Raw genomic sequence first — 56722 nt, 5'->3', positions numbered from 1 at the left:
GGCACCGGGCGCATGCGTGTCGGTGCTGACGCCGCTGCTGCCGTATCCGCTGCTCGCCGTGCTCGTCGAGCGCGGCCTCGAGGCCGACGCGGAGGCGTTGCCGGAAGGCGGTGCGCGCGTGCGCATCGGGCGGCCGCGCGCATGACGCGGCTCGCGCTCGATGCCGCGCCCGCGGTGGACCTGCCGCGCCGCTTCCTGCTCGCCACGCCGCCCTGGGGCATGCTGGCGGGCGCACTGCTGATGGCGGCCGGGCCGGCCGTCGTCACGACGCGCTGGCATCCGGCCTTGCTCGCTGCGACGCATGCGTTCACGCTCGGCGTGTTCGGCAACCTGCTGTGCGGCAGCCTCCTGCAGTTCCTGCCGGCAGCCGCGGGCGTACGCGTGCGCGGCGGGCGGCACGCGGCGCGGTCGCTGCACGTACTGCTCAATGCCGGCGCGCTGCTGCTCGTCGCCGCATTGCATGGCGCATCGAACGCGCTGTTCGCGCCGGCGTCGATCGTGCTGCTGGGCGCGTTCGTCCTGTTCGCTGCGATGGCGGCGCCGGGATTGTTCGCCGCACGCGGGCAGCGACTGCTGCGCAACGGCCTCGGCCTCGCGCTCGTCGCCGCGACGGCCGCGGCAACGCTGGGCGCCGGCCTCGCGCTCGTGCTGGCGGGGCACGTCGTCCTGCCGTGGCCGCTGCCCGCCATGGCCGACGTGCATGCTTCAACGGGCGTGCTCGGCTGGCTGCTGCTCAGCATCGCCGCGGTCGGCCGGGTCGTGATGCCGATGTTCCAGGGCGCGGCGGTCCTGCCGGCGCGCGCGCTGGCGATGTGGCTCGGCGGCATCGCGATCGCCTTGCCGCTGGCGGCAGCTGCGCGGATGACGCGGGCGGACGATGCGCCGCTGCGCCTCGTGCTCGTCGTCGCCGCGATCGCGTTCGCGTTCGGCGTGCTGTCCCTGCAGGTGACCTCGCCGCATGCACGCAATGCACCGCTGCGTGCGGGCTGGCGTGCCGGCGCGATCGCGCTGGTCGCCGCCGCAGTCGCGCTCGCGGCCGGCGAGGGCGTGTTGGCGGGCGTGCTCGCGATTGCCGTCGCGCTGCCGTTCTTCGCCGTCGGCATGCAACTCGAGATCGTCGCGTTCCTCGGCTGGCTCGACCTCCATCGGCGCTGCGCGCGCGGCATCCGCCTGCCGCCGGTGCAGCGCCTGATGCCGCCCGCCGACAAATGGCGCGTGTTCGCCACGTTCCTCGTCGCCGCGACATTGCTGCCGGCGGCCGTATGCTGGCCGTCGCCGCATCTCGTGTGCGTGGCGGGTTTCGCCGTCGTCGTTGCACACGCGCTGCTCGGATGGACGTTGTGGCAGGTGCGCCGTCGCGGCACGCGCTTCCTTGCCGGCGTGGACGCGTGAAGCGACGCCACGCGCTCGCACTCGGTGCCCTGCGTGGCGCGATCGATCTCGCCGACGACGGCCTGATCGTGCTGCTCGCCGCACGCGCGCGCCTCGTCCGCGGCGTGGCGCGCATCAAGCGGTGCAGCGGACGCGCAGCCGCCGATGCCGCGCGAGAAGCGCGCGTGCAGGCGCGCGCACAGGCCCTCGCGCGTCGCCTCGCGGTGCCTGCGACGACCGCACGCGGCGTGCTCGACCTCGCGATCGCCGACGCGCGACGCGCGCAAGGCATGTCGGCTGACCTGGATCAAGGCGCACGGCAGGCGCCCGTGCCCATGATGCTGCCCATGGACCTCGCCACCGCCGCCAGCCCCGGTACCGATCGCCTGCTGCGCGTGCTGCCGCCACCGGCGCGCATTGCGCCACTGCTGCGACTGTTGCCGCGCAGCTGGTCACGGCGTGCGCTCGAGGCGGCGATGGCGCGCGTGTTGCAAGTGCCGCTGCGCGAGGGTGCGTTCGACTTCATGCGCGGCCGTAGACTCGGCGTGGAAGTCGCCGACCTCGGCCTCGCCTGGGTCATCGAACTGCACGACGGGCACCTGCGCACGACCGACGTGCCCGCCGAGGCGAGCGTGCGCGGCAGCGCGACCGACCTGTTGCTGCTGGCCAGTCGCCTGGAGGACGCCGACACGCTGTTCTTCCAGCGCCGGCTCGTCGTCACCGGCGACACCGAACTCGGCCTCACCGCGCGCAACCTGCTCGATCGCCTGCCGTGGGAGGGCGTGCCGCTCGGCCTGCGCATCGCGCTCGATCGGGGCGCGCGCCTCGCGCGGGCCGCGCGCGCCGCGCATCGCATGGAAGCCCGGTGACGCAGGCGCCACGGCACGGGCGCGCTTGATCTGCATCAAGGTGGCGACGCGCGCGAGCCGGGAGACTCGCGGACGGTTCCCCTGCCGGCCCGCCGTCCATGTCACGACCGTCCACGTTCGACCACGAGCAACTGCTCTCCTGCGCGCGAGGCGAGCTGTTCGGCGCCGGCAACGCGCGCCTGCCGGCGCCGCCGATGCTGATGTTCGATCGCGTGACCGCGATCGACGAGCACGGTGGCACGCACGGCAAGGGTTGCCTCGAAGCCGAACTCGACATCCACCCCGACCTCTGGTTCTTCGGCTGCCATTTCGAAGGTGATCCGGTCATGCCCGGTTGCCTCGGCCTCGACGCGATGTGGCAACTCGCCGGCTTCTTCCTGCCGTGGCTCGGCGAACCGGGGCGCGGTCGTGCGCTCGGCGTCGGCGAGGTGCGGTTCACCGGCCAGGTGCTGCGCCAGGCGCGCCTCGTGCGCTACGTCATCGACGTCACGCGACTCGTGCGCGGGCGCCTGCGCATGGTCGTCGCCGACGGCCGCACCTACGTCGACGATCGCCTCATCTACGTCGCCAGGGACCTGCGCGTGGGCCTGTTCACGTCGACGGAGGGATTCTGATGCGCCGCGTCGTCGTCACCGGCATGGGCATCGTCTCGTCGCTCGGTCACGCCGCGGCCGACGTCGCGCGCGCGCTGCGCGACGGCGTGAGCGGCCTGCGCGCGATGCCCGCCTACGCCGAGCTCGGCTTGCGCAGCCAGGTCGCCGGCGCGCCGGACATCGACCTCGACGCAACGATCGAGCGCAAGGCGCGCCGCTTCATGGGCGATGCCGCGGCCTACGCCTGGATCGCGATGCGCGACGCGATCGCCGACGCCGGGCTCGCGCTCGAGCGCATCCGCCACCCGCGCGTCGGCGTCGTCGCCGGCTCCGGCGGCGGCTCGGCGCAATGGCAGATCGAGACGGGCGACCTCGTGCGCACGAAAGGCGTGCGCCGCGTCGGGCCGTACATGGTGCCGCGCACGATGTGTTCCACCGTATCGGCGACGCTCGCCACCGCGTTCGGCATCCTCGGCGTGAGCTATTCGATCTCGGCGGCGTGCGCGACCTCGGCGCACTGCATCGGCGCCGCGGCCGACCTGATCCGGCACGGCGCGCAGGACATCGTGTTCGCCGGCGGCGGCGAGGAGCTGCATTGGGGCATGACCGCGCAGTTCGACGCGATGGGCGCGCTGTCGAGCGCCTGGAACGAAGCGCCGCATGCCGCTTCGCGGCCGTACGACGCCGGCCGCGACGGCTTCGTCATCGCCGCCGGCGGCGGCATGCTCGTGCTCGAGGACTACGAGCACGCGAAGGCGCGCGGTGCACGCATCCACGCCGAACTGGTCGGCTACGGCGTGACCTCCGACGGTACCGACATGGTCGCGCCGTCCGGTGAGGGCGCGGCGCGCTGCATGCGCATGGCGCTCGCCGCCGCACGTGCACCGATCGACTACGTCAACACGCACGGCACCGCGACGCCGCTTGGCGACATCGTCGAACTGGATGCGTTGCGGGCCGCGTTCGGCGCCGACGTGCCACCGCTGTCCTCGACCAAGGCGCTGAGCGGCCATTCGCTCGGCGCGGCGAGCGTGCACGAGGCGATCTACAGCCTCATCATGTTGCGCGAAGGCTTCATGGCGGGTTCGGCGAACATCGACGAACTGGACCCGCGCGCGCAGGGCTTCCCGGTCCTGCGCGAGAGCCGCGAGGCGCCGTTGCGTTCGGTCATGTCGAACAGCTTCGGTTTCGGCGGCACCAATGCGAGCCTGGTGTTCACGCGCGTGTAGCGCGATCGAGAGGAGGACCGATGGCCACGAACGCCCGCACCGACCGCTACGGCACGCTGTCGATCGCGATGCACTGGCTGATGCTCGCACTGCTGGTCGCGGTGTACGCGTGCATCGAACTGCGCGGCATCTATCCCAAGGGCAGCGCCGCGCGCGATGCGATGAAGACCTGGCACTTCATGCTCGGCCTGAGCGTGTTCGGACTCGTGTTCGTGCGCATGGCGATCCGCCTCGCGACGCCGTCGCCGCCGCCGCCGGCGATCGCCTGGCAACGGCTCGCCGCTTCCATCATGCACGTGTTGCTGTACGCCTTCCTCGTGCTGATGCCGCTGCTCGGCTGGCTCGCACTCAGCGCCGGCGGCAAGCCGATCCCGTTCTTCGGGCTGCAGCTGCCCGCGCTGGTCGCGCCGGACAAGGCGTTCGCGCACTCGGTCGAGGAAGTCCACGAAACGATAGGCACGATCGGCTACTGGCTCGTCGGCCTGCACGCGGCCGCCGCGCTCTACCATCACTACCTGCTGCGCGACGACACGCTGCTGCGCATGCTGCCGCGGCGCGCGCGCTGACGGCAGCCCGCATGGCGGCCGGCAGGCGGCGATCGATCATGCCGGCGCGTGTTCGCGCCGCATGCCTGCTTCGCCATGCCAGTAGCCGTTGCGCGCGCCGATCGGTGGCGGAGCACCCGGAGAGCGGCGCGCGGCGTCGAAATGCGCGACGACCTCGGCCATGCCATCGGCCTGCGGATACAGGCGCAGGACGCCGACGTCGAGCTCGCGCAGGCGCGGCAGCTCCGGGCCGAGGTCGGTGATCTCCTCGCCCTGCACCTGGATGCCGTTGATGCGCAGGAACGGCGTCCCCTCGCGCGTCGCGAGCGGCAGGCCGTCGGGATGGTCGATGCAGCGGAAACCGCAGCGGTCCTTCGGCAGGTCGAATGCGCGCGCGGTGAAGCAGCGCGCCGAGTACGCGAGCGGCAGGCGTCCCCAGGCGATGACTTCCAGTTGCGGCATCGCCAGGCCATCGGCCGAAGCCGCCTCGCGCAGTTCGCGCAGCAGCGCATGGCCCTGCTCGACGCCGGGCACCCAGCGGCACATGCCGTCCAGCGCGAGCAGGGCGAGTGCGCGGTGGTTGTAGACATTGAGCGTGGGGCCGCCGACGAACGGCACGTTCCGTTCCGCGCAGGCTTGCACCGCGGAAAAATCATTCGCCTCGATCATCGTGCCGCCCTCCGCGACGAGCCGTTCGAGCACGGCGAGGTCGGATTCCGCTTCGACCAGCGCGAGCGAGGACAGCACGACCTCCTTGCCCGCAGCGGCGAGTTCGCCCGCGAGCGCGATCCAGTCGCGCGTGCGCAGTTCGCGCCGCTTGCTGCAGACGGTTTCGCCGAGATGGACGATGTCGACTGGCCAGGTGGCCGCGGCGCGGTAGAACGCCAGCGTGCGTTCGCGCGGCCAGAAGTACTGCAGCGGACCGAGACTGAGCTTCATCGCGTCCTCAATGCCATGGGCGATGATACGGGCCGAGCGTCGTCTGGTGCCCTTCCGCATGGCGCGCGAGTTGTGCCTGCCACGTCGCGCGTACCTGCCAGTCGTGCGGTGCGGCGGCGTAGCGGTCGAGCGCGTCGCGCCAGGTGCGCGTGACCGAGGCGACGTAGGCGGCGCCGCGCTGGCGGCCCTCGATCTTCAGCGCAGCGACGCCGGCCTGCGCGAGTCGCGGCAGCAGTTCGAGCGTGTTGAGGCTGGTCGGTTCCTCGAGCGCATGGAACACCTCGCCGCGCACGTCGAAGCGGCCCTTGCAGACGGTCGGATAGCCGGCCGCTTCATCCGCCGCGAAACGATCGATCAGCACGCGCGCAAGCCGCACGCTGCGGCTGCCGTCCGCGTGCTCCTCCCAGCGCACGAAGTTCGCGGGCGAACAGACGCCATGCCGGTTCGGCGAGGCGCCCGTGACGTAGCTCGAGAGCTGGCAGCGGCCTTCGACCATGATGCAGAGGCTTCCGAACGCGAAGGTTTCGAGTGGCACCGGGCTCCGTTCGCACAGGCGTTCGACCTGCTGGATCGACAGCACGCGCGGCAGCACCGCGCGTGCGATACCGAAGCGCTCGTGCAGGTAGCGCAGCGCCGGTGCGCTCGTCGCCGAGGCCTGCACCGAAAGATGGCGTGGCAGCGCGGGATGCGTGCGCGCCGCGTAGTCGAGCACCGCCAGTTCGGCGACGATGATCGCATCGCAGCCGAGCGCGGCCGCGCGATCGACCGCGCCGCACCAGTGCGCGAGCCGCGCGCTGTCGGGGTAGGTGTTGAGCGCGAGGTAGACCTTGCGTCCGTGCGCATGAGCGTAGGAAATGCCGGCGCGCAGTTCGTCGTCGCCGAAGTTGAGGCCCGGGAATGCGCGTGCATTGGTCTGGTCGCGCAGGCCTGCATAGACCGCATCGGCGCCGGCATCGACCGCGGCCTCGAGGGCCGGCAGGTTGCCGGCGGGACATACGAGCTGCATGCACGGACTCGCTGCGACAGGGACCACGTGCATCGTGCGCAGGCCCGCCGGCGTCGTCCTTGATGCGGGTCAAGGCGTGCCGTTGGCGGACGTGGAACGCGTGCATCGCACCGATGTGCGGCGCGCGGGCAGCTGACGCCGATCAAGGCGCGGCGCGCCGTGCAGGCGCACCCTGACGCACGAACGGCGAGGTAGTGCAGATGAGCGAATACATCCAGGCATGGCAATGCATCGGTTGCGGCAAGATCGAAGCACCGCAGACCTGCATCGGCGTCTGCCGCGACCGCAAGGTGTACTTCATCGGCCGCGACGAACACGAGGCCGCCCTCGCCGAAATCGCGCGCCTGCGCGCGCAGCGCGACGCAGCGGCCGCCGCCTTGCTGCGCTTCGAACGCGCGACGCCGCGCGAAGGCGAGTGGCAGCGTTCCTACGAAGCGCTGCAGGCGCAGGTGCGGGAGGTGCGCGCGGTGCTCGGGGGAGAGGGCTGAGGGACACGGAGGAGCGCACCCCGTGCGCCCGCCACGCCCCGGCGCACGGCAGCGCAGCGGTCATGCCGGGCCCCCGCGCGAGGGCGAGCGTCGCGCCCGGCACCGCCTCGCCCTCACCCTCATCCCTGCTTCCCAGCCCTCAGCTTCGCCCACAATCCTTCCACCCTCCGCTCCACCTCCGCATCCGCCGCGATCGGCCGCCCCCACTCGCGCGTGGTCTCCCCCGGCCACTTGTTCGTCGCGTCGAGGCCGAGCTTGGAACCGAGCCCCGCGACGGGACTCGCGAAGTCGAGGTAGTCGATCGGCGTGTTCCCGACCAGCAACGCGTCGCGTGCAGGATCGACGCGCGTCGCGATCGCCCACAGCACCTGCGACCAGTCGCGTGCATCGATGTCGTCGTCGACGACGATCACGAACTTGGTGTAGGTGAACTGGCGCAGGTATGACCACACGCCCATCATCACGCGCCGCGCGTGGCCTGCGTACTGCTTGCGGATCGAGACGATCGCGATGCGGTACGAGCACGCTTCCGGCGGCAGGTGGAAGTCGACGATCTCGGGGAACACCGTCTGCAGGATTGGCACGAACACATCGCTGAGCGCGAGCGCGAGCACCGACGGTTCGTCGTGCGGCGCGCGGCCCATGTAGCTGCCGTGGTAGATCGCGTCGCGGCGCAGGCGCATCCGCTCGATCGTGAATACCGGGAAGTGGTCCTGCGCGTTGTAGTAGCCCGTGTGGTCGCCGAACGGCCCTTCCAGTGCGGTGTCGTCCGGGTGGACGAAGCCTTCGAGCACGATCTCGGCACCGGCCGGCGCGTCGAGGCCGGTGAGTTCGCTGTGCCACACGCGCGTGCGGCGCCCGCGCAGCAGGCCGGCGAACTCGTATTCGGACAAGGTGTCGGGCACCGGCGCGACCGCGGCGAGCACGGTGGCGGGGTCCGCGCCGATCGCGACGATCAGCGGGAACGGCCGCCCGGGGTGCGCGGCGCGCCAGTCGGCGTGATCGAGCGCGCCACCGCGATGCGGCAGCCAGCGCATGATGAGACGGTTGGGCCCGATCACCTGCTGGCGGTAGATCGCGACGTTCTGCCGGCGCCGTCGCGTGCCGCGCGTGACGACGAGGCCGAGCGTGACGAGGCGGCCGGCATCGCCGGGCCAGCAGTGTTGCACCGGAAGTCGCGCGAGATCGACGTCGCCGCCCTCGCGCACCTCGTCGAGGAAGGCCGCGTCGCGCACCGCCTGCGGCGCGACGTGCGCGAGCTGCGCGAACTCGGGCCATTGCGCGAGCGCATCGCGCAGGTTCGCCGGCCAGCGCGGTTCCTTCACCGCGGCGAGCAGGCGACCGAGTTCGCGCAGCGACGCGAGCGGCCGGCCACCGAGTGCGCGCTCGATGCGGCGGCGATGGCCGAACAGGTTGCCGAGCAGCGCATGCCCCGACCCGCGTGGTCGTTCCATCAGCAGCGCCGGGCCGTCGTCGCGCAATGCGCGCAGGCACAGCGCGGTCGATTCGAGGTACGGGTCCACCGCCGCGGCGACGCGCACGAGGTCGCGCTCGCGTTCGAGCGCGGCGAGGAACGAGCGCAGGTCGTGGAACGTCACGGCTCGCGCCAGCCGCCGTCGTCGATGCACGCGAGCAAGGCGGCGCGCCATGGCGCGGCGTCGAGCGCGCGCGCGGCGAGCCAGCCGGGGTCGAACAGCGTTTCGGCGTAGCGTTCGCCGCGGTCGCAGAGCAGGCTCACGATGCTGCCGCATTCGCCGCGCGCGCGCATCGCCGCGGCGAGTCGCAGGCAGGCGACGAAGTTCGTGCCCGACGAGCCGCCGTAGCGACGGCCGAGCAGCGCCTCGAGCAGGTGCATCGCGGCGATCGACGCGGCGTCCGGCACCTCGACGACGCGGTCGACGATGTCGAACAGGAAGCCCGGCTCGACGCGCGGCCGGCCGATGCCTTCGATGACGGTCGACCGGGTCGCGCATGCATCAGCGTCATGTGCGCGCCAGCCGCGTGCGAATGCGCCGCCGAGCGGCTCGGCCACGCACAGGCGCGTCGGCAGGCGACGGTAGCGCAGGTAGCGGCCGATCGTCGCCGACGTGCCGCCGGTGCCGGCGCCGCAGACGATCCACGCCGGGCGCGGATGCGGCTCGCGCGCGAGCTGGCCGAGGATCGACTCGGCGATGTTGTTGTTGCCGCGCCAGTCGGTCGCGCGTTCGGCGAGTCCGAACTGGTCGAGGTCGCAGGCGCCGGCCACCGCGTGCGCGCGTGCGCGCGTGCGCACGGTCGCGGGATCGTCGACGAGGTCGCAGGTGGCGCCGAGCGCTTCGACCGCACGGATCTTCGCCGGCGCGGTGCACGCGGGCATCACCGCGGTGAAGCACAGGCCGAGCAGGCGCGCGAACCACGCTTCCGCGATCGCGGTGCTGCCCGACGACGCATCGACGACCGCCTGGCCCTCGCGCAGGCGGCCGTTGCAGAGTGCGTACAGGTAGAGCGACCGCGCGAGGCGGTGCTTGAGGCTGCCAGTCGGATGCGCGGCCTCGTCCTTGAAGTAGACGTCGATGCCAGGGAACCCGGGCAGGTCGATCTTCAGGAGGTGCGTGTCGGCCGAGCGCGCGGCCTCGCGTTCGAGCGCATCGATCGCGCCGTGCACCCAGTCGCGGCCGGCATCGCTTGTCGCGCCGTTCATGCCGCGCGCTCCGTCGCGAGCAGCGTCGCGGTGCAGCGCACGAGGTAATCGAAATAGCGATCGATGTAGCTGATCCCGTTCTCGTCGTCGACGAGGTACGGGTTCATCAGCGTGTGGCGCAGGATCACGAGCGGCTCGTCCGCGGCCCCTTCGAGGCCGAGCGAACGGAAGATGCGCGTCGCCTCGGCTGCACCGAGCAGGTCGGGGCGCAGGGTCGTGGTCGAGCCGAAGAACTCCACCGCCTGCAGCGGGCGTTGCGGATCGCTGCGCAGCGCGGCGGAAAGCCGGTGCATGAACGCGTTCGCCGCGGCCGGGGAGGTGTTGCCGCGGGGATTGAGCGCGAGGCAGACAAGATTGCTGTCCGGTTCGAACGGGATGCGCGCGTGCAGGTGGCCGGCGACATCGTCCGTGAAGCGCAGCGCGCGCGCGTGGAACGCCTCGGCGGCGCGCACGGTCGCGCGCGACAGGCGCCCGAAGTGGCGATGATCGAGCGGCAGCACCTTGTGGGCGACGTAGACGCCGGCCGCGGCCGCGCCGGACTTGGAGCCTTCGACGACGAACTGGCCGAGCCTGCGCGCGCGCGTCGCGTAGTCCGTCGCCGCGTCGCCGTGGAACACGTAGTCGGCGCGTTCGGCGAGGAGCTCCATCGCACGGTGGTCGCGGCAGACGAACGCGCCGCTGCCGAATGGCAGGTAGCCGAGCTTGTGCGGATCGACCGTGACCGAGTCGGTGCCGCCGAGCGCGCCGAACGCGGCGTGCAGGGCGGGCGAGGGGAAATGGCTGAAGTCGTCGGCCACGTCCGCCTGTGGACGCAGCGACCCATCCTCGTTGCGGAACAGGGTCGCGAGATAGCCGCCCCAGGCCGCATCGACGTGCACCGCGAAGTCGAGCCCGCGCGCACGGCTGCGCTCGCGCGCGGCAAGCACGCCGTCGACCGGGTCGATCGTGCCGTACTCGGTGCTGCCGAGCACGGCGACCGTCATCAGCACGGGTTCGTGCGCACGCGTACATTGCTCGAGGCGTTCCTCGAGTGCATCGACGTCGAGCCGCATGCCGCGCGTAGGCAGCAGGTCGAGCTGGGCGCGGCCGAGGCCGAGCAGCTTCACGCCCTTGCTCCACGAATAGTGCGCCGTGATCGGCGCGAGCACGCGCGGCACGCGCAGCCCGGGATGCGCGGCGAGGAAGCCGGCGAGGCCGAGCGACTCGATGCGCAGCGCCTCGACCCGCGCATGCCAGTGCCTGCGCTCGGCCGGCGCGCGCATCGCGAGCCAGGCCAGCCACGCCTCGCGCAACGTGATGATCTCCGCCGAGGACAGGTTGAACGCGTGCCAGTCGTCGTCGGGCAAGGCGATGTCCGGCACGCCGGCCGCCCGCAACGCGACCGGGAACGCCTTCATCGCGAGCGCGAGGCGCAACGCCTGCACGTTCGCGGTGGTGCCGCCCGACGTGAGATGGCCGAACGCGCAGTCCGGTCGCGCCGTGTCGTGGACGTAACCGAGCATGCGCGCGAGCTGCAGGCCGACCTGCACCTCCATGTCGATCGTGACCGGCGCCGAATCCTCGCTCACGTTGTTCGGGTTGTAGGGCAGGGCGAGCATGTGCGCGGCGAGTCCGGGCAGCAGCAGGTCCGACGCCATGTGGCCGATGTAGCGCGGGCTGTGGAACGGCACCGAGCGCTTCAGCGCCGCCGACAGCTGGTGCAGCTCGCGCCGCATGCGCGCCTCGAACGCGAGGAATTCCGGATCCTGCGCGGCCCCGGTGCCGATCGCCGGCGGATCCTCCGGATGGAAGTTGCGCCGCCAGTAGACGTGGTCGCGCAGGAACTCGACCAGCAGCTTTTCGAGCAGCGCGTCGTTCTCGCCGTACGGACCGAGGAAGCAGGCGTCGAGCACGCGGTCGTGCGGATACGCCGCGGGAGTGTGCACGGAGATCATGGCGGTCGCTTCGGGAAGTCCGACGCGAGCATGCGCGGCGCCGGCGCTTGGCGCGTTGACCGGCGTCAAGTGCGCCAGGGCTCCGTTTCCCGCGAAGGGCGAGCACGCCATGCGGCGCGGTCCCCGCCCGGATCCGTGGCGCGTCGTGTTCAAAACGTCGTGCCGCATCGACATGTCGGGCCCCATATGTCGATGAGATGCCCTTTTTCGACATTTGGGTGCCTGGTGTCGACGCCTTCGACATGCCCCCGCCGCGTACCGAGAGACCGGGAAGATCGAGCACCGCGGAAAGAAGGGCGCGGCCTCGGCCGCGCCCAAAGGGCAAGTCCGGTGCAGGCGTCGTCAGATGCGGTCGTGCACCGCTTCGCCGATGCGTGCCGGAGCCTTGCGCGGCGCGATCCATAGCCGCAGCACGAACCAGCCGAACAGCAGCGCGCCGACGGCGAAGATCGTGTCGCCGGGCATGCGCAGCCAGATCAGGAGGTGCACGATCGCCTGGTCCATGAAGTGTTCCGAACGCGCGAACCAGTAGCCGTGGTCGAGCGCGGCCGACAGTTGCAGCACGCCGAGCGGCAGCAGGGTGAGAAGGGCCATCAGCGTGAGGCCGATGTTGAGTGACCAGAATGCGCCGCGCAGGCGTCCTTCGCTCCACGCCACGTCGGGCCTGAGGCCGCGCAGGCAGAACAGCATGAGGCCGAGGCCGAGCATGCCGTAGACGCCGAACAGCGCGGTGTGGCCGTGCAGCGGCGTGAGGTTGAGGCCCTGCATGTAGTACAGCGCGAGCGGCGTGTTGATGAGGAAGCCGAACAGGCCCGCGCCGACGAGGTTCCAGAACGACACCGCGAGGAAGAACATGATCGGCCAGCGGTAGCGCGCCATCCACGGCGTCGCGCGGCCGTGCGACCAGGTCTCGTACGCTTCCATGCCGATCAGCGCGAGCGGCACGACCTCGAGCGCGGAGAACGAGGCGCCGAGCGCGATCACCGCGGTCGTCGTGCCGGCGAAGTAGAGGTGATGGAACGTGCCGAGCACGCCGCCGGCCATGAACACGATCGTCGCGAACAGCACGTTGACGGTCGCGGTGCGCGCGCGCACGAGGCCGAGCTTGACGAACAGGAACGACATCACCGCGACCGCGAACACCTCGAAGAAGCCTTCGACCCACAGGTGCACGACCCACCAGCGCCAGTACTCGACGACCGCGATGTGCGTCTTCTCGCCCCACATGAGCCCGGCGGCGTAGAACGCGGCGATCGCGACCGTCGACAGGAACAGCAGGCCGACGATCGAGGCGAGATCGTCCTTGCGGCGCAGCGCGGGCCAGAGCGCACGGCCCATGAGCACGAGCCAGAGCACGAGCCCGACGAACAGGAACAATTGCCAGAAGCGGCCGAGGTCGACGTATTCCCAACCCTGGTGGCCGAACCAGAAATTGTTCGCGAGGCCGAGCTTCTGCATCACCGCGAACCATTGGCCGGCGAACGCGCCGACGACGATGACGAGCAGGCAGCACCAGAGGAAGTTGACGCCGAGGCGCTGGAACTTCGGTTCGTGGCCGGACACGGCCGGCGCGATGTAGAGGCCGGTGCCGAGCCACGCGGTCGCGATCCACAGCACGGCGAGTTCGGTGTGCCAGGATCGGGACAGCGAGTACGGCAGCGCTTCGGAGATCGCCATGCCGTAGAAGTCCTTCTCGACCTGGTAGTGCGCGGTGATCGCGCCGAGCAGGATCTGGGTGAGGAACAGCGCGATGACGACCCAGAAATATTTCGCGGTCGCGCGCATCGACGGCGTGACCTTGAGGCCCGCGAGCGGATCGGATGCGGGTGGCGCGAGGTGCGGCTCGTTGCGATGCCACACCGCGTAGTGCCAGGCGAGCAGGCCGATGCCGGCGATCATGAAGAGCACGCTGAACACGGTCCAGAGGAACGCACTCGAGGTCGGCGTGTTGCCGACCATCGGGTCGTACGGCCAGTTGCTCGTGTAGCTCATCGCCGCGCCCGGGCGCGTGGTCACGGCGGCCCAGCTGCTCCAGAAGAAGAATGCGGTGAGCTGGCGGCGGTGTTCGATCGTGTCGACCGTGCCGTCGCGCATCGCGTAGGTTTCGCGCAGTTTCGCCGTCGCGGGGTCGTTGCCGAACAGGCTCTCGTAGTGCGCGGCGACGTTGGAGACGGCGATCGCGCGATCGTCGGACACGGTGATCGTGCCGTTCGCCGCGTCGTAGGTATTGTTGCGCAGCTCCTTGCGCAGGCGCGCCTTGAGCGCTTCCTGGCGGCCTTCGTCGAGCGAGGCCCAGAGGGCGCCGTCGTCACGGCGGGCCCACAGGCCGAGCAGTTCGTCGGCTTCACGGTGCAGCCAGTCGGCGCTCCAGTCAGGCGCGATCAGCGCGCCGTGGCCCCAGATCGAGCCTAGCTGCTGGCCGCCGATGCTCTGCCAGACCTGCCGGCCGGCTTCGATGTCGGCGCGCGTGTACAGCACCTGGCCGCTCGGCGTGGCGACGCGCTCGGGCATGGGTGGCGCCTGGTGGTAGATCTCGCGGCCCATCCACAGCAGCACGGCGAACGTGACGCCGAGCAGGCTGCCGAGGGCGATCCATAGACGGGTCGTCGTGGACATCGCAACACTCCTCATAGGTGGCGTCGCGATCGTGGCGCCGGCGCACGGGGTCTGCCCTGACATGGATCAATCCGATCATCGCGACGGGCGTTGCGGCTTCCGCCGCTCCCGCACGAACGCGGCGCATATCACTTGCAGGAACGCACCCTGTGCGCGACCGTCGTGCCTCGGCGCACCGCGCCGCTGCGGTCGCCCACGGGGTGGGCTCCTGCCGTTGCACCGCGCTGCGGCGGGAGTTCATCCGTTCGCCCTGGGCGCAGACGGAGTCGAAGGACCATGGCTTCGACGGCGGGCGCTTCGACTTCGCCCACTTCGCGGGCTGCGTTCAGCGCGGACGGAAGTTTGCGGTCAGCGTTGCAGGATCGGTCGCGCGAGCGCGTACAACTCGGCCGGCTTGACGATCGCGACTTCGCGGCCGTCGACGCGGATGAGGCCGTGGTCCTGGAAGCGGCGCAGCACGCGGCTGACCGTTTCCGCGGCGAGGCGCAGGTAGTTGGCCATGTCGCCGCGCGACATCGCGAGGTGCAGCGCATTGACCGGGAAACCGCGGTCGGCGTAACGCTGGCCGAGGGTGACAAGGAACGCGGCGAGCCGTTCGTCGGCGGAGTAGTCGCCCGCGAGCAGGGCGTTGTCGCCGATGTCCTTGCTGAGCCGGCGGAACAGTTCCTGCTGGATCTCGGGGATGCGCGTCGCGAGCGTCGCCAGCGCGGGGAACGAGAAGCGGCACACTTCGACCGTGTCGAGCGCGACCGCGTCGCACGGGTAGGCTTCCGGGTGGATCGCATTGAGGCCGATCAGCTCGCCCGGCAGGTGGAAACCGAGCACGAGCTCGCGGCCTTCGAGGTCGACCAGACGCGTCTTCACCGTGCCGGAACGCACCGCGTAGATCGCGGTGAATGCATCGCCGGTGCGGAAGATCGCCTCGCCGGCGCGATACGGCCCGACATGCTCGACCAGGCAATGCAGGTCGTGCAAGGCGATCTTGTCGACGCCGCGCCCGACGCAGACCGCGCCGAACGCGCAGGTGGAGCAGAAGCGGTACTCGTCGCCGTCGTCGGCGATCGGGTTGGGTGCGGCGATGCGGCCGTCGCTGCGGTCCTGGCCCATCGAGGTACGCGTCCTCCACGCCGGTGCGTTCACACCGCGCGAGAGTAGCGGATTTGCGGATGCGCGGCGTAGGCGTCGAAGCATTGGGCGATGTTGCGCAGCAGGTAGCGGCCGCGCGCGGTCACCGAGATGCGCGCCGGCGTGCATTCGACGAGGCCGTCGTCGACGAGCGGTGCGAGCTGGGCGAGCGAGCCGGCGAAATAGCGCGGGAAATCGACCAGGTGGCGCGCCTCGAACGCGGCGACGTCGAGCTCCCCCGTGCACATGAGCTGCTGGATGAGGTCGGCGCGCACGATGTCGTCGTCGCCGAGGCGCAGGCCGCGCGCGACCGGCAGGCGGCCGTTGTCGAGCATCGCGTAGTAGCCGACGAGGTCCTTCGCGTTCTGGCTGAAGGTGTCGCCGACGTGGCTGATCGCGCTCATGCCGAAGCCGACGAGGTCGCAGGCGGCATGCGTCGAGTAGCCCTGGAAATTGCGCTGCAGCGTGCCCGCGGCGAGCGCCTGGGCGAGGTCGTCGCCGGGCAGCGCGAAATGGTCGACGCCGATGTGCACGTAGCCCGCCGTGGTCAGCGCCTCTACCGTCTGCTGCAGCAGCGTCAGGCGCGTGTTCGCGTCCGGCAGGTCGTACTTGTCGATCTGCCGCTGTGCCTTGAAGCGTTCCGGCAGGTGCGCGTAGCCGTAGGCGGCGATGCGCTCGGGGCGCAGCGCGACGACCTGTTCGAGCGTGCGCGCGAACGAGTCGGGCGTCTGTCGCGGCAGGCCGTAGATGAGGTCGATGTTGATCGAGCGCACGCCGCCCCGGCGCGCGCCGGCCATCACCGCGGCCGTTTCCTCGATGCCCTGGATGCGGTTGATCGCGCGCTGCACGTCGGGATCGAAGTCCTGCACGCCCAGCGAGACGCGGTTGATGCCGGCCGCGGCGACCTGGCGCGCGTAGTCCTCGTCGCAGAAGCGCGGGTCGATCTCGATGCCGAATTCGCGTCCGGCGTCGCGGCTGAAGGAGAAGTGGCGGCCGAGCGATTCGATCAGCTCGAGCAACTGCTCGACGTCGAGGAAGTTCGGCGTGCCGCCGCCGAAGTGCAACTGGGCGAGCGGCCGGTCGCGATCGAACCGCGGCGCGACGAGCTCGATCTCGCGGTACAGGCGCGGCAGGTACGACGCCGCCTTCGCCTTGTCGCGCGTGATGATGCGCGCGCAGCCGCAGTAGAAGCACGGCGACAGGCAGAACGGGATGTGCACGTAGGCCGACAGGTCGCGCGGGATCGGATCGCCGTTGGAGGCCTTGATCGCACGCAGCAGGTCGGCCTCGCCGAAACTGGCGCGGAAGTGCGGTGCGGTCGGGTAGGAGGTGTAGCGCGGCGCGCCGACGTCGTAGCGGGCGACGAGGTCGCGATCGAAGGTATCGGCAACGGGATGCAGGTTCATGGCGGCGATGATCCGCGATCCGCGCCGCGCCGCCTTGACGTCGATCAAGCCGCGCGCCGTCGCCTGCAGGCGGCGCGCGGCGGTGTTTCAGCCGAGGTAGATCGACGGCGTCGCGGCGAAACCGGCCTTCACGTGGCGTGCGGTGTCGTCGGCGAGCACTTCGGGCGCGCCGGCCTCGATCCCCGCGAGCACCGCGCGGGCGATGTCCTCGGGCTTCGCCTTCGGCGCCTCGACGCTCTTCACCATGTCGGTGTCGATGTAGCCCGCGTGCACGGCGACGACGAGCGTGCCCTGCGCGCGCAGTTCATGGCGCAGGCCATTGGTGAGCGCCCACGCGGCGGCCTTGGAGACCGAATATGCGCCCGACTGCGGCAGGCTGATCCAGCTGAGCGCGGACAGCATGTTGACGAGCGCGCCACCACCGTTGCGGCCGAGCACCGGCGCGAACGCGCGGCTGACACCGTGCATGCCGTGCAGGTTGGTATCGAGCACGCGACGCAGCGCCGCTTCGCCGTCGTCGGCGAGCAGCGGCGTGCCGCCGATGACGCCGGCGTTGTTGATGACGAGATCGACATCGGCGCATTCGCGCGCGGCGGCGGCGACCCGTGCCGCGTCGCCGACGTCGAGGCGCACCGGCACGACGCCGGCGAGCGTGACGGTGGAGGGGTCGCGCGCGGCCGCATAGACCTTGCGCGCGCCGGCGTCGAGGAGTGCCTTCGCATAGGCGAGGCCGAGGCCGCGGTTGGCGCCGGTGACGAATGCGGTACTGCCATGGATCTTCATCTGCATGTCCTTGGTGTGGAATGCGGCGCACGCGCGCCGCGGGGATCTCAGCGCGAGGCCTGCGTGTTGGCGGGCGCATCGAGCGTGACGGTGACCGTGCTCGACAATCCCGCGCGCAGGCGCGCGAGCGCGGGCTGGCCCGGATCGAAGCGGATGCGCACGGGCACGCGCTGCACGATCTTGGTGAAGTTGCCGGTGCCCGGTTCGAATGGCAGCAGCGAGAACTGCGAACCGGAGCCCGGCGCGAAACTCTCGATGCGGGCCGCGAGCGTTTCGCCGGGCAACGCGTCGACCGCGACGCGCGCGCGCTGGCCGACCATCATGCGCGCGGTCTGCGTCTCCTTGAAGTTCGCGACGACGTAGAGCGCCTCGAGCGGGACGATGGTCATGAGGCGCGAGCCCGGTTGCACGTAGTCGCCGGCTTCGACCTGGCGGTCACCGACGACGCCGTCGATCGGTGCGCGCACGAGCGCGTTGCGCTGGTCCTGCAGGGCGAGATCGAGCGCGGCCTGGGCGGTCGCGCGATTGGCCTCGGCCTGGGCGAGGTTCGCGCGCAGGCTCTCGCCACGCGCATCGGTCACCGCGGCCTGGTCGCGACTGGCCGCGAGCGCCGCGCGGCTGTGCTCGGCGTTCGCCTGCGCGGTGACTTCGGCCGCGCGATACTGGTCGACGTCGCGACGCGCGATCGCGCCGCTGCGCACGAGGTCGTCGTAGCGGCGCCGATCGGCCTCGGCGAGCGCGCGCTGCGCGTCGGACGAGCGGATCGAGGTCTGCGCCGCGCGCACGTTCGACGCGGCGAGGCGCAATTCGGCGTCGTGCGTCGTGAGCGCCGCGCGCGCCGCGGCGATCGTGGCATCGGCGTTCTGCACGCTCGCGCGCGCGGCGGCGACGCGCGCGTCGAATTCCTCCGCGTCGATGCGAATGAGCGGATCGCCCTTGCGCACGCGCTGGTCGTGTTGCACGAGCACTTCGGCGACGAGGCCGCGCACCTTCGGCGCGACCACCGAGCTGTCGGCCTGCAGGTAGGCGTTGTCGGTCGATTCGCTGCGGCGTGGCGCGTACAGCCAGAGCACGCCGGCGAGCGCGACCGCGAGGGCGATTGCCGCGGCGAGGAGCGGGCCGCGCGCGCGGCGCGGGGACGGGGAGGTCGTAGCGGTACTCATGGGGCCATCACCAGCAGGGTGGAGGTTGCACTTGCGTACGGCGCGCCGGGCGCATCGACGAGGCGCGCGATTGCGGCGCCAGACGTGCTCATGCGCGGGATGCGAGCCCGAAGCGCCGCTGCAGCTGGCGCTTCGACGCGGCGAGGATCGCGTCCGACCGCTTCGCGTCGGGTTCGACGCGTGCGAGCGCGAGCGCGCCGACGAGCTCGGCGACGAGCGAGCGCGCTTCGCTCTCGGGCTCGGGGCGCTCGAGTTCCTCGAGCATCTTCGCCAGGCGCGCGACGAGATGGCGTACGCCTTCGGCATAGACCCCGCGCGTTTCGTCGGTCAGGCGCGGCAGGTCCGACGACAGCGCGGCGATCGGGCAGCCGCTGCCGCGCGCGTCGCGGTGCTTCTTCGACAGATAGAACTCGATGTAGGCGCGCAGGCCGGTGCGGGCGTCGAGGCCTTGGGTTTCGCGCACGAAGCGCTCGCGCGCTTCCTCGAACATGTGGCCGATCGCGGCCGTGACGAGTTCGTCCTTGGAGGCGAAGTGCGCGTAGAAGCCGCCGTGGGTGAGGCCGGCCTCGGCCATCACCGCGGCGACGCCGACGCGCTCGGGGCCGGCCGCGCGGATCGCGCCGGCTGCCGCGTCGAGCACGCGCTCGCGCGTCTTCCGCTTGTGGTCGCTGTCGTAGCGCATGGGGCCACCTTGATCGTTGATATGATGATCATCATATAATCGCCGCCACTCCGTTTCAAGGCCCACCCCGATGACCCCTTCGACCACGTCCGCGCCGACCGCCGCGCCACCGTCGCCGGCCTCGCTGCCGCTCGCGCAGCGCTTCCTCATCTTCGGCGTGATGGCGTTCGGCCAGTTCATGGCGCTGATCGACATCCAGATCGTCGCCGCCTCGCTCAACGACGTGCAGGCGGGCCTGTCGGCCGGGCCCGACGAGATCAGCTGGGTGCAGACCGGCTACCTCATGGCCGAACTCGTGATGATTCCGTTCTCGGCCTTCCTCGCGCAGGCGCTGTCGACGCGCTGGCTGTTCGCGCTGTCGGCCGGCCTGTTCACGCTCGCGAGCGCGCTCTGCGGCGCGGCGTGGGACATCGAGTCGATGACCCTGTTCCGCGTGATCCAGGGCTTCGTCGGCGGCGCGATGATCCCGACCGTCTTCGCGACCGGCTTCGCGCTGTTCGACGGCAAGGAGCGTGCGTTGATCCCGGCGATCCTCGGCATGGTGTCGGTGCTCGCGCCGACGCTCGGGCCGACCGTCGGTGGCGTGCTCACCGAGGCATTCGGCTGGCGCTCGATCTTCTACGTGAACATCGTGCCCGGGATCGCGGTGACGGCGCTCACCGTGCTGTTCGTGCGCGTCGACAAGGCGGATCTTTCGATGCTGAGGCGCATCGACTACGTGCACCTCGTCGCGATGGCGGCGTTCCTCGGCGGGCTCGAATACGCGCTCGAGGAAGGGCCGCGCTACCAGTGGCTCGACGATCCGGTCGTCGCGACCGCGGCATGGCTGTCGCTGGTCGGCTTCGGCCTGTTCCTGGAGCGCTCGCTGCGCTCGCGCGCGCCGGTCGTTCGCCTTTCGCCGTTCCGCGAGCCGACGTTCGTGTTCGCCTGCCTGTTCAACCTCGTCGTCGGCTTCGGCCTCTACTCCTCGACCTACCTGATCCCGCTGTTCCTCGGCCGCGTGCGCGGCTACGACAGCCTGCAGATCGGCACGACCGTGTTCGTGACCGGCATCGCGCAGATCGTGAGCACGGTCATCGCCGCGCGCCTGTCGCAGCGCATCGATCCGCGCGCGATGATCGCAGTCGGCCTGCCGCTGTTCGCGGCGAGCCTGTGGCTCGCGTCCTACATGACGCCCGAGTGGGGCTTCGGCGCGCTGCTGCTGCCGCAGGCATTGCGTGGCCTCGCGATCATGCTGTGCATCGTGCCGAGCGTGACGCTCGCGCTCGGTGGCTTCGCCGGCGCCGAACTGCGCGCGGCATCGGGCCTGTTCAACCTCATGCGCAACCTCGGCGGTGCGATCGGCATCGCGGTCGTCAACACCTGGCTGCAGGACGAAGCGCGCATCCACGTCGCGCGCTTCGGCGAAAGCCTCGGCGAGGCCGCGCGCAGCGCGCCGGACACCGTCGCTGCGCTCGCCGGCCGCTTCGCCGCGGTGACCAGCGACGCCGCGCACGCCATGCTCTTAGCGCAGGGCGAGATCGCGCGCGTGGTCGCGCGCGCCTCGCTCACGCTCGCGTTCAACGACGTATTCCGCCTGATGGCGTGGATGTTCCTCGTCGCGCTCGTGCTGGTGCCGCTGTGCCGGCCGCCGCGCGTCGCGCCGGCGGCGCCGCCCGACGCGCACTGAACGGCGCGCCGGGCGCGCGGCTCACGCCGCGAGGCGGCACCCGCCCGCGATCGCCTCGTGCGCCGCGGCGACCGCGCGCTGCTTGCTCTCGGGCGACAGGTTCACGCCTTCGGCTCGCACGACTTCGATATCGGTGACGCCGAGGAAGCCGAACACCTTGCGCAGGTAGTCTTCCTGGAAGTCCATCGCTTCGGCCGGGCCCTCGCTGTAGATGCCGCCGCGCGCGGAGACGATGATGACGCGCTTGCCGCCGGCGAGGCCTTCGGGGCCGTTCGCGCCGTAGCGGAACGTCCTGCCGGCGACGGCGACGCGGTCGATCCATGCCTTCAGGGTGCTCGGGATCGAAAAGTTGTACATCGGCGCGCCGATGACGACGACGTCGGCGGCGAGGAACTCGTCGAGCATCGCGTTGCCTGCGCGCGCGGCGGGGTCGCTCGCGTCGGCGACCGGTGCCCAGTGCGGCAGCGGCTGCGCGGCGAGGTCGTGGTAGATGACCTCGGTACCGGGGTTGTTGCGCGTCCACGATTCGACCAGGGCGCGGCCGAGTTCGCGCGTGACCGAATGGGTGCCGAGGGCGCTGGAATCGACATGGAGCAGTTTCATGACGGGTATCCTTGGACCGCGGGAAGCGGTGCTTCCGACGCCTGGAACGATATGGCGTGGACAATCGCGTGATAAGTCCGCCAAAATGCGATGGTTCGTTCACCCAGGGAAACGATCATGACGACCGCCGACGGCGCGCTGCACGACCTCAACGACTTGCGCTTCTTCGCGGCGGTGGTCGAACACAAGGGCTTCTCGGCGGCCGGGCGCGCGCTCAACACGCCGAAGTCGCGGCTCAGCAAGCGCATCGCGCAACTCGAGGAACGCCTCGGCGTGCGGCTGCTGCAGCGGACCACGCGCCGCTTCGCGGTGACCGAGATCGGCGAGCGCTTCTACGCGCACTGCCGCGCCGCGCTCGAGGAAGCGCGCGCGGCGCAGGACGTCGTCGACGAACTTCGCGCGGAGCCGCGCGGCGTCGTGCGGCTGAGCTGCCCGGTGGCGCTCGTGCAGACGATCATCGGCCATGTGCTGCCGGATTTCCTCGAGGCGTATCCGAAGGTGCAGGTGCGCGTGCTGTCGAGCAATCGCCGCGTCGACGTGATCGGCGAGGGTTTCGACCTCGCGATCCGCGTGCGCGACAAGCTCGACACCGACGCCTCGCTGGTGCTGCGCACGTTCGGCCATTCGCGCGCGCTGCTGGTCGCCACGCCCGCGTTCCTCGACAGGAACGGGAGGCCCGCGCAGCCCGACGACCTCGAGCGCCTGCCGCTGTTGTCGATGCTCGAACACGACGGCGCGCAGATCCTCGAGCTGCACGGACCCGACGGCGCGAAGGCGAGCGTGGAGATGCAGGCGCGCGTCGTGTGCGGCGATTTCGCGCTGCTGTTCGAAGCGGCGCGGCGCGGGCAGGGGGTCGCGACCCTGCCCGAATTCGTCTGCGCGCCCGCCGTGGTCAAGGGCGAACTCGAAGTCGTGCTGCCGGACTGGGCGATGCCGCAGGGCGTCATGCATTTCGTCTACCCGAGCCGGCGTGGCCAGTTGCCCGGCGTGCGCGCGCTGGTCGAATTCCTTGCCGAGCGCCTGCCGTCGGCGGTGGAGCGCAAGCATGAGCAGTGTTGTGAGCCGAAGAAGCAGGGGCCGAGGGCCGAGGGCTGAGGACGGGGGAGCACGCGCTGGACGGTGCGCGTCGCCTATGATCGATGCCCGATTGCTCCGAGCCTGCCGATGAGCGAAATCCTCGTCCTTTACTACAGCCGCACCGGCAAGGTCGCGCAGCTCGCGCGGCTGGTCGCGCGCGGTGTCGAGGAAATCGATGGCATGCGCGCGCGCCTGCGCAGCGTGCCGCCGGTCGCGCCGGTTACCGAAACCGCGGCGCCGCCGGAGCCCGACGAGGGCGCGCCCTACGTCACGCGCGCGGACCTCGGCGAATGCGCGGGGCTCGTGCTCGGCAGCCCGACGCGTTTCGGCAACATGGCCGCGCCACTCAAGCATTTCCTCGACACGACCTCGGCCGAATGGGCCTCGGGTGCCCTGGTCGGCAAACCGGCCGGCGTGTTCACCTCGACGAGCACGATGCACGGCGGGCAGGAGTCGACCTTGCTGTCGATGATGTTGCCGCTGCTCCACCACGGCATGCTCGTCGTCGGCATCCCGTACACCGAAGCCGCGCTCAACCGCACGCGCGGTGGCGGCTCGCCGTACGGCGCGAGCCACGTCGCGGGAACCACGGGCGCGAATCCGATCGACGACGACGAACGCACGCTCGCGCGCGTGCTCGGCCGCCGCGTCGCCGACGTCGCCGCGAGGCTGGAGCGGGGCGCATGACGCCGCAGCGACTGGGTTTCGTCGCGTGGGCCGCACTCGTGTTGCTGCAGCCGCTCTGGTATTTCTGGCTCGCACCCCCCGCGAACGGCAAGCCGCTCCATGCGCTCGCGCTGACCCTGCCGCCGCTGCTGCTGCCGCTGTTCGCGCTCGCGCGGCCGCGTCGCGCCTTGTTGTGGATCGGCATCATCGCGCTGTTCTATTTCTGCCACGGTGTGGTCGCCGCCTGGGCGGTACCGGCCACGCGCGTACCGGCATTGCTCGAAGCCGCATGTTGCGTGGCGCTGATCGGGGCGATCGGCTGGGATACGCGGCAGCGCAAGCGGGCGGGCTGAGCGGCGGCAAGAAGCGATGTGCCGGCCGCTTTCAGGCCTTCCGTAGGGCGGTACGCGCGCAGCGCGTGCCGCCGTCCACCCGTCATGCACGCACATTGGCCAGTCAGCCTCCCTGCGCTAGGCTCGACGCATGCTGCTCGATCGCCTGCTCCGGCTCGTCCATTCGCGCTACGACCGCGATCGCGTCGTCGCGTTCCTCGACTTCACCTGGCGGCGCTTCCTCGAGGATCGTTGCCTGCAGACGGCCGGCGCGCTGTCGTTCACGACCGTGTTCGCGCTGGTGCCGCTGACCGCCGCGGTGCTCGGCGTGCTCGCCGCGTTCCCGGGGTTCGCCGGCTGGCGCGAGAAGCTCACGGTCTGGGTGTTCGAGAATTTCGTGCCCGCGGCGGGCAGCACGGTGCAGGGTTACCTCACCCAGTTCGCCGACAATGCGAGCCAGGCGACCGCGGTCGGCGTGCTCGTGCTGCTGTTCAGCGCGGTGTCGCTGATGATGAGCATCGAGGACGCGTTCAACCGCATCTGGCGCGTGCAGGTCGCGCGCCGCGCGGGCGCGCGCTTCGTCGTCTACTGGACCGCACTCTCGCTCGGCCCGCTGCTGCTCGTCGCCGCGCTCGCGATCAGCTCCTATGCATTCGCGCTGCCGTTCATCGACGCGGCGGAAGCGCAGTTCTCGATCAAGGCGCGCGTGCTCGCGGTGCTGCCGTTCCTGCTCGTCTGGAGCGCGCTGGTCGCCGCCTACTCGGTGATCCCGAACCGCAGCGTGCGCCTGCGCCACGCGCTGTTCGGGGCGTTGCTCGCGGCCGCGCTGTTCGAGCTCGCCAAGCGCGGCTTCGCGCTCTACGCGACGCGCTATGCGAGTTACCAGCAGGTGTACGGCGCGCTCGCGATGGTGCCGATCTTCATCTTCTGGATCTACCTGTCGTGGGCGATCGTGCTGCTCGGTGCATCGATCACCGCCTCGCTCAACGCGTTCGACTATCGCCCCGCATCGCAGCGCCTGCCGCGCGGGCACGAACTGACCGGACTCCTGCGCGTGCTCGGCCATTTCGTCGTCGCACAGCGCGAAGGCCGCGGCCTGCACAGCGCGCAACTGTGCGCGCTCGAGCCGTTCCTCACCGACGACCTGCTGCAACGCTACCTCGGCGACCTGCACCGCGTCGGCGTGATCCGTCGCGGCGAACTCGGCGAATGGATGGTCGTGCGCGACCTCGCCCAGGTGCGCCTGCTCGAGCTCGTCGACGAAGGCGGTTACCGCGTGCCGCTCGATGCCGACGGCCTCGACGGCCTCACGGCGCCGGCGGCGGCCTTGATCGCGCGCCTCGGCGGGCACATGCGCGAGGCACTCGGCCTGCCGTTGTCCGCGCTGTTCGCGCCGGATGTACCATCGCAGGCCGACATACCCGCACCGAAACCGGTGGAGCACGCATGACCTCCTTCATCCGCGCCTTCGCGCTCGCCTGCATCGCCGCCCTCGCGAGCGGCGTCGCGCATGCCGACGAGCCTCGCGTGACCAAGGCGAAGCCCGGCCTCTCGATCAGGACCCTCGACGGCGGGACGTTCGACCTGTCCGCGCAGCGCGGGCGCTGGGTCATCGTCAATTTCTGGGCGACCTGGTGTTCGCCGTGCATCAAGGAAATGCCCGACATTTCCGCCTACGTCGCCGCGCACGCGAGCGAGGTGAGCGCGATCGGCATCGCCTGGGAGGACACCGAGCGCGACGAGATCGACGCGTTCGTGAAACAGCATCCGGTCGTGTATCCGCTCGCCCAGGGCGACGTCTACGACCCGCTGCCCGACTTCGAAGTGCCGCGCAACCTGCCCGTCACCTACCTGATCGCGCCGGACGGCCGCGTCGCGAAGAAGTTCGTCGGGCCGATTACCGGCGACGAGCTCGACAGGATCGTCGCCGCCGGCAAGGCGGGGTAGGCGATGCCCGGCGCGCGCTTCCACGTGTCCGGCGTCGTGCAGGGCGTGTTCTTCCGCGCCTCGACGCAGGCGCGTGCGCGCGAACTCGGCCTCGCCGGCTGGGCGAAGAACCTCGCCGACGGCCGCGTCGAAGTCGTCGCCGGCGGCGATGCCGCGGCGCTCGACCAACTCGAACGCTGGCTGCAGCACGGTCCGCCGGGCGCACGCGTCGACGCGGTCGAGCGCGAGCCGTTCGACGTGCCGCCGGGCGACGGTTTCGCGCGGCTCTGACACGCGTGCGCCCGCGCCGACCCGAAGTGCGCGTGCGGCCGGTCGCGACGAGCGCGCCCGCGCCGCGCCATGGCCTCGCGCGCGTCGTCTCCAAGCTCGGCATCGCCTCGCGCACGCAGGCCGCGCGCTGGATCGCCGAGGGCCGCGTCACGGTCGATGGGCGCGTCGTGCGCGACGCCGAGCGGCCGACCGATGCCGCGCGCGAGCGCATCGCGATCGACGGCAGCGAGGTCGTGGCGAGCGAGCGCATCTACCTCGTGCTCAACAAGCCGCGCGGCGTCGTCACGACCGCAGCGGACGAGCGCGGCCGCGACACCGTCTACGCACTGCTCGAAGGTTCGGGCCTGCCCTGGCTCGCGCCGGTCGGCCGGCTCGATCGCGCCAGCGAGGGCCTGCTGCTGTTCAGCAACGACAGTACCTGGGCCGCCGCGATCACCGCGCCCGATTCGCACCTCGACAAGACCTACCACGTGCAGATCGACCGCCTGCCCGATGCCGCGCTGCTCGCTGCGATGCGCGCGGGCGTCGTCGACCGCGGCGAACGGCTCGCGGTCAAGGCGGTGCAGGAGCTGCGCCGCGGCGAGCGACATGCCTGGCTCGAGATCGTGCTCGACGAAGGCCGCAACCGGCAGATCCGCCGCGTGCTCGCCGCGCTCGGCGTCGGCGTGCTGCGGCTCGTACGCGTGGCGATAGGCCCGCTCGCGCTCGCCACGCTCGCCAAGGGCAGCTGGCGCCGGCTCGAGCCGCACGAAGTCGTCGCGCTCGCGCCACCGTCGACGCCCCCGGGCGCGTACTAAAATGTGCGGATGAACTACCGCTTCGGGCGCTGGCGCATTGCGCCGCAGGCCCGCGAACTCTGGCACGACGGGCAGCTGCAGCCGGTTGCACGGCGCGTGTTCGAATGCCTTGCCTACCTCATCGAACACCGCGAGCGCGCGGTCGGGCGCGACGAACTCGTCGCCGCGCTGTGGGGACGCGTCGACGTCGCCGACGTGCTGGTGAGCCAGCTCATCGCGCGCACGCGCCGCACGATCGGCGACGACGCGCAGTCGCAGCGCGCGATCCGCACCGTGCCAGGTTTCGGCTACCGCTGGGTGATGCCGCTCGACGAGGCGGACGCGGGCGCCGAAGTGGCCGCCGCGCCGGCGGTGGGTGCAGCCGACACGCACGCGGCGCCACCACCCGCAGCGGCGGGCGAGCGTCCGCAGTCACCCTCGCGTCGTCGCCGCGCCGGCGCGCTCGCCTCCGCCGCGCTCGCCGTCCTCGTCGTGGCCGGCGCGGGCGCGTGGTGGCTCGCGACGCAGCGTGCGCCCGCGCCGGTGGCGGCGGCCGCCGCGCATGACGCGGTCGTCCTCGTGCTGCCGTTCGAGGTCTCCGCCGCGCGCGAGCAGGGCTGGCTGCGCCTCGGCGCGATGGATCTCGTCGCCGAGCGCCTGCGCGCGGCGCAGCTGCCGGTGCCGGCGAGCGAAAGCGTCGTCGCCGCGCTGCACGCCCATGCGGATGCCGATACCGTGAGCGGCGAGCAGGACGCGGTCGACGCATTCAAGCCGCAGCTCGTCGTGCGCGGCCGCGTGCGGCAATCGAGCGAAGGCTGGCAGGTCGAGCTCGAAGCGCTCGACGACCGCGGCACGAGCCATCGCGTGAGCGCGACGCGCGCGCAGCCGACCGAGGCCGCGCGCCAGGCGAGCGGCATGCTGCTCGCGGCGCTCGGTCATCGCGGCCCGGCCGACGAGGAGGGCGGCGCCGATCCGCTCGACGATCGCCTGCAGCGCGTGCAGGCGGCGATCCTCGGCAACGAGTACGGCCTCGCGCGCGAACTGCTCGAGCAGGCGTCGCCGGCGGAGCAGGGCGACCCGCGCCTGCGCTATAACGCGGCGAAGGTCGAGTTCAACCTCGGCCACCTCGACCAGGCCGACGCGATCCTGCGCGCGCTGCTCGCGGACCCGGCGACGTTGCCGTTCGAGCTGCGCACGAACGTGCTCGTCTCGCGCGGCATGCTGGCGATGCGCCGCGGCGATTGCGCGGCGGCCGAGCCGTGGTACGACGCGGCGGTGCGCATCGCCGAGCCCGACGGCAAGCCGCTCGCGCAAGGCAATGCGCTCGCCGGGCGCGGACTCGCGCGCGCCTGCCTGCGCCGCTTCGACGATGCCTCGAACGACCTCGGCCTCGCGCGCGCGCGCATGGCCGCGGCCGGCGATGCGCTCGGCCTCGCGCGCGTCGACAACTACCTCGGCCTGCTCGACGCCGATCGTCGCCGCCTCGCCGACGCGCTGGTCGACTTCCGCGCCGCGGCCACGACGTTCGAGCGCTTCGGCGTCGTCGATGCGCAGCGCGCGGTGCTCAACGGCCAGCTCGAAGTGCAGGCCGACCTGTTGCAGCATGCCGACGCGCTCGCGACCAGCGAGCGGCTGTGGGCGCTGCGTGCGCAGGTCGCCGACCCGGGCCAGCGCCTCGCGCTCGCCGCCAACCGCGCGCGCGCGCTCATCGACGTCGGCCGGCTGCAGGCCGCCGCGCAGGTGCTCGCCGCGACCGCCGACGACCTCGCGGCGGCGACGCAGTCGGGTTACGGCCACTACGTGCACGCGCAAAGCGCCCGCCTCGCGGAACTCCTCGGCGACCGCGAGCGTGCGATCGCCGAAGCGCGCCTCGCGCTGGCGGCATGGCCGAAGCAGCCCGACGAACCCTTGCGCGAGCGTACGGTGTGGCTGCTCGTGCGCGCAGGTGCGGACGAGCCCGCCGGCAGCGCGATCGAGGATACGTCGCCGTATGCGGCGCTCGTGCTCGCGACCCGGGGACGCGCGCGCAATGACGCGGCGACGGCGACGCGCCAGTACGAGCGCGCGCTGGCCGCCGCGGAGCAGGGTGGCGTGCCCGCGACGGTCGCCGATGCCGCGATCGCCTACGCGGGCTGGCTGCTCGAGCACGGCGACACGCGTCGCGCAGCCGAGGTCGGCGGACGCGTCGCGCGCTGGGCCGACCGCGACTTCGCCTGCGCCGAGCTGCAGGTCGCGCTGTACCAGGCGCTCGGCCGCGAGGACCTGCGCGTCGACGCGCTGCGCCAGGCCGATGCCCTCGCCGGCGAGCGGCAGGTGAGCGCGGCCCTGCGCGACGCGGCCGTGTCGCCCGTGCGCTCCTGAGCGCAAGTGCGCCAAGGCGCTGATCGCATTGGTGTTCTATCGCTCCGCTAGCGGCCTGCTAGCGGTTTGCTAGCGGCTGCGAATGGCGCCCGCATGGCGCTCATGCAGGCTCGGGCCTTCGTCACGCGACCGTCATCGCCCTGTCGTCGCACTGACGCCATCCCTGTCGAGGTGTCCCGATGCCCGCTCGTTCCGCCAACTGGTTGTTGCTGTTCACCGCTTCCGGACTCGCCGCACTCGCCGGCGTCCGTTCCGCCGCCGCCGTCGAGGCGCCATCGCTGCAGCGCGTCGGCGTGCATGCGCCGGCATCCTGCAGCGACGGGCTCTGCGTCGAGGTCGGCGTCGCCCTCGCCGATCCCGGGCAGCCCGACGCATGCAGCACGCAGACGAGCATCGTCGCCGACGTCGGCGACCAGCTCGCCTGGTGCTACACGCTGACCAATTCGACCGACCACACGCTGTCCTGGCACACGCTGTCCGATTCGCTGCATGGCGACCTGTTCGCCCAGCTGCACCAGGACATCGCGCCGGGAGAAAGCTGGCGCTACATCAAGCTCGAAGTCGCCGGCAGCGTCGTCGACGGCGACGTCGCCGCGAGCTGGACCGCGAGCAGCACGCGTCCCGACTACGCCGTCGACGACGGCGTAGCGTTCGCCTACGTCGACGCGAGCGATGGTACCCTGCTCGACCTTGCCGGCGGTTTTTCGCACGCACGCTCGGCACTCGTGCAGGTGCCGTTCCCGGTCGACCTGTTCGGCACGCGCAGCGACATGCTCTGCATCGGCGCGAATGGGGCGATCCAGCCGGGCAGCACGCCGTGCGCGATCCCGATGACCTACGCGTTCCCGTCCACCTACGTCACCTCGGCGATCGCGCCCGCATGGAGCGGCTATGCCGACGGCGTCGGCAGCGTCCATACCAAGGTGCTCGGCAGCACGCCCGGCCAGCGCCGCTTCGTCGTCGAATGGAAGGACCTCGCGCTCGACTGGCCGGCGATGCCGGGCTTCACGTTCGAGGTCGTCATCGACGAGGCGGGCGGTTACCTGTTCCAGTACCTGTCGATGGGTTCGGGCACGGGTGACTCCGGCGATGCCGGCGGCCAGGCCATCGCCGGGCTGCAGGCGGATGGCACCACCGCGCAGGCCTACTCGAGCTTCGCGCCCACGCTGACGCCCGGCAAGGCCGTGCAGTGGACGCTGCAATCGCCGGCCGACGCGCTGACCGCATCGGCGAGCGTGCATGCCGACGTCGGCGCGCCTCGCCTCGTGCTGCCGGTCGCGCAATTGAATGCGTTCGCCGCGAGCGGCATCAGCGTGAGCCAGCCGATCGTGATCGGCAACGACGGCAACCGCACGCTCGAATGGAGCGCGGGCGAATACCCGGCCTCGTCGGTCGCCGCGCGTCCGCGTCGCACGGTCGCGCGAACGGCGTTCGATGCCTCGGCGTTGCAGCGCCACCCGGAGAGGACCGCGGGCCGGGCCTCGCGCGCATCGACGGCGGGCGTGCTCGGTGGCACCGGCCTGCCGGCGTACGCGGTGCAGCTCGACACGACCACGGGCGCACAGGACTACATCGGCTTCGACCTGTTCGCGCCCGACGCGGGCAATGCGCACGTGATCCTGCCGGACATCGATCTCGCCGGCATGAACGTCGCCGGTGGCGACTTCGTCGACAACGACTTCAGCCGCGAGTGGATGCTCGACTACTACTACGACGAGCTGTACACGCTCGACACCGGCGACGGCACGAAGACCCTGGTCGGCTGGCCCGTGCCGCAGCAGATCCAGCCGGGCGAGCAATGGTGGGGCGCCGCATGGGATCCCGCGAGCGGCGTGCTGTACGCGGTGACGAACTCCAACAACGGCTGGTCGGGCCTGTACACGATCGACCGGCAGAGTGCGGTCGCGACCTTCATCGGCAAGATCGACACCGGTACTTCGACCGTCATCGCCGACATCGCAATCGACCAGTCGGGCGCGATGTACGGCCTCGACACGCTCAACGACACGCTCGTCGCGATCGACAAGGCGAGCGGCGAGGCGAGCGTGGTCGGCCCGCTCGGCGTCGACGCGAAGTTCGCGCAGGGCATCAAGTTCGACCGCTCGACCGGCATCCTTTACTGGACCTCGTACGACGCGAGCGGCGCCGCCGCGGTGGCGACGATCGATCCGGTCACGGGCACGCCGACGCCGCTCGTGCCGTCCGGCGACGAGCGCCAGCTGTTCGCGCTCGCGATCGCAAGGGCCGGAGGCGACTGCACGCAGCCGCTCGATGCGCCGTGGCTCAGCCTCTCGACCGCGAGCGGCACGCTCGCGCCGGGGGCGCCGTTCGGCGTCTACGACGTCACGTTCGACGCGACGATGCTGGCACCGGGCGACTACGAGGCGTCGATCTGCGTGTTCAGCAACGATCCGGCGCGCCGCACGCAGCCGGTGATCGTGCCGGTGCATTTCAACGTCGTGCCGGCAGCCGACGACGAGCTGTTCGCCGACGGCTTCGACGGTTGACCGCTTCCGCTGCGCGGCGCCGCCCTCTCGGCGTCGCGTAGGTGCCAGGCCTGGCTGCGCCGACTCCCTCCGCCAGCCGCCGAAGCACTGCGCCCGCGTTCGCGCGGGCGCGCGCCTTTCAGACGATCACCTCGCGGAACAGGCGCGCGAAGTTCGCGCCGAGCACCTTCTCGATGCGCGCATCGGAGTGGCCGCGCCGTGACAGCAGCAAAGCGAGGCGCTCGAAGCGCGACGGCGTGTTGAGGTCGGGCGCGAACGTGTACGAGTCGGCGCGTTCGCCCGGTGCCGCGATGCCGCGCCGCGCGCGCTCGGCGATCTCGGCGGCGAACTGCTTGCGGTAGTCCTCGGTGATCTCCACGCCCGAGGTCGTGCCGTCGGTGCCGATGCCGACGTGGTCTTCGCCGCACACGTCGAGCGCATGTTCGAGATGGCGGATCACGTCGTCGGCCACCACCTGGCCCTGCCGGCGCAGGTACGGCATGACGTAGATGCCGGCCACGCCGCCGCGCTCGGCGAGCAGGCGCAGTTCCTCGTCGCGCTTGTTGCGCGGCGCATCGGTGAGCGCGGCGCAACCGGTATGGGTGATCGCGACCGGACGCTTGGACTGCAGGATGCCTTCGCGCGTCGTGCGCTGGCCGCAATGGCTGAGGTCGGCCAGGGTGCCGCGTTCGTTCAGGCGTGCGAGGAGCTCGAGGCCGAAGCGGCTGAGCCCGGCGTTGCCCGGTTCCATGCAGCCGTCGCCGACGAGGTTGCGGCGGTTGTAGGTGAGCTGGACGATGCGCACGCCGAGGTCGTGGAACAGGTCGACCCGCTCGAGGTCCTCGCCGTACATGGTCGTGTCCTGGAAGCCGAACACGACGCCGAGGCGGCCGCTGCGCTTGGCGTCGTCGAGCTGGGCGCCGCGCACGACCTTGAGCAGCACGTCGGGGTGCGCGGCGACCTGCGCGTCCCAGAACGCGATGTTGCGCAGCGTCTTCTCGAAGTCGTCGGCATAACTGCCGACCGATCCGACCGTGAAGTTGATCGCGGTGACGCCACCGGCGCGGATGTCGGCGAGCTCGCGCGCGTCGAGCCCGTCGCCGTCGGGCCGGCCGGGCGAACCGCAGGCATCGACGACGATCGCATCGCGGTAGCGTGGCCACGACGTCGCCTCCTCCGCGGCGGATGCGCCGCGCCAGGCGACCGCGGCGGCGCCCGCGGCACAGGCGGCGAGGAAGGTGCGGCGGGCAGGGGAGTCGGGCATGGATACCTCGCGGGATCGGAGGAGCAGGGATGGCGCGGCCCCGCACGAGCGCGGCGTGGGGCCGCCTTCAGGATTCTTCATTCGCATTTCAGGCACTTCATCGCGGGGCGCGCTGGACTGCGCCGGCCAATCCGGTCACTGGAGGAGTATATGCAGATACGCCCGCTCGCCCGCCTGCTCGCCACCTTCGCCCTCGCCGGCGGCATCGGCATCGCCCGTGCCGCTGCGCACGCCATGCCCGAGCGCACCGACGACGGCTGGCCGGTCGCCGATGCGCAGGCCCTCGGCTGGAACACCGGCGTGCTCGCCGGCCTCGAGGCGAAGATCGCCGACGGGACCTGGAAGGGCATCACGAGCCTCGTCGTCGCCGACCACGGCCGGCTCGTGCACGAGGCGTACTTCAACGGCGGCAGCCGCGACACGCTCAACGACATGCGCTCGGCGACGAAGACGCTGACCGCCCTGCTCGCCGGCGCGGCGATCGAGCGCGGCCTGGTTCCTGACGTGCATGCGAAGGTCTACCCGTACTTCGCCGACCGCAAGCCGTACCTGCATCCGGATGCACGCAAGGAGGCGTTCACGCTCGAGGACCTGCTGACGATGAGTTCGCTGTGGGAGTGCGACGACGACAACGCGTTCTCGAGTGGCAACGAGGAACGCATGTACGTGACCGAAGACTGGCTGCGCTTCGCGCTCGACCTGCCGATCAAGGGCTTCGCGCCATGGATGAAGAAGCCGGCGGAAAGTCCCTACGGCCGCGCGTTCGCCTATTGCACGGCCGGCGCCTATGTCGCCGGTGCGCTGGTCGAGCGCGCCGCGGGCCGCCATCTCGATGCGTTCTCGGCCGAGGTACTCGAGCGCCCGCTCGGCATCGCGCGCATGCAATGGAACTTCGCGCCCGAAGGCATCGCGATGGGCGGCGGCGGTACGCGCCTGCGCTCCCGCGACGCGGCGAAGATCGGCCAGTTGCTCGCCGCGCAGGGTGAGTGGCAGGGGCGGCGGGTGATCGCGAAAGCGTGGATCGCCGCGATGCTCGCGCCGCACGCGCAGGCGCGCGACGACGCCGAGTACGGCTATCTCGTCTGGCGCCTGCATTTCGCGCATGGCGGCCGCGACCAGCCGGCCTGGGCGATGTCCGGCAATGGCGGCAACTACGTGTTCGTGGTACCCGAGCGTCAGCTCGTCGCCGTCGTCACGAGCAGCGCCTACAACCAGCGTTACGCGCATGCGCAGTCGCAGCAGATCTTCCGCGAGGTCGTGCTCGAAGCGATGCCGGCCGCGCCACCGAAGGCCCCGGTCTACGCCGACCGGCGCGAAGACGAAGGCTGAGGGCCGAGGGGCCGAGGGCTCGACGAGCTACTTCGCGTCGGCGATGCCGGCGGGCAGGCCTTCGGCGAGCACCGCGTCGCGTTCGCGCGCGACCGCGCGGCCGATCGCATCGAGCGTCGCGGCGAAGCGCGGTTCCGCCGCAAGCGCGCGGAACAGGGCCGAGGTCTGCAGGTAGGCGCGATCGCGGTAGCCGGCATCGACCGCGCGCTGCACGGCATCGAGGGCGGCCGCGCTCGAACCGCGGGCGAGCTCGAGCACGGCGACGTCGAGCCAGCCGTCGGGCCATTCACCGCCGTGGTCGAGCGAAGCGTGCAGTTCGTCCACGCGCGTGGCGATCCAAGCCGCGTCGGCCGGCGTGGGCGCGTGCAGCGCCGCAAGCAGCGCCGCACGGCCGTCATGCGGTCGCATCGCCGCCGCGCGCTCGAACGCTTCGCCGGCTGCGGCGCGATCGCCGCGCAGCAGGGCGAGTTCACCTTCGAGCAGCGCGAGGTCGGGATGGCGCGGGCGCTGCCGCGCCTGCTCCAGCGCCGCGCTGGATTCGGCGAGCCGGCCCTGCAGGAACAGGCAGCGCGGGTAGTCGACGTTGCCGAAGACGTTGTCGGGATAGAGGCGGAACACGCGTTCGTAGCGGCGTTCGGCGGCGGCGGTGAAACCGAGCAGCTCGAGCACGCGCGCGATCTGCAGGTCGAGGAAGCGCGGCCGCATCGCGCCTTCCTGCGAGCGCAGGTCCGCGCGCAGCGCGTCGGCGAGCCGGCCTTTCGCGGCGTAGAGGTTCGCCGCCGAGGCGAGGCTGTCGGCGCGTGCCTGCGGATCGAGCGCGACCGCGCGCTCGTAGTCGGCGATCGCCGCGTCGATCTCGCCGCGGCAGTCGTGCGCGTAACCGGCCGCCGCGCGCGCGAGGCTGTTGCGAGGCTGCTCCGCGATGACATCCTGCGCCAGCGCGAGCGCGCGTTCGCTCCAGTCCGGCCCGCGGTTGTAGAGGCAGACGCGCGCGCCGTAGGCGAAGGCGAGGCCGAGGCGCGCATCGGTGTCCGCGGGCGCCTCGCGCAGCACTTCCTCGTACAGCGCGATCGCGCGTTCGTTGTCGTCGTCCTGGCCGATGCCGGCGTAGTAGCGCGCGCGCTGCAGACGCTCGTCCTGCGCGGCGGCAGGCGCATCCGGCGCGGACGCGATGCGCCACGTCGCGAACGCGGCGGCGAGCGTGGCAAGTGCGAGTGCGACGAGCGCGCCGACGCGGCGCGAACGCATGCGCCGCGGAGGGACTTCGTCGGCGAGCGCCTGTGGCGGCGCGCAGAGCTGGTAGCCGCGGCCGCGCACCGAGCGCACGTAGCGCGGATTGCGACCGTCGTCGCCGAGCGCCTGGCGCAGCAGCTTCACGCGCTGGGTGACGGTTTCCTCGTTGACCACCGCGGGTGCCCACACCGCGGCGATGAGTTCGTCGAACGAGACGACGCGCGTGCCGCAGCCGAGCAGGAACGCGAGCAGGTCGAAACTGAGTCCGCCGACGTCGAGTCGGGTGCCGCCCCGCGCGACATGGCGGCGCGCGAGGTCGATCTCGAGGTCGAGCAGGCGATGGCGGCCCGCGCCGCCTGCCGGCGGCGCCTCGCTCATCCCTCGAGCACGCCGAGCTTGCGGCCGACGCGCACGAATGCATCGACCGCGCGGTCGATCTGCTCGCGCGTGTGCGCCGCGCTCATCTGCGTGCGGATGCGCGCCTGGCCCTGCGGCACGACCGGGTAGAAGAAGCCGATCACGTAGATGCCCTCGTCGAGCAGTTCCTTCGCGAACGCCTGCGCGAGCCTCGCGTCGTGCAGCATCACCGGTGCGATCGGATGCGTGCCCGGGCGGATCTCGAAGCCGGCCTCGCTCATGCGGCGGCGGAAGTACAACGCGTTGTCGTTGACCTTGTCGCGCAGGCTCGTGCTCGAGGAGAGCATCTCGAACACCTTGATCGAGGCGGCGACGAGGGGCGGCGGCAGCGTGTTGGAGAACAGGTACGGGCGCGAACGCTGGCGCAGCAGGTCGATGATTTCCTTGCGGCCGGTGGTGAAGCCGCCGGAACCGCCGCCGAGCGCCTTGCCGAGCGTGGAGGTGAACACGTCCACTTCGTCCATCACGCCGTGCAGTTCCGCCGAGCCGCGGCCGGTCGGGCCGACGAAGCCGGTCGCGTGCGAGTCGTCGACCATCAGCAGCGCGCCGTACTTCTTCTTCAGCGCGACGATCTCGTCGAGCTTGGCGATGTAGCCATCCATCGAGAACACGCCGTCGGTCGCGATCAGGCGCGTGCGCTTGCCCTGCGTCTGGGCCAGGTGCTTCTCGAGCTCGGCCATGTCGCCGTTGGCGTAGCGGCGCCGCTCGGCCTTGCACAGGCGGATGCCGTCGATGATCGAGGCGTGGTTGAGCGCATCGGAAATGACCGCGTCCTCGTCGGACAGGATCGTTTCGAACAGGCCGCCGTTGGCGTCGAAGCAGCTCGTGTAGAGGATCGTGTCGTCGGTCCCGAAGAATTTCGAGATCGTCGCCTCGAGCTGCTTGTGCAGGTCCTGCGTGCCGCAGATGAAGCGCACCGAGGCGAGGCCGAAGCCGTGCGTGTCGAGCGCATGCTTGGCCGCGGCGATGACGTCCGGGTGGTCGGCGAGGCCGAGGTAGTTGTTGGCGCAGAAGTTCAGCACTTCGCGGCCGTCGTCGGTGCGGATCGCGGCCGACTGCGGCGTGGTGATGACGCGCTCGGTCTTGTACAGGCCCTGGTCGCGGATCGATTCGAGTTCGGCGGCGAGGCGGCCGCGTGCGGCGGAGTCCATGGAGACGGTGGTTCCGGGGCAGGAGGGGACGGCTATGGTAGCGCAGCACCGCGTCGCGACGCGGCGGCGCGACGGTCGCGAGCGCGCCCTGCGAGGCGCCGCGGTTGCCGCTGGTGCGGCGCGGGTCTAGGCTGCACGAGCGGCAGCGGGGTCGCCGCGGACCTGTCATCCATCCTGGGAGGGGATTCAATGGTCATCAAGCGCATCGGCGTACTCAAGGCAGGCGTGATCCAGGCCAGCATCATGGCCTTGTTCGGCCTCATCATCGGCCTGTGCTTCCTGCTGTTCGGCACGATGCTCGCCGGCCTCACCGGCGGCTCCGACGGCACGGCGGCGGCGGGCGCACTCGGCATGCTCGGCGGCATCGGCATGGTGATCTTCCTGCCGATCATGTACGGCGTGACGGGATTCCTCGCCGGCGTGATCGGCGCGGCGGTCTACAACCTCGTCGCCGGCATGGTCGGCGGCCTCGAGATCGAAGTCGAATGAGTGTCGCGCGGGATGGCGGCACGATGCCGTCATCCCGCACGCAGCGCCCTAGTCGACGTCGACCGGAGACGGTTCGCCGCTGCGCGCATACGGCGGCGCGCCCGCGCGGCGCACGCCGATCACGATGTTCCAGCCGCGCTCGGTGAGCGCACGGCGCGCGGCCAGGCTCGCGTCGCCGCCGATCAGCACGGTCTTGTTCTTCACGCGGAATTCGGGCCGGTCGAGGAAGCGTTCGACGTCGGTGGTCGCGCTGAGGCGATCGACCGGCAACGGCAGCACGAGTTCGCCATTCGCGGCCTTGTAGGCCAGCCCCGCACCGACGCGCTGCAGCGTGCCCTGTTTCGCGCGCGCGCCGAGATGCGCATCGAGCAGGCGCAGTGCATTGACGAGAAAGCGCGCTTCGAGGTCGGAATCTGCGGTCATTCCGAGCTCGAGCACGTCGTCGCAACCCTGCGCGGGTTGCAGCGCATCGAGCGCGTCGGCGAACGCGGTCTGCAGCGTCGGCGAGAACGCGCCGCGGCGCAGGAACTGGCGGATCAGCAGTTCGTCGCGGCAATGGCGCTGCAGGCGCTCGCGATTGCGCGCGCGCAGGTCGTCCGGCGCGAGTTTCCAGACGATGCTGTTGACGCGCAGGCCCTGCGCGAGCACGCCGGCACCGACGCCGCCGATCGTGCCGAGCGCGCCGCCGGCGCCGAAATCGCCGGCGCTGCCGACCCAGGCGAGTGCGGACAGCCGCTCCTGCGCGTAGGGATTGCGCGTGTAGGGGTCGATGCCGAGGCGCTGCGCGATCTCGCGCTTGGCCTTGCCGTACTTCACCTGGCGCTTGAACTCGCGGCCGGCCTCGCGCGCGATCGAGGAGTACCAGTGCTTCTTGCGCGGCGGCTCGCCGGCAGCATCGTCGCGTCCGTCCGTCATCGGGCCGTCGTCGTCTGGATACGGGTCGCCTTCGTTGCCGAACCGGCGCGCGACGCGGTCGGATGCGCTCTGCGCCTGCGTGCCGATCTTCGCGAGGCGCTCGCTGAAATAGCGCGCGACGCCTGCGGGAATGCCGGTCACGCTGTCGATCGGGTGCAGCACGACGTTGGCGAGCGCCTTCGCCGTCGTGCCGATGCGATCGCCGGCCGCGCGCAGGAAGGCCTCCGAACGCGTGACCTTCTCGAGTGCCTCGAGCGCCGGCAACTCCGCTTCGCGTTCGGCGAGGATCTCGACGCTGTCCGCCTGCAGCGGACCGTACGGCGTGTCCAGCGTGAAGCGCGCCATGTAACCGCGCAGTTCGACGTGCGGATCGACGCTGAAGCCCGGGCCCGAGAGCAGGGCCGGTTGCACGAGGCTGGCGGCGTCGACGACCGGCTCCTCCTCGGCCGCGCCGGCGAGGGTGGCCGCGAGCGGGAGCAGGCAGCACGGCATGCGCAGCAGCGCGCGGCGAAGCGACGTCGCCTTCATGCGGGCCGTGGCGGGTGGGGGATGTTCATGCGCGGATGCACGGCTCGCGCAATGCGGCGACGCGATCAGCCGCCGCTGAAGGCACCGTAGCTGCGCAGGCGCTGGTAGCGCTTGTCGAGCAGGGCGGGGATCTGCAGCGTGCCGAGCTCGTCGAGCTGGTTCAGCAGCACCGCCTTGAGGCGCACCGCCATGCCGCGCGGATTGCGATGCGCGCCGCCGAGCGGTTCGCGCACGACCTTGTCGACGAGGCCGAGTTCGAGCAGGCGTGGCGCGGTCATGCCGAGGGCCTCGGCCGCGTCCTTGGCGCGTTCGGCGGTCTTCCACAGGATCGATGCGCAACCTTCCGGCGTGATCACCGAATACGTGCTGTACTCGAGCATGTTGGTACGGTCGCCGACACCGATCGCGAGGGCTCCGCCCGAACCGCCTTCGCCGACGACGGTGCAAACGATCGGCACCTCGAGGCGGGCCATTTCGAGCAGGTTGCGCGCGATCGCCTCGCTCTGCCCGCGTTCCTCCGCACCGACGCCGGGATAGGCGCCCGGCGTGTCGATGAAGGTGAGGATCGGCAGGCGGAAGCGTTCGGCCATCTGCATGAGGCGCAGCGCCTTGCGATAGCCCTCCGGCCGCGGCATGCCGAAGTTGCGGCGGATCTTCGACTTGGTGTCGCGCCCCTTCTGGTGGCCGATGATCATGACGCTGCGACCATCGATGCGGCCGAGGCCGCCGACGATCGCGGCATCGTCCGCGTAGGCGCGGTCGCCGGCGAGTTCGTGGAATTCCTCGCAGATCACGCCGACGTAGTCGAGCGTGTACGGGCGAGCCGGATGGCGCGACAGCTGGGCGACCTGCCAGGGCGTCAGGTTGCGGAAGATCTCGGCGGTCTTCGTCTTCAGCTTGTCCTGCAGCGTTGCGATCTCGTCCTCGATGTTGAATGCCTGGCCACGGCTGGCATGGCGCAGTTCCTGGATCTTGGCGTCCAGTTCGGCGATAGGCTGTTCGAAATCGAGGAAGTTCGGATTCATTCGCTGCAGTTCGCGCCAGGGCGGAGGCGCAAAGGGCGAAGTATAGCCGCTCGGACGGGTCCGGTCAGGAGCCGGTGCGGGCGGGCGTCGCCAGGCTGGCGGATGCACGCGGCTCGTAGCGGCAGGCCGGCAGCACGCGCGCGATGTCCGGATAGCTCGGCGTGCTGCACTCCCACCGCAGGGCCGTGCCGCTGGACGTCGGCGTGAAGCGGATCTCGCCGGCCGGCAGGCCGTGGCCGGCGCGCAACACCGCGACGTAGCGCCCATCCGCTTCGATGCGCACGCGCTCGAGCAGCTGGCCGCGGTATGCGTCGGGGTCGATGCCGCAGCTCGCGGGGGTGTCGGGCCAGCGACCTTGCGTGTAGTAGCACTCGGTCAAGGCGACGCGCACGCCGGTGGTCGCGGCGATGTCGCCGGCGAGGATCGCGTTCGCCTGCGGCAGCGCGGCGAGCATCGCATGGGTCGCGCCGTCGTCGCCGTCCACCGCGGCGCTCTCCGCCCTGACCGCGGGCGCCGGCAGGCGGGCCGGTCCGAAGGCGTGATCGTCGTGCGTGGACCGCGCGCGCCCACGCGGCGAATGCCACGCATCGTAGGCGGCGAGCAGGACGATGATCGCGACGAACGTCGCGGCGAACCGCAACGACAGCGATTTCATCGCCGGATCCCGTGGCCGGTAGCGGAGGAAGGCGTCGTCACGCCGGCCGGTCGGCGTGCTGCGGCAGGTCGTCGTGGATCTCGAACCAGTCGGCCTTGGACGCGACGAAGATGTGCGCGCCGGGACAGCGCGCCTGCGGCGTGTCGAGCGTACCCATACGCACGCGTACCTGGTTCACGCCGTCGCGGCGACTCGCCAGCGGCGAACCGCAACGCGTGCAGAACTCGCGCACGAGCATCGGGCTCGAGCGGTACCGGCCGATCGCATCGGCACCGGCGACGATCGCGAAGTCGTCGCCGTCGACGACGACGTTCGCCGCGAACGCCGAGCCGCTCGCCTTGCGGCAGCGCGAGCAATGGCAGAAGTATGCTGCGCCGAGATCGCCGCGGATCTCGTAGCGCACGGTACCGCACAGGCAACTGCCGCCATGCATGTCATGCTCCGCCTGGATGGGGCCGGGATGGGCGTAACGCCCGTCAGTGCGACGGCGTCGTCGCCGCCTCGTCCTTCGCCGGCGCGGCCTCGGACTTGGCCTGCTCCGCGTACGCCTGCGCGACGAAATCGAGCGCCGGGCAGGTCGCCGCATTCGCCGCGACCTCGGCGACGCCGGGGAAGATCGCCTGCGCTTCGGCGAAGGCGGCCTTGCCGGCCTCGGGCCTGGCGTCGACGACGATGGCCTGTGCCCAGCGCCGGTACAGCGCCGCGGCGAGCCAGTAGCGTGTCGCTTCCTGGTTCTCGAGGGCGAGTCCTGCGCGCGCACGCGCGATCGCCCCGTCGTAGTCCTCGCGCTGGCAGAGCAGGAACTGCGCGTATGCGGTGTGGCCGCGCGCCGAGCCGGGTTCGAGTGCGACGAGTCGCCGGAACATCGCGTCCGCGCGGTCGAGCTCGCCGGCGTCGAGATGGAACTCGATGAGTCCTTCCGTTGCGGCGAGGCGCGCCTTGAGCGGTGCCTTTTCGTCGTCGGCGACCTTGCGGTAGTGCTCGCCGGCCTCGATGAACTTGCCCTGGTCGAGCAAGAGGTCGGCCCAGTTGTTGTGCAGCCAGGGATCGTCGCTGCCGAGGCTTTCGGCCTTCTTCAGCGCGGCGATTGCGTCCTCCGGGCGCTTCATGAGCCGGTACAGCTGGCCGCGCAGCACGTACGCTGCCGCATAGGCGGGATCGCTCGCGATCGCCTTGCCGAGCGCTTCGTCCGCGGCTTCGAGCGCGCCGGGCGCGAAGTCGCCGCCGCCGACGTGTCCACTCATCATGCGATAGCGCGCGAGCTCGCGCCATGCGGGTGCATGATGCGGGTTCGCCGCGACGATGGCGTCGAGTTCAGTACGCGCCGTCTCGAGCGGGCTGGCGTCGTCGCCGCGATACGCATCGAGCAGGCCCGCGGCATGGCGCAGCGCCGCGGCGTCGGCCTCGGACAGCGCGGCCTTCGCGGCCGGTTCCGCGGTGGTGAGCGAACACGAAAGCAGCAGGGCGAGCGCGACGGCGACGCGGTTCATCGACAGTCCGTTGGGCAGGGCGGCGGGACGCGCATTCTAGCGCGCCCGCCGCCGGCTTCAGCGCGCCTTGCGCCTGCCTTCGGCGAGCGGGCGCACGTAGGTGAGCAGGCTCGCCAGCGTCTTGCCCGGCTCTTCCCACGGGATCATGTGCGCGGAGCGCTCGAACCACACCGCCTGCTTCGACGGCGCCTGCATCCGCTCGAGCCATGTCGCGGTCGGTGCCGAAGGCGTCGTGTAGTCGTGGCGGCCCATGAACATCACGATCGGGATCGGGAAGCGCCGCACGCCGGTGAAATCGACGGCGAGGAACTCGGGCAGGATGCGGCCGAGCGTGAACACGTTGCCGCGGTCGATCGCGCAGACCGCGTCCGCATCGTAGTCGGGCGACAGCAGTGCGCCGTCGAAGTAGTACTTCGATTCCTCGCGGAACGCGCTGAGCCCGCCGTAGTACTGCGCCCACTTGCGCGCGATGATGATCCGCTCGCGCGTGATCGGCTGGTCGCCCGGATACGGCGCGATCGATTCGAGTTCCTTCACCGCGGCGGTGTTGCCGTGCGCCTTCGCCTGCGCCAGGCCGTAGTCGAAGCTGATGCGCTCGTTCTCGCGCGTGTTCACGACCTGGCCGATGCCGACGTAGGCGTGGAACAGGTCGGGGCGCGCGAGCGCGGCCTTCGTCGCGACGATCGTGCCCCAGCTGTGCGCCATCAGCACGAGCTTGTCCTGGTGATAGCGCTTGCGCACGTATTCGGCGACTTCGATCGCGTCGTCGACGTAACGCTGGATGTGGATCGTGTCGGCGATCGACGCCGGGTCCACGGTCGCGTGGGTCCTGCCGGCGCCGCGCTGGTCCCAGTTGACGATCGTGAAGTACTCCTCCAGCGGTCGCTCGAACTGCCACAGCGTCGGCGTCACCGGCGCGGCGGGGCCGCCGTGCACGAACAGGATGACCGGATTGCGCCGGTCCTGGCCGCGCACGTGCAGCCACTGGTCGATGCCGCCGATCTTGGCCGCGTACGCCTCCTGCACGCCGTCGGGCGCGACGATGCGGTCGAGGTCGCGGATCACTTCGCGCGCCTTCGCGTACGGCGCGACGTCGGGGCAATCCTGCGCGCGCGCGGTCACGGACAGGACGAATGGCAGCAGCAGGGCCAACAGGGCTTTCACGGCGATGACCTCGATCATGGATCGCGCCGGCGAGCGACGCGCGCAAGCCTGCGATGGTAGCAACCGCCCGATGCCGCGCGCGACGTGGCGCGACGCTCGGCGCGCAGGTGGATTCTCGCGTGCCACGCGCCCCCGTTCGTCGAGGAACGGCATGAAGTCCTGGCCGTTCCACGCCGCGATGATCGCGATGCGGCGGCGCAGTTCCTGCCGGAAGTGCGGTTCGAGGTGGGGTCGTCGGTGGCGGGTACGCCGGGCCGGGATCGTCGAGATGGAGCAGGCCGTCGGCGCCATCGCCGACATGGGGTCCAGTCCGACGCCGGCTGCCGGTGCCGATGCGGGCGACCGTCGCGCTCCACGCGCGAGGCGGGAGCGCGGTGCGTGCCGCGTCGGCACGCACCGCCTTCATGTCGCGGTCAGTGCAACGTCCACACGAGGTTGACGCCGATCGAACGTTCCTGCGCGAACGTCGACAGTTCGTCGGCGGTCGCGTAGTAGTTCTCGTCGAACGCGTTGCGCAGGTAGAACTGCAGGTCGAGCCCGTCGCGCAGGCGCCAGCGCAGGTCGGCGTCGACGACGTCGACCGCGTCGCGTTCGACTTCCTCGAAGCCGGGACGGTCCATCTTCCAGCGATGGCTGTAACGCGCGCCGACGCTCCAGTCGCCGCGCGCGTAGCGCGCTTCGAGCTCGGCCGTCACCGGCGGGATGCCGTACAACGGGCGACCGGTCTCGTCGTGGCCGCGCACGACCGCCGCGCTCGCGCGCAGCGCGAGGCCCGGCGCCGGTGCCGCCCAGCCGAGCGCGACTTCGGCACCGTGCAAGGTGCCTTCGCCGACGTTGCCGTAGCCGTTGACATCGGGTGCGAGGTCGGTGAGCTGGATCAGGTCGTCGACGACGTTGCGCCACGCGTGCGCTTCCAAACTCCATGCATCGTCGTGCCAGGCGTAGCCGAGATCGACGCCGCGCGAACGTTCCGAACCGAGATTCGGGTTGCCGACGATCTCGCCCTGCGCGGTGACGCCGCTGTAGTAGCGTTCCTCGAGCGTGGGGAAGCGGTAGCCGGTCGACGCGTTGAACGTGATGCGGTGGCCGTCGGCGGGCGTCCATGCCGCGCCGGCCGTGAACGCGTGGTCGGCGTCGTCGACGCTGGCGCCGCGCTGCTCCTGCTCGACCCAGGTGCGGCGCGCGCCGAACTCGAGCGCGAGCGCATCGGACACGCGCCAGTCGCTCGTCGCGAACAGCGACCAGGCGTCTTCCTTCGCGTTGCGCAGGCTGTAACGCCGGTTGAGTGTCGAGCCCGACGCGTCGTAGGCGGTGACGTCACGCCGGCCGAGGTACTCGATGCCGACGTCGTTGCTGAAGGCGCCGGCGTCGAACGTCTGCTGCACGGTCATGCCGGCATCGACGCTGCTGACGGCGGCGAAGGTGTCGGGCGAGCCGGGACGGCGGTTCCAGGTACCGAGGTACTGGTCGTGCGCGTAGGCGCTCGCCTCGAAACCGCCGTCGTGGCGGATGCGCACGCGGCCGACCGTATGGCTGTCTTCCGGATAGGTCGTGTCACGCGTCGGATAGCGGCTGTTGGACTTGCCGATGTTCTCGGTGCGCGAGGGCAGCAGCAGCGCATCGACGTCGAACGCGCCGAAGCGCTCGCGGTATTGCAGGGTCGCGCTCTCGCGGCGGTAGCTCGTGTTGAGCGGTACGTCGTCGGGCGAGCGGCTGTCGCCGGCCTGGTGCCGCGCGGCGGCGAGCGAGAATCGGTCCGAGCCGAAACCGGCGACGACATTCGCTTCATCACCCGCGGTCGCATAGCCGGCCTGCAGGAACGAGGCATCGAACCAGCGCGGTTCGATCGAGATCGCGCCGCCGAGTGCGCCCGGTCCGTAATGGACCACCGCCGGGCCGCGCGTTACGCGGATGTCGCCGAGCAGGGCGGGTTCGACGAAGGAAATCGGCACGCCGGCGCGACGCTGCGCGCTGAGCGGCATGCCGCCGAGCAGGATCAGGATGCCGTTCGCGCCGCTGCCGCGGATCGAGAACGTCTCGAACAAGCCGTTCTGGCCGGTCGCGCCGACGCCCGGCACGCGCGTGACGAGGTCCTGCACGTCGGACGGTGCCGCGATCGCTTCGTCCCAGCGCACGACGTCGGTCGCGAGTGCGTCCGGGTCGTCGGCCGCGGTGCCCTTGGCGGTGACCAGCACGGTTTCGCCGTGCCATGCGTCCACGGTGTCGCGCCGCCGGCCGCGGCGGCCGTCCTGGTCCTCGTCGAGGTCCTCGTATTCGGCGAGGCTGTCGGGTTTTTCCTCCGCCAGCGCAGGTACGGTCGCGCAGGCGGCCACGCTCAAGGCGGCAGCGAAGGCGCTGCGCGTCAAGGTCTGCAACATGTCGATCCCCCAGAGATCGGCCTCGCCCGGATGGCGAGGTGTCCACCCAGTCTAGGAAGACCGGTCAGTGTGGAAATCAGCCATTGGACCCAGTCGAAATCAGCCTGCAGGCGTAGTGTGGCCTGGAGCCGCTCACCCGAACACGAGGTCCGCGGCGAGGACGCCGTCCAGCGCGCGCAGCGCATCGGCGAGCGCGGGATTGGCGCGCACCCGCCATTCGTTGCCGAGTTCGATCTCGGCCTGGCCGGTCGCATTGCGATAGCTCAGGCGCACGAGCGTGTGGCCGCCGCGGTGGCCCGCCAGCGCGCCGTGCAGGCGCGCGGCGAAGGTGCCGTCGACGCCATTGAGGCGCAGGCGCAGCACGCGTGCGCGGCGCTCGCAGGCCGCCTCGAGCGTGGCGACGTTCTGCACGCGCAACTGGTAGCCACCGGAGAAGTCGTCCATGCCGAGGCCACCTTGGAAGACGAGGATCGCGTCGCGCGTGAGCAGCGGCCCGAACTCGATCCAGGTCTCGCGGTAGAGCACGGCCTCGAACCGGCCCGATCCGTCCTCGACGGTGACGAACGCACGGTTGTCGCCCTGTTTGCGCAGCGCCACGACGGAACCGGCGAGCGTGAATGCCTGCAGGTCGGCGAAGCGGCTGCGGCCTTCGCGCGCCGGTGGCCGGTAGTGCTTGTCGATCTCGCCGATCGCGCAGGTCGTGATCGCGCCGAGCAGGTCGCGCCAGGCGTCGGTCGGATGCCCCGAGAGATAGTGGCCGAGCGTGTCGCGCTCGCCGGCGAGGCGCTGCGCGACCGGCCATTCGTCGACCTCGGGCAGGACGATCCGGGTCGGGCTGGCCGCCGTCGCCGCGCTGCCGAAGATGTCGAACTGGCCCGCTTCGGCGTTGCGCGCCTGCTGCTCGGCCGCGCGCATCGCCTCGGGCAGTTGCGCGGCGAGGCTCGCGCGGTTCTTCGCCAGCGCATCGAGCGAGCCGGACAGGATCAGCGCCTCGTAGACGCGCTTGTTGAGCTTGGTCGCGTCGACGCGCGCGCAGAGGTCGGCGAGGTCGGTGTACGGGCCGCGCCGGCGTGCCTCGACGATGCTCTCGACCGCGCCGCGGCCGACGCCCTTCACCGCGCCGAGGCCGTAGCGGATCGTCCTCGCGTCGGTCGCCTCGAACATGTAGTTCGACGCGTTGATGTCCGGCGGCAGCACCTCGAGGCCGAGCGCGCGCGCTTCGCCGAGGAAGTTCACCACCTTGTCGGTGTTGTCCATGTCCGAGGACAGCACCGCCGCCATGAACTCGGCCGGGTAGTGCGCCTTCAGCCATGCGGTCTGGTACGAGACGAGCGCGTACGCGGCGGCGTGCGACTTGTTGAAGCCGTAGCCGGCGAACTTCTCCATGAGGTCGAACACGGCGTCCGCCTTCGCCTCGGCGACGCCGTTGGCGGCCGCACCTTCGCGGAAGATTGCGCGGTGCCTGGCCATTTCCTCGACCTTCTTCTTGCCCATCGCGCGGCGCAACAGGTCGGCGCCGCCGAACGTGTAGCCGCCGACGATCTGCGCCATCTGCATGACCTGTTCCTGGTAGACCATGATGCCGTAGGTCTCTTTCAGGACAGGCTCGACGCGCGGGTCGGGATATTCGATCGGCTCGCGGCCGAGCTTGCGCGCGCAGTAACTCGGGATGAGGTCCATCGGGCCCGGGCGATACAGCGCACCGAGCGCGATGATGTCCTCGAAGCGGTCGGGCTTGGCGTCCTTGAGCGCGCCCTGCATGCCGCGTGATTCGAACTGGAACACCGCCACGGTCTGTGCCTTGCGCAGCAAGGCGAACACCGCCGGGTCGTCGAGCGGGATCGTCGCGATGTCGATCGGCGCTTCGCCGGCGAGCCTGCGCCGTGCATTGATCGCCTTCACCGCCCAGTCGATGATCGTGAGCGTGCGCAGGCCGAGGAAGTCGAACTTGACGAGGCCGACCGCCTCGACGTCGTCCTTGTCGTACTGCGTGACGACGCCGTCGCCGCCCTCGGAATAGAGCGGCGCGTACTCGTGCAGCGGGCCGGGCGCGATGACGACGCCGCCGGCGTGCTTGCCCGCGTTGCGCGTGAGGTCCTCGAGCTTGAGCGCGAGGTCGACCAGCTCGCGCGCTTCCTCGTCGCTCTCGTACAGCGCCTTGAACTCGGACACGACGCGGTCAGGTTCCTTGCGCGATTTCTCCGAGCGGCCGAGCGCGTCCTCGAGCGTGAGGTCGAGCGGCATCTTCGGGATCAGCTTGGCGATGCGGTCTACCTGGCCGTAGGGCATGCCGAGCACGCGGCCGGTGTCGCGCAGCACCGCCTTCGCGGCCATCGTGCCGTAGGTGATGATCTGGCTGACGCGGTCGCGGCCGTACTTGCGCGCGACGTAGTCGATCACCTCGTCGCGCCGGTCCATGCAGAAGTCGACGTCGAAGTCCGGCATCGACACGCGCTCGGGATTGAGGAAGCGTTCGAACAGCAGGCCGTAGCGCAGCGGATCGAGGTCGGTGATGCCGAGCGCGTAGGCGACCAGCGAGCCCGCGCCGGAGCCGCGGCCCGGGCCGACCGGGATGTCGTTCGACTTCGCCCAGTTGATGAAGTCGGCGACGATGAGGAAGTAGCCGGGAAACCCCATCTGCACGATCACGTCGAGCTCGCGATCGAGCCGGCGCACGTAGTCGTCGCGCGTGAAGCCGGGGGCTTCCGGCCGCGCCGCGAGGCGCCGCAGCAGGCCCTCGTGTGCCTGCGAACGGATGTAGCTGTCGAGCGTGTGCTCGGCCGGTACCGGGAACGCGGGCAGGAAGTAGGTGCCGAACGAGAGTTCGAGGTTGCAGCGCTTGGCCAGCTCGACCGTGTTCTCGAGCAGCTCCGGCAGGTCGGCGAAGGCCTGCGCCATCTCGCGCGGCGACTTCAGGTACTGCTCGGGCGTGTACTCGCGCGGCCGCTTGGGATCGGCCAGCACGCGGCCGGCGTGGATGCACACGCGCGCCTCGTGGGCCTCGAAGTCGTCGCGCACGAGGAAGCGCACGTCGTTGCTCGCGACCATCGGCAGGTCGAAGCGCGTGGCGAGGTCGAGCGCGCCGGCGAGGAAGGCGTCCTCGTGCGCGCGGTGCACGCGCGTCGCCTCGAGGTAGCAGCGCTCGGGGAAATGCGTGCGCCACCAGTCCGTGCGCGCGCGCGCCGCCTCGTCGCGGCCGGCGAGCAACAGGCGGCCGATGTCGCTGTCCTGCCCGGCGAGCACGATCAGCCCGTGGTTCGCCTCGGCCAGCCAGCCCGCCTCGACGAGCGCATGGTCGCCATGGCGGTTTTCCGCATAGGCGCGCGAAACCAGGCGCGACAGGTTGAGGTAGCCGGCGCGGTCCTGGCACAGCACGGTCACGCGCTGCGGGCGGGCGCGGTCGTCCGGGTCGGCGAGCCAGAGGTCGCAGCCCGCGATCGGCTTGATGCCGGCGCTTTCGGCCGCCTTGTAGAACTTCACCAGCGCGAACAGGTTGCTCTGGTCGGTCAGCGCGACCGCGGGCATGTCCGCCTGCGCGCATGCGGTGACGAGGTCACCGACGCGGATCGTCGAATCGGTCAGCGAATACTCGCTGTGGACGTGCAGGTGGACGAAACCGGGGGGCATGGGCGCAGCGGACGCGGGGATGGTCCAGCCTAGTCGCTGCCCCTGCCTGCGGCAAGGTTGACAAGGAGCCCGTGTATCGCGTCGCGACCGCGGGGCCGGTCAGTCCCCGACGATGCCGAGCCGGCCGAAGGCGTAGGCATGGAACGACGCGAGTACGGCCTTGTCGGCGCAGTCCTGGAATCGCCCCGCGCAGCGCTCGCGCAGGCGCGCGTTCGCCTCGAAGTAACTGCCGCGCGGGAGGCCCGCGGCGTCGAGCACGAGGCCGGCGAGATAGGCGATGTCGAGCGGTTGCCCCGGCTGCAGCGCCGCCACGCCGGCGATGTTGCTGTCGATGCGGTAGTAGGTGAGCGTGCCGGCGCGGTCGGCGAGCGCGGGCGGCAACGCGCTCGCGAGCGAAGCCTCGATGCCGTCGAACGACGGATGGTGGTCGCCGAAATGCGCGAACACGACCGGCCGCCCCGCGGCGAACAGGTAGTCGCGCAGCTTCGCCAGCGCCTGCTGCGACTGCTGCAGGCGGTAGAGGTAGGTGCCGATGTTGCGGTTCGCGCGCGCGTCGAGGCGTGGCGCGGGCGGCTCGTTCCACGGCGGCGGCAGCGCGTCGAGCGGTTGGTCGTGCGGGCCGTGTTGGCGCATCGTGAGCACCATGAGGAACAGCGGCCGGTCGTCTTCGGCGCGCAGCCGGCGGTGGATCGCCTCGACCCGGTCGACGAGTTCGATGTCGGTCGTCTCCCATTGCAGGCCCAGTTCCTGCGCGTCGTGGAATTCGTCGAAGCCGTAATCCCTGTATGCCTCGGCGGCGCGCACGAAGCGCCGCGGCATCGGATAGATCGCGACGGTGCGATAGCCGAGCGCCCTGAGATGGCGCGGCAGGCTCTCGTGCAGGCGTGGTGCGAGGTTGTACGGTGCGTACAGGCCGGCCGGGCCGAACAGCGTGTGCGGCAGGCCGGCGAGGAACGCGAATTCGCTCGTCCAGGTGCCGCCCCCGTAGGTGTGCACGCGCAAGAGGCCGTGCGCGCGCGTCCAGGCGTCGGCGCCGAACAGGTCGAACTGGCAGCGCGGGCTCGTGCAGTCGGCCCACGAGCGCGGGTCGAGCGTGCTCTCCTCGAGCACCGCGACGAGGTCAGGGCGCGTCATCGCGGCGGCTTGCGCCGTGGCGCCTCCCCAGTCGTAGGCCGACGCGTCGCCATCATGTGCCGGCAAGCTCACACGCATGCGGCCGATCGAGCGCAGGAAGGTCGTCACCGGGTTGCGCTGGCCCTGTTCGAGGAAGTCCCATGCGGGCACCGCGTACACCTGCGCGAACGGGCCTTGCGGCCACGCCAGCGCGAGCAGCCCCGACAACGCGGCGAACGCCGACAAGCCGTGCACGCGCCGGCGCCCATGCCACCAGCCCGGCGATTCGAGTCGCCAGAGCGCGATCGCGAAGAGGGGAGCGACCAGCAGCACCGCGATGCATTTGCGCAGCATCGCCGGGTAGTGCTCGATCACCTCGCTGAACAAGGTATTGCCGAGGTAGCGCACGTCGGGTGCGAACAAGGGCTCGTGCAGGTAGGCGAGCTTGAGCGTGCTGACCAGCCAGATGGTTCCCGCCGCGGCGGCGGAGACGAGGAAGCCGAACGCGGCGCGCCCGCTCGCGACCGCGACGAAGGCGCCGAATGCGAGCATCAGCGAGATGCAATAGAGGCGCGCGGCGAGGTCCGCCTCGCTGCCGCAGATGCGGAACACGATCAGCGCGAATGCGCCGAAGCCGGACACCCGCGCGATCGCGCGCCACGCCGTCCTGTCGAACACCGTTGAAATCCCTTTCGCAATGGCCGTCGCCCTACGGACGGTCCACGCAAGTGTACCGTCGCAGTCGGTCGCACCGCGCAGATGCGGTTTGCGCAGACGCCGCCATGCAGGCCGGCGTGCGGACCTCAGTCGAAGCCGTCGGCGAGGATCGTGTCCGCGGCCTGCGTGTCGTTCACGAGTTCGAACAAGCCGCAGGCACCGGGCGCGTCGAACGGCGAGGCGGTGACGATCACCCAGTACGAGCCTTCGGGCAGCGGGTCGACCGATGCCGGCCTGCCGGCGTCGCCGGTCGCGATGCAGGTACCCGTGCCGCAATCACCCGCCGGCAGTACGCAGACCGACGGCGTGAACTGGCTGGCGAAGACGCCGAAGGTGACCGAACTCGGATGCTCGAGGGTGAAATCCAGCACCGCGCCCGGGCCGGACACGGCGCCGCCGTCGAACATCTGGCCACAGCTCGTCGTTTCGACCATGCCGCCCGGCGGCAAGGGCAGGGGCGAGCCACAGGTCTGTGCGAGCGTCGCACCGGCAAACGATCCGAACAGGCAGGCCGCCGCGAGGCGGCAGGTCATCGAGTGCACGCGAGTCATCTCACATCCCCTCCGGCCGCGGCGCGGCATGCGGAGCATTCTTCAGCCAGTGCACAAGGATACTCCGATCGCCTGCGGGTGCCAGCGCGCGGCCGCCATGCCGTTCAGGTATCGCCGGCCTGTCCGTTTCGCTGCGCAGCGCGCCGGGACGCGCGTCGCCCGCTGCGCCGAGGTCCGCATCCTTCCGAAATGCACCAGCCCCGCGGGAGCGGCTCAGAACAGTTCGGGTTCGAGCAGCCGGCGCACCGGCTCGAAGCCGCGCCGATGGATCGGGCAGGGGCCGAGGCGTTCGAGCGCGCCGAGATGCTCGGGCGTGGAATAGCCCTTGTGGCGCGCGAAGCCGTAGCCGGGATGGGCGCCGTCGAGTTCGCGCATGATGCGGTCGCGTTCGGTCTTGGCAAGGATCGAGGCGGCGCCGATCGCGGGCTCGGTCGCGTCGCCGTCGACAATTGCGCGGGCGCGGCAGGGCAGGTTCTTCGGCAGGCGGTTGCCGTCGATGAGGGCGAGCGCGGGCGCGGCCTGCAGCGCGCGCAGCGCGCGCTCCATGCCGACGAGGGTCGCGCCGAGGATGTTCAGGCGCTCGATCTCGTCGATGTCCACCGCGACCACCGACCAGGCCAGCGCCTGCGCGCGGATGCGCGGCGCGAGTTCGTCGCGCTGCGCCTCGCTCAGCACCTTGGAGTCGGCGAGGCCGTCGATCGGCCGGCGCGGATCGAGGATCACCGCGGCGACGACGACCGGCCCCGCGAGCGGGCCGCGCCCTGCCTCGTCGACGCCGGCGACGCGCCGGAAGCGCAGCCCGCTCATTCGTGCAACTCGCCGAGCGTGGCGAAGATGTAGTCGTGGTACGACGCGACCAACTTCGTGTCCTTGCAGTCGAGGTAACGGCCCTTGCAGCGTTCGCGCAGCAGCGTATTGGCCTGGTAGTACGCGTCCTTCGGCACCCCGGCGACGTCGAGCACGAGCGAGCCGAGGAACGAGATGTCCAGCACCGGGTAATCGTAGCGCTGGCGCACCGGGAAATTCGACTTGATCATGTAATAGGTCACCCAGTGCGCGATCGGTCCCGCCTCCTTCGGCACGTCCTTGGGGATCTCGTTGATCGCGCCGTCGAACGACGGCTGGTGGTCGCCGAAATGGGCGAGGACGGCGGGATGCTGGCCGTCGAGCAGGAATTTCTCCAGGTCGGCGAGCATCGCGTCGGACTGCCCGAGCCGCTCGAGGTAGTTGCCGAGGTTCATGTTGAGCCACTCGTCGAGCGCCTTCGGCTTGAACCTGCCGGGGAACAGCGGCTTGTCGTACGGTGGCGGCAGCTCGGCCAGCGGCGTCATGTGCGGGCCGTGCTGGTGGAGGGTCAGCATGAAGACGAACAGCGGCGTGTCGGGGTGCACGCGCTTCTCGTCCGCGTACACCCGCTCGAACACCTCGAGCAGGTCGGCGTCGTGGCTGGTCCAGCCGAGGCCGTATTCGGTGCCGTCGTAGAACGCGTCGAAGCCGTAGTAGTCGTAGGCATTGCGCGCATTGAGGAAGTCGCCACTCATCGGGTACAGCGCGACGGCGCGATAGCCGGCGCGCTTGAATGCATGCGGCAGCGTGTAGGCGACGCGCGGCGCGAGGTTGTACGGCGCATACAGGCCGGCGTTGCCGAACAGCGTGTGGGCGAGGCCGGTGAGCGCGGAGAATTCGCTCGTCCAGGTGCCGCCGCCGAACGTGTGCACGGTCATCGGCCCGTGCGCGCGCGTGCGCTTGTCCGCGTCGAACATGCGGCGGCGGCACTGCGGGATCGTGCACAGCTTGAGGATGCGCGGGTCGAACGTGCTCTCCTCGAGCACGAGCACGACGTCGGGCAGCTTAGGCGGCGCCTGCATCGGCCGCGCGAGTTTCCATTCGATGCTGCGGTCGACGTCGGGCGGGCTCTTCGGCTCGTTGATGACCGTGTCGTTGAACGAGGTGAAGAAGTCGGTGAGGAAGCTCTTGTCGTTGATCGCGATCCACATCGGCTTGCCGAATACGCCGTTGAACGGACCGTCCGGCGAAACGCACGCGACGAGCAGGCCGCAGGCGGCGAGCGTGCCCGCCATGCGCGCGGCGGCGCGCTGCGCGCGCGGGCGCGCGGCGAACAGCGCCGGGCGCTCGCCCATGAACGACAGCACGAGGAGCAGCGGCACCAGCAGGATCGCCGCGAGGCTGACGCCGAGCAGCAGCGGGTAGTGCGTGATGACCTCGATCGTGCCGCTGTTGACGAAGTACTGCAGGTCCGGCGCCAGCACCGGCGTCTGCAGGTAGAGGAACTTGAGGCGGCCGGCGACCTCCACCATGCCGAACAGCAGGCTCGCCAGCAGCAGCGAGAACGCGACGCGCGCGCTGGCGAAAGCCGCGGCCAGCACGCCGAGCGCGACGAGGGCGGAGGCGAACACCTTCTCGTCCACCGTGTTCTCGGCGAGCGGACCGAACACGACGAGCACGGCGAACGCGGCGAGCGCGAATGCGCGCAACCGTCGCGTGCGGCGGGGCGTGGGACTCGTCGTCATGCGGCGGCGGGAGGCATGCGCGGCATCCTGCGCATGCGTGCCGATGGCGTCAACCCGCGGTGCAGCGCGTCACGCGCCGACGAGCTCGGCGATCGCGGCAGCGGCACTGCGGCTCGCGTCGCGGCGCAAGGCGAGGTGCAGGCGGCGGTATTCGTCGAGCAGGCCCGGTTCGGGTGCGTGCCGCGCCAGGTGCGGCTGCAGTGCGTCGGCGAGTGCCGCAGGCGTGCACGCGTCCTGCATGAACTCCGGCGCGAGATCGCGGCCTGCGAGCACGTTCGGCAGCGCGTAGCGGTCGACCTTGAGCAGGCCCAGCCCCTTGACGATGCGGTAGGTCAGCGGCGCGATGCGGTAGGCGACGACCATCGGCCGCTTGGCGAGCATCGCCTCCAGTGTCGCCGTGCCGGAGGCGAGCAGGATCGCGTCGGCGGCGAGCATGGCGAGGCGGGAATCGGCCGCCGGCGACCGGGGGTCGACAGGGCCGTGCGCGGGACCGGGGGGCGCGAGGACGGTGATGCCCTGTGCCGCAGGATCGTCGATCGCCGCGTGCTGCAGGTGGGCGCGGATCGCGGCCTCGCACGCCGCATTGGCAGCGGGAATCACCACGCGCAGGTCCGGGAAGGTCGTGCGCAGCAAGGCTGCGGCCGCGAGGAAATCCGGCGCGAGGCGCGCGATTTCGCCGAGGCGGCTGCCCGGCAGCAGCGCGAGCACGCGCGCGTCGGGCGCGAGGCCGAGCGCCGCGCGCGCGCCGTCGCGGTCCGGCTCGAGCGGCATCGCGTCGGCGAGCGGGTGGCCGACGAAGCGCGCGTCGACGCCGTGCCGCGCGTAGATCGGCGGCTCCATCGGGAACAGGCACAGCACGCGGTCGGCGCTGCGGCCGATCCTGCGCGCGCGCCGTTCGCGCCACGCCCACACCGACGGGCTCACGTAGTGCACGGTGCGCACGCCGGCGCGCTTGAGCATGCGTTCGAGGCCGAGGTTGAAGTCGGGCGCGTCGATGCCGATGAACACGTCGGGCCGCCAGGCGAGCGTGCGCCGCAGCACGTCGCGGCGGATCGCGAGCAGGCCGGGCAGGTGCCGCAGCACTTCGACCAGCCCCATCACCGACAGCCGTTCGAGCGGATGCCACGATTCGAGCCCGGCCGCGATCATGCGCTCGCCGCCGATGCCGGCGAATTGCGCGTCGGGGAAGCGTTCGCGCAGCGCCTCGACGAGCCCGGCGCCGAGCAGGTCGCCGGAGGCTTCGCCGGCGACGAGCACGAAGCGCCGCGGCGTGGTCACCGTGCGAGCGCCCGCTCGCTGGCTTCGATGAAGGCGAGCATCTGGGCGACGTCGGTACTGTCCCTGGCCTGCTCGGCGAGCCGCGCGCGGGCTTCGGACAGCGGCGTGCCGCCGACGTAGATCGTGCGGTATGCGCGCTTGATCGCGGCGATGCGTTCGGCATCGAAACCGCGGCGCTTGAGCCCTTCGCTGTTGATCCCGCGCGGGCGGCCCTGCGTGTCGGCGTCGGCGGCGACCATCAGGAACGGCGGCACGTCGCCGCTGAGCAGCACGCCCATGCCGATGAACGCGTGCGCGCCGATGCGGCAGAACTGGTGCACGCCGACGAAGCCGCTCGCGATCACATGGTCGCCGACCTCGACGTGGCCGGCGATCGTCGCGTTGTTGGAGAACACGCAATGGTTGCCGACGCGGCAGTCGTGCGCGACGTGGCTGTAGGCGAGGAACCAGTTGTCGTCGCCGACGCGCGTGACGCCGCCGCCACCGGCGGTGCCGCGGTGCATCGTGACGAACTCGCGGATGTGGTTGCGGTCGCCGATGACGAGGTCGGACGCCTCGCCGGCGAACTTCTTGTCCTGCGGCGCAGCGCCGAGCGAGGCGAACTGGAAGATGCGGTTGTCGCGACCGATGCGCGTGCGCCCCTCGATCACGACGTGCGGGCCGACCGAGGTGCCGTCGCCGATCTCGACGTCCGCGCCGACGATGCTGTAGGCGCCGATCGCGACGCCGGCGCCGATGCGCGCGGACGGATCGACGATCGCGGTCGGATGGATCATCCGGCGGCGACCTCGGCGCAGAGCATCTCCGCTTCGGCGACGACCACGTCGTCGACCAGCGCGCGGCCCCAGAACTGGCTCATGTTGCGCATGCGGCGCTTGTGCTCGACCTCGAGGCGCAACTGGTCGCCCGGCACGACGGTGCGGTTGAAGCGCGCCTTGTCGACCTTGACGAGGTAGAAGATCGACGGCACGTCGGCGTTGTGCTGCGCCGACAGCTTGACCAGCATGCCCGCGGACTGCGCCATGGCCTCGATGATGAGCACGCCGGGCATGACCGGATGGCCGGGGAAATGGCCCTGGAAGAACGGCTCGTTGAACGTGACGTTCTTCAGCGCGGTGACGCGCGTGCCGTGTTCGAACGCGAGCACGCGATCGATCAGCAGGAACGGGTAGCGGTGCGGCAGCATCGCGGCGATCTGTTCGACGCCGAGCGGCAGCGTCACCGGTGCGGGGGGCATGTTCATGACTCGGG

50 protein-coding genes (2 of these 50 only partly in view) are annotated in these 56722 nt (G+C 70.9%); 19 read left to right on the top strand and 31 right to left on the bottom strand.

The features are described from left to right. The 6 genes from EV148_RS13075 to EV148_RS13050 all read left to right on the top strand — a co-directional run. On the top strand, positions 1-145 hold the 3' portion of the coding sequence (locus EV148_RS13075) for a DUF2249 domain-containing protein (RefSeq protein ID WP_131998963.1). The gene continues 98 nt to the left of window position 1, outside the view; only the last 145 of its 243 coding nucleotides appear in the window; its start codon lies off the left edge, out of view; the stop codon is at positions 143-145. Then, a complete protein-coding gene (locus EV148_RS13070; protein ID WP_131998961.1) occupies positions 142-1392 on the top strand; it encodes a hypothetical protein in 1251 nt (416 codons plus the stop codon). Before EV148_RS13075 ends, EV148_RS13070 begins: the two co-directional genes overlap by 4 nt. After that, positions 1389-2240, top strand: coding sequence for a ubiquinone anaerobic biosynthesis accessory factor UbiT (ubiT, locus tag EV148_RS13065; protein ID WP_241988084.1), 852 nt, complete (start codon positions 1389-1391; stop codon positions 2238-2240). The genes EV148_RS13070 and ubiT overlap by 4 nt, the downstream gene beginning before the upstream one ends. 98 nt (positions 2241-2338) lie before the next feature. Continuing rightward, positions 2339-2854, top strand: coding sequence for a 3-hydroxyacyl-[acyl-carrier-protein] dehydratase FabA (gene fabA, locus EV148_RS13060; RefSeq protein WP_131998957.1), 516 nt, complete (start codon positions 2339-2341; stop codon positions 2852-2854). Continuing rightward, positions 2854-4062: a beta-ketoacyl synthase N-terminal-like domain-containing protein gene (locus tag EV148_RS13055; protein ID WP_131998955.1), complete on the top strand. Its 1209-nt coding sequence runs from the start codon at positions 2854-2856 to the stop codon at positions 4060-4062. The genes fabA and EV148_RS13055 overlap by 1 nt, the downstream gene beginning before the upstream one ends. A 20-nt stretch (positions 4063-4082) precedes the next feature. Beyond that, positions 4083-4628: a cytochrome b gene (locus EV148_RS13050; protein ID WP_131998953.1), complete on the top strand. Its 546-nt coding sequence runs from the start codon at positions 4083-4085 to the stop codon at positions 4626-4628. A 36-nt stretch (positions 4629-4664) separates the two neighbouring features. Here the strand turns inward: EV148_RS13050 and EV148_RS13045 are convergent, their stop codons facing one another. Further along, entirely contained in the window at positions 4665-5546 is an 882-nt protein-coding gene (locus EV148_RS13045; protein ID WP_131998951.1) for a U32 family peptidase, read from the bottom strand. A 7-nt stretch (positions 5547-5553) separates the two neighbouring features. Then, on the bottom strand, positions 5554-6552 hold the full coding sequence (gene ubiU / locus EV148_RS13040; protein ID WP_131998949.1) for a ubiquinone anaerobic biosynthesis protein UbiU: 999 nt from the start codon (positions 6550-6552) through the stop codon (positions 5554-5556). A 200-nt stretch (positions 6553-6752) separates the two neighbouring features. Between ubiU and EV148_RS13035 the strand changes: the two genes are divergently transcribed. Further along, entirely contained in the window at positions 6753-7040 is a 288-nt protein-coding gene (locus EV148_RS13035) for a hypothetical protein (protein WP_131998947.1), read from the top strand. A gap of 119 nt (positions 7041-7159) precedes the next feature. On the opposite strand, the gene EV148_RS13030 is transcribed toward EV148_RS13035, so the two are convergent. The 9 genes from EV148_RS13030 to EV148_RS12990 form a co-directional block, all read right to left on the bottom strand. Further along, the gene (locus EV148_RS13030) at positions 7160-8638 is read right to left on the bottom strand and encodes a UbiD family decarboxylase (protein ID WP_131998945.1); all 1479 of its coding nucleotides are present in this window, start codon (positions 8636-8638) and stop codon (positions 7160-7162) included. Further along, the gene (locus EV148_RS13025; RefSeq protein ID WP_131998943.1) at positions 8635-9720 is read right to left on the bottom strand and encodes a PLP-dependent cysteine synthase family protein; all 1086 of its coding nucleotides are present in this window, start codon (positions 9718-9720) and stop codon (positions 8635-8637) included. The genes EV148_RS13030 and EV148_RS13025 overlap by 4 nt, the downstream gene beginning before the upstream one ends. Beyond that, positions 9717-11654, bottom strand: coding sequence for a pyridoxal phosphate-dependent decarboxylase family protein (locus tag EV148_RS13020; protein WP_131998941.1), 1938 nt, complete (start codon positions 11652-11654; stop codon positions 9717-9719). The genes EV148_RS13025 and EV148_RS13020 overlap by 4 nt, the downstream gene beginning before the upstream one ends. A 342-nt stretch (positions 11655-11996) precedes the next feature. Next, entirely contained in the window at positions 11997-14270 is a 2274-nt protein-coding gene (locus EV148_RS13015; protein WP_131998939.1) for a nitric-oxide reductase large subunit, read from the bottom strand. A 348-nt stretch (positions 14271-14618) separates the two neighbouring features. Beyond that, positions 14619-15377: a helix-turn-helix domain-containing protein gene (locus tag EV148_RS13010; protein WP_131998937.1), complete on the bottom strand. Its 759-nt coding sequence runs from the start codon at positions 15375-15377 to the stop codon at positions 14619-14621. Positions 15378-15406: 29 nt separating this feature from the next. After that, a complete protein-coding gene (gene hemN, locus EV148_RS13005) occupies positions 15407-16801 on the bottom strand; it encodes an oxygen-independent coproporphyrinogen III oxidase (RefSeq protein WP_131998935.1) in 1395 nt (464 codons plus the stop codon). A gap of 87 nt (positions 16802-16888) precedes the next feature. Then, positions 16889-17584 carry an SDR family oxidoreductase gene (locus EV148_RS13000; protein ID WP_131998933.1) on the bottom strand — a complete coding sequence of 232 codons (696 nt, stop codon included), beginning with the start codon at positions 17582-17584 and terminating at the stop codon, positions 16889-16891. Between the two features lie 47 nt (positions 17585-17631). Next, positions 17632-18747, bottom strand: a complete 1116-nt coding sequence (locus EV148_RS12995; protein ID WP_131998931.1) for an HlyD family secretion protein — start codon at positions 18745-18747, stop codon at positions 17632-17634. Between the two features lie 88 nt (positions 18748-18835). Then, a complete protein-coding gene (locus tag EV148_RS12990) occupies positions 18836-19429 on the bottom strand; it encodes a TetR/AcrR family transcriptional regulator (RefSeq protein ID WP_131998929.1) in 594 nt (197 codons plus the stop codon). Between the two features lie 70 nt (positions 19430-19499). Between EV148_RS12990 and EV148_RS12985 the strand changes: the two genes are divergently transcribed. After that, positions 19500-21098, top strand: coding sequence for a DHA2 family efflux MFS transporter permease subunit (locus EV148_RS12985; protein WP_131998927.1), 1599 nt, complete (start codon positions 19500-19502; stop codon positions 21096-21098). Between the two features lie 21 nt (positions 21099-21119). Here the strand turns inward: EV148_RS12985 and EV148_RS12980 are convergent, their stop codons facing one another. Next, positions 21120-21701: an FMN-dependent NADH-azoreductase gene (locus EV148_RS12980; protein WP_131998925.1), complete on the bottom strand. Its 582-nt coding sequence runs from the start codon at positions 21699-21701 to the stop codon at positions 21120-21122. 117 nt (positions 21702-21818) lie between these two features. On the opposite strand from EV148_RS12980, the gene EV148_RS12975 reads away from it, so the two are divergent. From EV148_RS12975 to EV148_RS12935, 9 genes are all read left to right on the top strand, one after another. Beyond that, on the top strand, positions 21819-22796 hold the full coding sequence (locus tag EV148_RS12975) for a LysR substrate-binding domain-containing protein (RefSeq protein WP_131998922.1): 978 nt from the start codon (positions 21819-21821) through the stop codon (positions 22794-22796). A 69-nt stretch (positions 22797-22865) separates the two neighbouring features. Next, positions 22866-23465: an NAD(P)H:quinone oxidoreductase gene (gene wrbA / locus EV148_RS12970; RefSeq protein ID WP_131998920.1), complete on the top strand. Its 600-nt coding sequence runs from the start codon at positions 22866-22868 to the stop codon at positions 23463-23465. Further along, positions 23462-23797, top strand: coding sequence for a DUF2069 domain-containing protein (locus EV148_RS12965; protein ID WP_131998918.1), 336 nt, complete (start codon positions 23462-23464; stop codon positions 23795-23797). Before wrbA ends, EV148_RS12965 begins: the two co-directional genes overlap by 4 nt. Positions 23798-23927: 130 nt before the next feature. Next, on the top strand, positions 23928-25226 hold the full coding sequence (locus EV148_RS12960) for a YihY family inner membrane protein (protein ID WP_131998916.1): 1299 nt from the start codon (positions 23928-23930) through the stop codon (positions 25224-25226). Further along, a complete protein-coding gene (locus EV148_RS12955; RefSeq protein WP_131998914.1) occupies positions 25223-25723 on the top strand; it encodes a TlpA disulfide reductase family protein in 501 nt (166 codons plus the stop codon). The genes EV148_RS12960 and EV148_RS12955 overlap by 4 nt, the downstream gene beginning before the upstream one ends. Positions 25724-25726: 3 nt before the next feature. Further along, entirely contained in the window at positions 25727-25993 is a 267-nt protein-coding gene (locus EV148_RS12950; protein ID WP_131998912.1) for an acylphosphatase, read from the top strand. A 5-nt stretch (positions 25994-25998) separates the two neighbouring features. Next, the gene (locus EV148_RS12945; protein ID WP_131998910.1) at positions 25999-26790 is read left to right on the top strand and encodes a pseudouridine synthase; all 792 of its coding nucleotides are present in this window, start codon (positions 25999-26001) and stop codon (positions 26788-26790) included. A gap of 9 nt (positions 26791-26799) precedes the next feature. After that, a complete protein-coding gene (locus tag EV148_RS12940) occupies positions 26800-29130 on the top strand; it encodes a winged helix-turn-helix domain-containing protein (RefSeq protein ID WP_131998908.1) in 2331 nt (776 codons plus the stop codon). Between the two features lie 179 nt (positions 29131-29309). Next, complete coding sequence (locus tag EV148_RS12935; protein WP_131998906.1) at positions 29310-31637, top strand: NHL repeat-containing protein; 2328 nt, start codon at positions 29310-29312, stop codon at positions 31635-31637. 118 nt (positions 31638-31755) lie between these two features. On the opposite strand, the gene EV148_RS12930 is transcribed toward EV148_RS12935, so the two are convergent. After that, entirely contained in the window at positions 31756-32880 is a 1125-nt protein-coding gene (locus EV148_RS12930; protein ID WP_158287460.1) for a dipeptidase, read from the bottom strand. A gap of 150 nt (positions 32881-33030) precedes the next feature. On the opposite strand from EV148_RS12930, the gene EV148_RS12925 reads away from it, so the two are divergent. Then, positions 33031-34209 carry a serine hydrolase domain-containing protein gene (locus tag EV148_RS12925; RefSeq protein WP_131998902.1) on the top strand — a complete coding sequence of 393 codons (1179 nt, stop codon included), beginning with the start codon at positions 33031-33033 and terminating at the stop codon, positions 34207-34209. 27 nt (positions 34210-34236) lie between these two features. On the opposite strand, the gene EV148_RS12920 is transcribed toward EV148_RS12925, so the two are convergent. Continuing rightward, the gene (locus EV148_RS12920) at positions 34237-35820 is read right to left on the bottom strand and encodes a winged helix-turn-helix domain-containing protein (RefSeq protein WP_131998900.1); all 1584 of its coding nucleotides are present in this window, start codon (positions 35818-35820) and stop codon (positions 34237-34239) included. Then, positions 35817-37010, bottom strand: coding sequence for a glycine C-acetyltransferase (kbl, locus tag EV148_RS12915; protein ID WP_131998898.1), 1194 nt, complete (start codon positions 37008-37010; stop codon positions 35817-35819). Before kbl ends, EV148_RS12920 begins: the two co-directional genes overlap by 4 nt. Positions 37011-37199: 189 nt before the next feature. Between kbl and EV148_RS12910 the strand changes: the two genes are divergently transcribed. Continuing rightward, the gene (locus tag EV148_RS12910; protein ID WP_131998896.1) at positions 37200-37499 is read left to right on the top strand and encodes a hypothetical protein; all 300 of its coding nucleotides are present in this window, start codon (positions 37200-37202) and stop codon (positions 37497-37499) included. Between the two features lie 48 nt (positions 37500-37547). On the opposite strand, the gene EV148_RS12905 is transcribed toward EV148_RS12910, so the two are convergent. The 16 genes from EV148_RS12905 to lpxD all read right to left on the bottom strand — a co-directional run. Further along, positions 37548-38942: a hypothetical protein gene (locus EV148_RS12905; protein WP_131998894.1), complete on the bottom strand. Its 1395-nt coding sequence runs from the start codon at positions 38940-38942 to the stop codon at positions 37548-37550. A gap of 65 nt (positions 38943-39007) precedes the next feature. After that, entirely contained in the window at positions 39008-39967 is a 960-nt protein-coding gene (locus tag EV148_RS12900) for an acetyl-CoA carboxylase carboxyltransferase subunit alpha (protein WP_131998892.1), read from the bottom strand. 64 nt (positions 39968-40031) lie between these two features. Beyond that, positions 40032-40622: a pilin gene (locus EV148_RS12895; RefSeq protein WP_131998890.1), complete on the bottom strand. Its 591-nt coding sequence runs from the start codon at positions 40620-40622 to the stop codon at positions 40032-40034. 37 nt (positions 40623-40659) lie between these two features. Next, complete coding sequence (locus EV148_RS12890) at positions 40660-41055, bottom strand: GFA family protein (protein ID WP_131998888.1); 396 nt, start codon at positions 41053-41055, stop codon at positions 40660-40662. Positions 41056-41098: 43 nt separating this feature from the next. Further along, positions 41099-42112: a tetratricopeptide repeat protein gene (locus EV148_RS12885; RefSeq protein WP_131998886.1), complete on the bottom strand. Its 1014-nt coding sequence runs from the start codon at positions 42110-42112 to the stop codon at positions 41099-41101. Between the two features lie 57 nt (positions 42113-42169). Next, the gene (locus tag EV148_RS12880; protein WP_241988083.1) at positions 42170-43276 is read right to left on the bottom strand and encodes an alpha/beta fold hydrolase; all 1107 of its coding nucleotides are present in this window, start codon (positions 43274-43276) and stop codon (positions 42170-42172) included. A 413-nt stretch (positions 43277-43689) separates the two neighbouring features. Next, positions 43690-45654: a TonB-dependent receptor gene (locus EV148_RS12875; protein WP_131998882.1), complete on the bottom strand. Its 1965-nt coding sequence runs from the start codon at positions 45652-45654 to the stop codon at positions 43690-43692. Positions 45655-45786: 132 nt separating this feature from the next. Continuing rightward, positions 45787-49281 (bottom strand): DNA polymerase III subunit alpha, encoded by a 3495-nt coding sequence (gene dnaE, locus EV148_RS12870; protein ID WP_131998880.1) that lies wholly within the window; start codon positions 49279-49281, stop codon positions 45787-45789. Between the two features lie 99 nt (positions 49282-49380). Then, a complete protein-coding gene (locus EV148_RS12865) occupies positions 49381-51072 on the bottom strand; it encodes a sulfatase-like hydrolase/transferase (RefSeq protein WP_131998878.1) in 1692 nt (563 codons plus the stop codon). A 125-nt stretch (positions 51073-51197) separates the two neighbouring features. Then, positions 51198-51662: a hypothetical protein gene (locus EV148_RS12860; protein ID WP_131998876.1), complete on the bottom strand. Its 465-nt coding sequence runs from the start codon at positions 51660-51662 to the stop codon at positions 51198-51200. A gap of 213 nt (positions 51663-51875) precedes the next feature. Next, complete coding sequence (gene rnhB / locus EV148_RS12855) at positions 51876-52469, bottom strand: ribonuclease HII (protein WP_131998874.1); 594 nt, start codon at positions 52467-52469, stop codon at positions 51876-51878. Continuing rightward, on the bottom strand, positions 52466-54193 hold the full coding sequence (locus EV148_RS12850; RefSeq protein ID WP_131998872.1) for a sulfatase-like hydrolase/transferase: 1728 nt from the start codon (positions 54191-54193) through the stop codon (positions 52466-52468). Before EV148_RS12850 ends, rnhB begins: the two co-directional genes overlap by 4 nt. A gap of 69 nt (positions 54194-54262) precedes the next feature. Next, positions 54263-55471 (bottom strand): lipid-A-disaccharide synthase, encoded by a 1209-nt coding sequence (lpxB, locus tag EV148_RS12845; RefSeq protein WP_131998870.1) that lies wholly within the window; start codon positions 55469-55471, stop codon positions 54263-54265. Continuing rightward, positions 55468-56247, bottom strand: a complete 780-nt coding sequence (lpxA, locus tag EV148_RS12840) for an acyl-ACP--UDP-N-acetylglucosamine O-acyltransferase (protein ID WP_131998868.1) — start codon at positions 56245-56247, stop codon at positions 55468-55470. Before lpxA ends, lpxB begins: the two co-directional genes overlap by 4 nt. Next, positions 56244-56708, bottom strand: coding sequence for a 3-hydroxyacyl-ACP dehydratase FabZ (gene fabZ / locus EV148_RS12835; RefSeq protein ID WP_241988094.1), 465 nt, complete (start codon positions 56706-56708; stop codon positions 56244-56246). The genes lpxA and fabZ overlap by 4 nt, the downstream gene beginning before the upstream one ends. Before the next feature lie 2 nt (positions 56709-56710). Then, positions 56711-56722, bottom strand: partial view of a UDP-3-O-(3-hydroxymyristoyl)glucosamine N-acyltransferase gene (gene lpxD, locus EV148_RS12830; RefSeq protein WP_131998864.1) — the 3' portion only. 1014 nt of this gene lie beyond the right edge of the window; 12 of the gene's 1026 nt are visible here — the last part of the coding sequence; its start codon lies beyond the right edge, outside the window; it ends in the stop codon at positions 56711-56713.

Source organism: Dokdonella fugitiva (assembly GCF_004342425.1).
In the GTDB taxonomy this organism is placed as follows: domain Bacteria; phylum Pseudomonadota; class Gammaproteobacteria; order Xanthomonadales; family Rhodanobacteraceae; genus Dokdonella_A; species Dokdonella_A fugitiva.
This window is presented reverse-complemented; position numbering and strand designations above follow the sequence as displayed.

Bases quoted from the DNA above. Each gene is read 5' to 3' on its own strand.
- EV148_RS13070 (WP_131998961.1), top strand. From the start codon at position 142: ATGACGCGGCTCGCGCTCGATGCCGCGCCCGCGGTGGACCTGCCGCGC.
- fabA (WP_131998957.1), top strand. From the start codon at position 2,339: ATGTCACGACCGTCCACGTTCGACCACGAGCAACTGCTCTCCTGCGCG.
- EV148_RS13055 (WP_131998955.1), top strand. From the start codon at position 2,854: ATGCGCCGCGTCGTCGTCACCGGCATGGGCATCGTCTCGTCGCTCGGT.
- EV148_RS13050 (WP_131998953.1), top strand. From the start codon at position 4,083: ATGGCCACGAACGCCCGCACCGACCGCTACGGCACGCTGTCGATCGCG.
- EV148_RS13045 (WP_131998951.1), bottom strand. From the start codon at position 5,546: ATGAAGCTCAGTCTCGGTCCGCTGCAGTACTTCTGGCCGCGCGAACGC.
- ubiU (WP_131998949.1), bottom strand. From the start codon at position 6,552: ATGCAGCTCGTATGTCCCGCCGGCAACCTGCCGGCCCTCGAGGCCGCG.
- EV148_RS13035 (WP_131998947.1), top strand. From the start codon at position 6,753: ATGAGCGAATACATCCAGGCATGGCAATGCATCGGTTGCGGCAAGATC.
- EV148_RS13025 (WP_131998943.1), bottom strand. From the start codon at position 9,720: ATGAACGGCGCGACAAGCGATGCCGGCCGCGACTGGGTGCACGGCGCG.
- EV148_RS13020 (WP_131998941.1), bottom strand. From the start codon at position 11,654: ATGATCTCCGTGCACACTCCCGCGGCGTATCCGCACGACCGCGTGCTC.
- EV148_RS13015 (WP_131998939.1), bottom strand. From the start codon at position 14,270: ATGTCCACGACGACCCGTCTATGGATCGCCCTCGGCAGCCTGCTCGGC.
- EV148_RS13010 (WP_131998937.1), bottom strand. From the start codon at position 15,377: ATGGGCCAGGACCGCAGCGACGGCCGCATCGCCGCACCCAACCCGATC.
- hemN (WP_131998935.1), bottom strand. From the start codon at position 16,801: ATGAACCTGCATCCCGTTGCCGATACCTTCGATCGCGACCTCGTCGCC.
- EV148_RS13000 (WP_131998933.1), bottom strand. From the start codon at position 17,584: ATGAAGATCCATGGCAGTACCGCATTCGTCACCGGCGCCAACCGCGGC.
- EV148_RS12995 (WP_131998931.1), bottom strand. From the start codon at position 18,747: ATGAGTACCGCTACGACCTCCCCGTCCCCGCGCCGCGCGCGCGGCCCG.
- EV148_RS12990 (WP_131998929.1), bottom strand. From the start codon at position 19,429: ATGCGCTACGACAGCGACCACAAGCGGAAGACGCGCGAGCGCGTGCTC.
- EV148_RS12985 (WP_131998927.1), top strand. From the start codon at position 19,500: ATGACCCCTTCGACCACGTCCGCGCCGACCGCCGCGCCACCGTCGCCG.
- EV148_RS12980 (WP_131998925.1), bottom strand. From the start codon at position 21,701: ATGAAACTGCTCCATGTCGATTCCAGCGCCCTCGGCACCCATTCGGTC.
- EV148_RS12975 (WP_131998922.1), top strand. From the start codon at position 21,819: ATGACGACCGCCGACGGCGCGCTGCACGACCTCAACGACTTGCGCTTC.
- wrbA (WP_131998920.1), top strand. From the start codon at position 22,866: ATGAGCGAAATCCTCGTCCTTTACTACAGCCGCACCGGCAAGGTCGCG.
- EV148_RS12965 (WP_131998918.1), top strand. From the start codon at position 23,462: ATGACGCCGCAGCGACTGGGTTTCGTCGCGTGGGCCGCACTCGTGTTG.
- EV148_RS12960 (WP_131998916.1), top strand. From the start codon at position 23,928: ATGCTGCTCGATCGCCTGCTCCGGCTCGTCCATTCGCGCTACGACCGC.
- EV148_RS12955 (WP_131998914.1), top strand. From the start codon at position 25,223: ATGACCTCCTTCATCCGCGCCTTCGCGCTCGCCTGCATCGCCGCCCTC.
- EV148_RS12950 (WP_131998912.1), top strand. From the start codon at position 25,727: ATGCCCGGCGCGCGCTTCCACGTGTCCGGCGTCGTGCAGGGCGTGTTC.
- EV148_RS12940 (WP_131998908.1), top strand. From the start codon at position 26,800: ATGAACTACCGCTTCGGGCGCTGGCGCATTGCGCCGCAGGCCCGCGAA.
- EV148_RS12935 (WP_131998906.1), top strand. From the start codon at position 29,310: ATGCCCGCTCGTTCCGCCAACTGGTTGTTGCTGTTCACCGCTTCCGGA.
- EV148_RS12930 (WP_158287460.1), bottom strand. From the start codon at position 32,880: ATGCCCGACTCCCCTGCCCGCCGCACCTTCCTCGCCGCCTGTGCCGCG.
- EV148_RS12925 (WP_131998902.1), top strand. From the start codon at position 33,031: ATGCAGATACGCCCGCTCGCCCGCCTGCTCGCCACCTTCGCCCTCGCC.
- EV148_RS12920 (WP_131998900.1), bottom strand. From the start codon at position 35,820: ATGAGCGAGGCGCCGCCGGCAGGCGGCGCGGGCCGCCATCGCCTGCTC.
- kbl (WP_131998898.1), bottom strand. From the start codon at position 37,010: ATGGACTCCGCCGCACGCGGCCGCCTCGCCGCCGAACTCGAATCGATC.
- EV148_RS12910 (WP_131998896.1), top strand. From the start codon at position 37,200: ATGGTCATCAAGCGCATCGGCGTACTCAAGGCAGGCGTGATCCAGGCC.
- EV148_RS12905 (WP_131998894.1), bottom strand. From the start codon at position 38,942: ATGAAGGCGACGTCGCTTCGCCGCGCGCTGCTGCGCATGCCGTGCTGC.
- EV148_RS12900 (WP_131998892.1), bottom strand. From the start codon at position 39,967: ATGAATCCGAACTTCCTCGATTTCGAACAGCCTATCGCCGAACTGGAC.
- EV148_RS12895 (WP_131998890.1), bottom strand. From the start codon at position 40,622: ATGAAATCGCTGTCGTTGCGGTTCGCCGCGACGTTCGTCGCGATCATC.
- EV148_RS12890 (WP_131998888.1), bottom strand. From the start codon at position 41,055: ATGCATGGCGGCAGTTGCCTGTGCGGTACCGTGCGCTACGAGATCCGC.
- EV148_RS12885 (WP_131998886.1), bottom strand. From the start codon at position 42,112: ATGAACCGCGTCGCCGTCGCGCTCGCCCTGCTGCTTTCGTGTTCGCTC.
- EV148_RS12875 (WP_131998882.1), bottom strand. From the start codon at position 45,654: ATGTTGCAGACCTTGACGCGCAGCGCCTTCGCTGCCGCCTTGAGCGTG.
- dnaE (WP_131998880.1), bottom strand. From the start codon at position 49,281: ATGCCCCCCGGTTTCGTCCACCTGCACGTCCACAGCGAGTATTCGCTG.
- EV148_RS12860 (WP_131998876.1), bottom strand. From the start codon at position 51,662: ATGACTCGCGTGCACTCGATGACCTGCCGCCTCGCGGCGGCCTGCCTG.
- rnhB (WP_131998874.1), bottom strand. From the start codon at position 52,469: ATGAGCGGGCTGCGCTTCCGGCGCGTCGCCGGCGTCGACGAGGCAGGG.
- EV148_RS12850 (WP_131998872.1), bottom strand. From the start codon at position 54,193: ATGACGACGAGTCCCACGCCCCGCCGCACGCGACGGTTGCGCGCATTC.
- lpxA (WP_131998868.1), bottom strand. From the start codon at position 56,247: ATGATCCATCCGACCGCGATCGTCGATCCGTCCGCGCGCATCGGCGCC.
- fabZ (WP_241988094.1), bottom strand. From the start codon at position 56,708: ATGCCCCCCGCACCGGTGACGCTGCCGCTCGGCGTCGAACAGATCGCC.